Source organism: Acinetobacter sp. WU_MDCI_Abxc222 (assembly GCF_025514755.1).
GTDB lineage: Bacteria > Pseudomonadota > Gammaproteobacteria > Pseudomonadales > Moraxellaceae > Acinetobacter > Acinetobacter geminorum.
In genome coordinates this window covers 57,672-114,189 of sequence record NZ_JAHPVG010000005.1, presented here as the reverse complement: position 1 = coordinate 114,189, position 56,518 = coordinate 57,672, and the positions used below count along the sequence as shown (strand labels likewise).

Sequence of the window (56,518 nt, the reverse complement as noted above, 5' to 3'; positions counted from 1 at the left end):
TACGGTAATGGGTAATATACGTAAAAAAGACCATGTCAATCATGGCCTTTTACTGTAAGTCATTAGATTTCGATCATTTCGAAGTCAGCTTTTGAAACGCCGCAATCAGGGCAAGTCCAGTCATCAGGGATATCTTCCCATTTTGTTCCAGCTGCAATGCCGTCTTGTGGCCAACCTTCTGCTTCATCGTAAATCCATCCACAAACGATACATTGATATTTTTTCATGAGACTCTCCGCACTGATAAGTTTGCTCAAAGCTGCCTTTCAGTAAAACTATTCCATCTATTAATAATGTAACCACGATCCGGTCAATAATAACCAATGTGCCTTTGATCGGATATCAAATTTTTACGCAGTTCTACATTTAATGTAAAGCAAATAACGGAGTTTAATCATTCGTAAGCAAAGATGAATGGCAGGTTAGGACAAATAAGTGGTTTTTTAGGCAAAACTTGAGCATAAACTAATAATAACTAATACATTCTTAACGTTAATTTTAAACTTAATGTTGTTTGTGAAATTATTGAGAAATAAAAAGTGTCTGCTCATTTAAAAGATTTATATAATAAGAAAGCTAAATAACAACAAATGAAAATGTAATAGATGTCATCATTAAATCCGAAAATTAAAATTCGACATCATAAGAACGGAATAAATCAGGGAAGTGAAGTATGGAAAACTTAGTATACGAAGTAGAAATTGAAGCGCCTATAGAGAAAGTATGGGAATTGCTCTGGAATAACGAGACATATAATGCTTGGACAAAATTCTTTGCCCCAGATTCCTCAATGCGTACCGATTGGCAAATCGGTGGTAAAACTTATTTCTTAGATGGTGAAGGCAATGGCATGATTTCCACAATCAAAGAATTGAAAAAACCGGAAATTTTGATTTTTAAACATTTAGGAATGATTAAGGACGGTAAGGAAGATTTAGAAAGTGAAGAAGTCAAAGGCTGGAGTGGTTCATTAGAAAAATATTTTCTAAGCCAACACGATAATGTAACTACTTTAAGAGTCGAATTAGCCACCTTACCCGAATATATGGGTATGTTGAAAAGTGGCTTCGTCCAAGGTTTTGAGGTAATCAAGAAATTGGCAGAAAAAAATAAATAATCTGTTTTAAATCTAAGCCAAATATTTTTTATAAATTTTCATAATCAAATCATTGATGCGAGAAGGATAGGCTAAGCGATGATGTCCACCTTCAAATGTTTCAACATTCATGTAGGGTGCAAGTTTTTCTTGAACCTGATACATATCAAGTTGCTCATCTCCTAATTCTAAATAGGCCATTTTAGGATTAGAGATGGTGAGCTCCTCTTCAGAAAGTTGAGGATAGTCAGGTCGAAAACTAGGTGTAAGACTTGGATTTGCCACAATCACAGCTAATTTATGTTGAGCGGCAGTTTTTAAGGCCCAATATCCTCCAATGCTGTGACCAACCAGTAAATCTGGTTTGATCGTCTGAATAGCCTGATGATAAAAGTACTCAACAGACGCATAACTTAAGTTACGATAATCAACGTCAATACAAAATTTTTCAGGATGTAAAATGGCGTGGAACTTTGTTGATTCACGAGAAGAATCCAAGCCATGTAAAAATAGAATTTTCATTATTTACGACACAATCTCATTGATAAAATACAAGGCAAATAGGGCCTTTGAATATCGAGGTTATTTGGATTTTTTTATATTTTACTAAAAGCTTTAAAAAATGATCTTAGCGATTGGTCTAAGTCATTTTGCCTTTAAAAAGTACTGCTCTTTTCCATAAATTGTCTTTTTTCATTTTTGTTTGATTGAAATCATTCGAAAAACTCCTGCAATCTGTTAAGCTATGCTACTTCATTTTTACTTAATCGAGGCAGAGATGACGCAACAAAACGCTCAATCGACTTCTGAACCAACTATTTCCGAAAACGATTTAATTGCACAGCGTCATGCCAAATTAAAGCAAATCCAAGATGTTGCGAAGGAAACTGGAAAGAGTCCTTGGCCAAATACTTTTAAGCGTGAACATTACGCAGCTGATCTACAAGAACAATTTAAAGATCAGTCGAAAGAACAAATTGAAAGCGCTGAGCATGTTTATGTAAAAGTGGCTGGCCGTGTCATGTTAAACCGTGGTTCTTTCATGGTGATTCAAGACATGACAGGTCGTATTCAGTTATATGTTGACCGTAAAGGCTTACCAAAAGATATTCTTGAAACTATTAAAGGTTTAGATCTTGGTGACATTATTGCTGCCGAAGGTTATATCGGACGTTCAGGCAAAGGTGACTTATATGTTCATCTTGAAGGTTTTGAACTTCTTACAAAATCTCTTCGTCCGTTACCAGATAAATTTCATGGCTTAAATGACACAGAAGTTAAGTACCGTAAACGCTACCTTGACTTAATTGTGAATGAAGAAACACGTAAAACTTTTGAAATCCGCGCCAAAGTTGTTGCTGGTATCCGAGCGTTCTTAAACAACGAACGTTTCATGGAAGTTGAAACGCCAATGATGCATGTGATTCCAGGTGGTGCTTCTGCACGTCCATTTGAAACACATCACAATGCTTTGGATATGCCTTTATTCTTACGTATTGCGCCTGAACTTTATTTGAAGCGTTTAGTGGTTGGTGGTTTTGAGCGTGTGTTCGAAATCAACCGTAACTTCCGTAATGAAGGGGTGTCAACACGTCACAACCCTGAATTCACGATGATCGAGTTTTATCAGGCATATGCTGATTATAAAGACTTAATGGCATTGACTGAAAATATGCTTGAAAAGCTGGCTTTGGATATCCTAGGTACAACTGATGTTCCTTACCAAGGTGAAGTATTTAGCTTCAAAGGGCCATTCAAGAAAATCTCTATGTTCGATGCGATCTTAGAGAATAATCCGCAATTCACACCTGAAAATGTAAGTGATCGCGAGTTTCTTGCAAAATTTATTCGTGAAGAGTTGAAAGAAGAAGTTAAGCCAGGTTTTGGTTTAGGTAAGCTTCAAACAATCGTATTTGAAGAAACTGTTGAGACTAAACTTCGTCAGCCAACATTTATTACCGAGTATCCAGCGGAAACATCTCCATTGGCTCGTCGTAACGATGACAATCCACACGTTACAGATCGTTTTGAATTCTTCATCGGTGGTCGTGAATTAGCAAATGGCTTCAGCGAGTTAAATGACCCAATCGATCAAGCTGAGCGTTTCCAAGCGCAAGTTGCTGAAAAAGACGCTGGTGATGATGAAGCAATGCATTACGATGCAGAGTTTGTTGAAGCACTTGAATATGGTTTACCTCCAACAGCAGGTGAAGGTATTGGTATTGACCGTTTGGTTATGTTATTTGCTGACGCACCAAGCATCCGCGATGTAATTTTATTCCCGCATATGCGCCGTAAAGAAGGTTAATCTTCTAAGATGCGAAAAGGCAGTATTTATACTGCCTTTTTTATTACTTTTTACATCTCAAAACTTACCTACTTATACTAATCTTAAGATAGCGTTAAAAAATGTAATTGCACAGTTTAACAATTGCAAAGTTGTGATAAAAAATTTAAGGTGTTGCTCATAAATAACTTTGAGAATTGTCTGGCATGTTTCTAAGAAAAACACTTTCGATTGCAATATTGGCAACTGCTTCATCCGCTATTTTTGCACAAGGTTTAGTGCTAAATAATGAAGACTTACGTACCGACTTAAACTGGTTAAATCAACAAGGTGTTATTAGTATTAGCACCTCAACTTGGCCGTTAAGTGGTGATGAAATTCAGCGTGCGCTCTCTCAGGCAAAAGTGTCTCATCCAGCTCAACAAAAAGTTATTAACTCAGTTCTTAATGCATTAAAAGCAGATAACAATACAGTGAAAGTGGGTGCTTTTGCTGAAACTGATATTAAAAATATTCCTCAAGCATTCGGTGATAATCAAAAAGCTCAATATCAAGGTTCGTTAGAATTTAATGCGGGTGGTGAAAACTGGGATGCAAAAATCCGAGTAAATGCAGAAAAAGACCCGCAAATCGACAATGGGCAAGATGTTAATGTCGAGGGTTCATATGTCGCTGGTAAACTTTGGAATCAATGGGTAGTTGCAGGTCAAATTCCAACATGGTGGGGACCTGGACACGATGGTAGTTTAATTCGTGGTGATGCGAGTCGTCCCGTTTATGGCGTGACTGCACAGCGTGCTGTGCAAAATGCTTTTGAAACAAAATGGTTATCTTGGATTGGGCCTTGGCAATATCAAGCTTTTGCAGGTCAATTAGATGATTATAAAGCAGTTCCTGATGCTAAATTATTAGGTTTACGTGTAACTGCAAGACCATTACCTTATTTAGAACTCGGTGCTTCTAGAGCGATTCAAATTGGTGGAGATGGTCAGCCAAATAGTTTTAAAGCTTATTGGAATGCAATTATTGGTAAAGACAATGGCTGTACTGAAAATAGCTGTGTAGGTGAAGATAATGCATCTAATCAGTTAGCTGGTTTTGATGCTCGTTTGCAATTACAGTCGTTGTTTAATATTCCTGTTAGTGTTTATGGTCAGTATGTAGGTGAAGATGAGGCTGGTGGTTTGCCATCTAAAAAAATGTATTTGGCTGGTGCAGATTATTCTTCAATAGTTAATAATATGCCTTATCAACTCTATGCTGAATGGGCTGATACACGAACCAATGGTGATGTAAGAGGAATTTCATATAGTCACCATCAATATACAGATGGCTATTATCAACATGGTTTCTCGTTAGGCCATGCGATAGGCGGTGATGGGCAAATGTATTCAGTGGGTGGCGATATCCGCTTTGATGTCATGAACCGTTTAAGCGGTCGTGCGATGGTGGTTAAAGTTAACCAATCTAATTTAGCAATCAATAAAGCCTTTCCTAAAGATGATGAAATTAAGGCGCTTGATTTAACTTGGACGCATTTCATTAAACCTGATCTTCCATTAAAAATTAATGGATGGGTAAGTGATTCGGATCTTGAGGGTAATGATGCAGGTGCATCTATTGGTATTGAAATTCCATTAGAACGTAAAATGTTTGGTTTCTAAGATTAGATCATGTTTTCAAAAAGAGAAGCGATTAATGCTTCTCTTTTTTATGGTTTTGAAAGAAATCTAAAGACTAGAACATAATTTGCTTAAGTTAACTACACAGGCTAGGATTACAAAGTTGTGCAAGTGAATCAGCATATTACATGCATATGATTAAATCGAATATCAATATGAAAAAACAAGCAAAAGGAATCGGTTTTAAATCACTATAATGCATAACTAATGCTATAAGCCATATAAAGGCTTGTAGTTGGATTATCTATCACGAAAAATTGGAGTTGTTATGGCACTCGTTCCTCCACATGGTCTTCTAGGTGGTGGTTTAATACTACTTCTAGATTTTATGGGCAAAATGGATAGAGAAGGACGTGTTCATGACTGAATCAAGACTCACACATCTCAAGCAACTTGAAGCTGAAAGTATTCATATTATCCGTGAAGTTGCTGCAGAATTCGAAAACCCAGTCATGCTTTACTCAATTGGTAAAGACTCGGCTGTTATGCTTCATCTTGCATTAAAAGCATTTTATCCAGCGAAACTTCCATTCCCATTATTACATGTAGATACGGGTTGGAAGTTTAAAGACATGATCGCGTTTCGCGATAACATGGCAAAAACTCATGGTTTTGACTTAATTGTTCATCAAAACAAAGAAGGCCGTGAAGCTGGGATCAACCCATTTGATCATGGTAGTTCAAAATATACAGATATTATGAAAACCCAAGCTTTAAAACAGGCTTTGGATAAATATCAATTTGATGCTGCTTTTGGTGGTGCACGTCGTGATGAAGAAAAATCACGTGCGAAAGAGCGTGTATATTCATTCCGTGATAGTAAACACCGTTGGGACCCTAAAAACCAACGTCCTGAACTTTGGAACCTTTACAATGGTAAAGTGAACAAAGGCGAAAGTATTCGTGTATTCCCATTATCGAACTGGACAGAGTTGGATATCTGGCAATATATCTATTTAGAAAATATTCAAATTGTTCCTCTTTATTTCTCTGCTGTTCGTCCAGTGGTAGAGCGTAGTGGTACGTTAATCATGGTTGATGACGAACGTATGCGCTTAAAAGAGGGTGAAGTTCCACAGATGAAGTCTGTACGTTTCCGTACGCTTGGCTGTTACCCGTTAACTGGTGCAGTTGAGTCTGAAGCAGATACGTTACCTGAAATTATCCAAGAGATGCTTTTAGCCACGAGTTCTGAGCGTCAAGGTCGTATGATTGACCATGATGAAGCGGGCTCAATGGAAAAGAAAAAGCAAGAAGGCTATTTCTAAGACAATTTCTAAATTTGTGGAGTTTGAGCAATGTCTCATCAATCAGAATTAATCAGCCAAGATATCTTGGCCTATTTAAAGCAACATGAACAAAAAGACCTTCTACGCTTTTTGACTTGCGGTAACGTAGACGATGGTAAAAGTACGCTTATTGGGCGTTTACTTTACGATTCAAAATTGATTTATGAAGATCAATTGCAAGCAGTAACGCGTGACAGTAAAAAAGTAGGAACTACGGGTGATGCACCAGACTTGGCATTACTGGTAGATGGTCTGCAAGCAGAACGTGAACAAGGTATTACCATTGACGTAGCTTACCGTTATTTCTCAACAGAAAAGCGTAAGTTTATTATTGCGGATACCCCAGGGCATGAACAATATACCCGTAACATGGCAACAGGTGCGTCGACTGCGGACTTGGCAATCATCTTGATTGATGCGCGTTATGGTGTACAAACTCAAACTCGTCGCCATACGTTTATTGCAAGTTTGCTTGGTATTAAAAATATCGTTGTTGCAATCAATAAGATGGACTTGGTTGAATATTCACCTGAACGTTTCACTGAAATTCAGATTGAATATGATGCTTTCGTAGGCCAATTAGGTGACCGTCGTCCAGCTAATATTCAGTTTGTACCAATCTCCGCTTTAAATGGCGATAACGTTGTAAATCCGTCAGCTCATACGCCGTGGTACAAGGGTCAAACCTTGATGAGCATTCTTGAGTCGGTGGAAATTAGTCGTGAATCAAACAAACACGAATTCCGTTTCCCTGTCCAGTATGTAAACCGTCCAAACCTTGATTTCCGTGGCTTTGCGGGTACCGTTGCTTTAGGTGAAATCAATGTTGGTGATGAGATTGTTGCACTACCATCAGGTAAGCGTTCAACAGTTAAAGAAATCGTTACTTTTGATGGAAACCTTGAGCAGGCTGTAGCGGGTCAAGCGGTTACATTGACCCTGAATGATGAAATTGATATTAGCCGTGGTAACGTTCTGGTACGTGCTGGCGAGCAACCATTAATTTCACGTAGCGTTCGTGCTTCAGTGGTATGGATGAATGAACATCCGCTCGTGAAAGGTAAGTTGTACAACGTTAAGATTGGTACCCAGACTGTTCCTGCTAAAGTCACTAATATTCACTATCGAGTGAATGTGAATACACTTGAACATACTCATGTGGAAGAGCTTGAGTTAAATGCAATTGCAGATGTTGTAGTTGAGTTCGACGCGCCAGTTGTGTTTGATCAATATCAAGATTCTCGTTATACAGGTTCATTCATCTTTATTGACCGCTTAAGCAACGTAACTGTTGGTGCAGGTATGGTTGAAGCTGCCGTTGAATGGACTGCTCATAGTAATCCTGTAACAGCTGAAGATCGTGCTGCACGTTTGGGCCAAAAGCCAGCGGTGATTGGGATTTCTGCACAGTTAATCGAGAAAGCTCAAGTTTTAGAAAGCTTGCTGATTCAGCAAGGTGTAGTTGCGATTGCAAAAGCCAACTTAACTGCTGAGCAAATTACTTTATTGCGTGAGACAGGTGTTGTGGTTATCACAACTTCTGTGGAAGGTACGGATACAGAAGTTACTGCTGAAACCGTTGAAGAGGCAGCTGAAAAAGTTGTGGAATTAGTTCGTCTTTAATAGACTGAATTGATTTTGAAAAAACCCGCGTAAGCGGGTTTTTTTATTGAGTTTAGAAAACATTTTGAGTTTTTAAAGTTAAATATTCCCTTAAATCTTTGGGATAGCTGTGAATCATCTTTAAAAATATATCTCGATCACCTTGATATAAGGCGCGTGTTGCTTCCTCATAATTTGGCATATTGCCTAACATGGCAGACATAAAACGGTCGATGGCTTGTTTGGCCAGCATAATATTGCCTTCAGAGTTTGGGTTATTTAACTCTTTATCAATTAACTTGCGAATCACTGCTGATGCACTCGCGCTTTGTTGATCTAACCAATCCCAATGTTTTTTTTGTAAAGTGATTTCACGCGAAATTACGCCAAGTTTAGGTCGTCCAACTTTTTTAATTTCTTCCGGTTCAGCATAACGTTGTTGAATTTCTTGTTCCGAACCAGAAAGATCAAGATCAATTTGTTGACCTGTTTGATCATTAAAAATCAGAATATTTTCTGTTGTTTTAGGAAGAGTTTTTAGTTTTTTTGCAAGTTCAATCAGGGAGTCACTCGCAATAAGTGTGCTTCCAGTGAAAGCAGTATAGGTGATTTTAGTATCCATTTTAGCCGCATATTTTTATCAGGGTAAAATAATATTATCAGGGTAAAATTAATTTAGCAAATAGTAAAAATCATAACCAAGAATTAACTGATTTTATGAGGGTAGTCTCTGAAATTAGGACTATAAAAATAGTCAAGATAATAGGCTATTTAAAATTTTACTCTGCTTTAGTAGCGCTTTTATGAGAGAATACGCCTTTAGTTGTATGTATAGAGACTCCTATGTTTGAGCAATCTCCTGAATCTTTAAGCGATATCGAAATTTTAGACATTTTACAGTCGATGAAAAAAGATAAGCTAGATACGGAAGCAAATGAGATTATCCGTAATGGGGGGAAAGCTGGGCGTCAAGAAGCACATAAACAAGCTTTAGTTGCATTGAATGCAAATTTTGAAGAAAAGTTTGTAGAGGCAGTTACTCTTGCACTAGGTTTAAATGCAGCTCAAGCTAAAAAAATTCGCTATAAAAAAGATCGAATTCGTATTTTGAAAGCGCGTGGTATTGATTATTTAGCTATTGATGGTGCAGAAACAGCGCAAGTTTTGGCACAAATTTCACAAGCAATTGTTCGAGAAGACGCAATAGTTACTCATGACTTACATGACATCTTTCCATTTTGGAAAGAAGGTTGGCCAATGGTGCAATTTGATAATGCCTATAAAATTTTAGAAGAAGATATTAGCTTGCACTTTCATGCGTTCTTAGACGCCATGATTGAGTATATAAATAAATAAAAATAAAAGCCCCGTTTGGGGCTTTTATTTTATAGAAGAATAATTAAAGTGTGCTAAAGAGCGGAAAAACGCCAATCACTAATGCAGTGCCCATCAAAACCATACATGTTATAAATGCCCATTTAAATGTGAACTTTTGATGGTCAGCAAAGTCAACTTTAGCAAGACCGCATAACAAGTAAGTTGATGGAACAAGAGGCGATAGTAAGTGTACTGGTTGGCCTACAATTGATGCACGAGCAATAGCTTCTGGGCTAATACCGTAATGAGAAGCCGCTTCAGCAAGAATTGGTAGTACACCATAGAAGAATGCATCATTTGACATAAAGAATGTTAAAGGCATACTGACTAAAGCGGTAATCGGTGCAAGATATGGGCCCATGCTTGGAGGAATCATTGCGACGAATTCTTTAGACATCGCCTCAACCATACCTGTACCAGATAGAATACCTGTGAAAATACCTGCTGCGAAAATCAAACCTACAACAGCTAAAATACTATCTGCATGCATTGCGATACGCTTTTTCTGCATATCAACATCAGGATAGTTAATGAGCATTGCAATACAGAACGCTAGCATGAATAATACTGACATTGGCAAAATGCCTTTGATTAATGCAATCATGAGAATAATAGTAAGTACCATATTTACTTTGCGTAAATGTGGGCGGGTCGCTTCAGGATCTTTCGATACAGTAATATTGTCGCCATGGTGAGTTTCAAGCTCAATCACGCCTAAACGTTTTTGCTCATAACGGCCATATAAATATGCCAAGAAGAATAACCAACCAATACTAATGATCATTGGAAGGATCATTGGTACGAAAATATGGCTTGGATCAACTTGTAATGCACTTGCAGCACGAGCAGTAGGACCACCCCATGGCGTTAGGTTCATTACACCACTACATAACAGCATAAGCGCAGTCATGATAAGTGTGTTCATTCCTAGACGTTGATAAAGTGGCAACATTGCAGCCACACAGATCATATAAGTGGTTGAACCATCACCATCTAAAGAAACGAGAGTGGTTAAAAAGACAGTTCCTAGAGTAATTTTTAAAGGATCGCCTTTAACTTTTTTCAAAATCCATTTAACCGGTGGGTCGAAAAGACCTGCATCGATCATTAAGGCAAAATACAAAATTGCGAATAAAAGCATTACGCCAGTTGGCGCTAATTTTTTGATGCCATCCAGCATCATCTCACTGAGACCTTTAAGTTCAATGTGACTTAAACTTTCAAAGTAATGACCTAGGCCCCAAGCAATGAGAGAAAAAATAAACGGGATGAGAATTAAAGCAATAATAGGGCTTAAACGTTTGGACATGATTAAGTACATGAAGCACAAAATCATGCCAACACCAAGTAATGTCAGCATACAATCAATCCTTTGCCTATAGTTTTACTGAACAAGTTTATTCAAAACTCTGACCTTGGTTATTCTTATTAATTTTTATTAAAAAGACAAATAATATATTTAGTTTATTTGGTTAATATATATTCGTCTGGAAGGGTATATTTAGGTGAAATACTGAACATATATATTAAGGTTATAGTGGTTTATAATAAATGCATATCATTATAAAACAATATAAAGGTATTATAAAAATAAAAATTATATGGCATTTTTTTAAATTATGTATATTTTGATGATTGAAATGAGAAGAAGAACCATTTAAAGATTGGCTTTGGGTTAAGTTACAGAAGTTTGTTTACAATGTAAATGGGACTTAATCATTTTATAGGCGGTTAAGAGATATGGATTATTTTATTAATTTTCAGTATTTAAGGTTTAATGGGGCGCTAAATAAAATAATAATACTTTTAGATTGAAAGAGCAAATTGAATAAATGAATCTAAAATAATTATTACATATATTTAAAAAAATTATTTAGTATTAAAAAATACCCCAGCTAAATTTGTGGGGTATTTAAATTAATAGCGATTAATTTTCATCAATTGATGAGTGTGTTTCGGTTTGTTCTAAAATTCGAGTTACAAGAAGTTGGTCAATTTTAAAATGGTCGACATCGACAACTTCAAATTTATATCCACCAAATTCTACAAAATCTGCTGGACGTGGAATTTTGCGTAAACGGTACATCATGAAACCTGCGAGCGTCTCATAGTTTTCTTCATCAGGCATTTCATCAATTTCAAGAGCATGTCTTAGATCATCAATTGGTGTACTGCCATCAATTAACCATGAGTTATTATCACGTTTAATGATTTGCTGTTCTTCTTCAATAGGGGTAACCCAATCACCCATAACTGTAATCATGATATCGCTTAACGTAATCACTCCTACAACAAGTGCATATTCATTGATAACGACAGCAAATTTCTCTTTTGTAGAACGAAAGCGGTCAAGTAGTTCAGAGAGTGTGAGGGTATCAGGAATAATTAGAACATTACGAATAGTTGATTCATTTAACTGTGTTGGTGACTGATTGTTTAAAATACGAACTAGGAAGTCTTTGGCATCAACATAGCCAATGACTTGATCAATATTTTCATTACACACCAAAAATTTTGAATAAGGATATTCTGCTAATTTTTGTCGAATACTATCTTCATGTTCATTTAAGGTGAAATAAACGACGTTCTCGCGTGTCGTCATGCTTGAGGGTACTGTGCGTTCTTCTAATTCAAAAACATTTTCAATAAAGTGATGCTCTTGTTTTTGAAGTACGCCAGCTTGAGCACCTGCATCCATGACAGCTGAAATATCATCAAAAGTAATGTTATCTTCGCGTGTTGTATTGACTTTAAACAATCGAAATAACAGGTTCGCAATAGCATTAATTCCCCAGGCTAAGGGTTTACATACCTTAATAAAAACTTGAATCGGGTTAATAACGCTAATTGCAATTTTTTCAGGTGCAATCATTGCCAAACGTTTTGGCATGAGATCGGCGAATAAAATAAATAAGGAAGTTACTAAAGTGAAGGAGAGGGCAAAACCTATAGTTTGTGTCCAGGGACCTTCATAAAAGCGATCAACTAAAGTGACGAAAAAGGGACGAAAAGCAGCTTCACCCAAAATACCGCCTAAAATTGCAACTGCATTTAGGCCAATTTGAGAAGCTGCAAAAAAGTCGGCAGATTGTTCTTGTAGATCAAGTACTTGTTGGGCACGTTCTTCGCCAGCTTCGGCTAAAATTTTTAACTTTACTTTTCTGGCGCCAGCCAATGCAATTTCAGTTAAAGATAAAAAGCCTGCTGCGATGATGAGCAGTACGATGATAATGATATTTTGAAAGAGACTCACAAATCACCCGAGGTTCATCATTATTATGACTATGTTTTAACACAAAAAAGCGCCGAGGTAATCAGATTGATTGCTCAGCGCTTGAAGATAATGTCTAAAATCGACAATTAAATCAAAATTTACTTAATAGTGAGAAAATTGCGAATTATTTGTTAGAAATTCACGGTTTTCTTCTTCAATCATTTGACGAGCAACAAATAAAATAAGCTGGCGCAACCAGCGATGAGCTGGGTGATGATGTAATAACGGGCACCAAGCCATTTTAAGTTCAAATTCTGGAATGTAAAAAGGAGGATCCTTTATAACCAGTTTTGGATTTTGAGTTTGTAGGCGCGCCATCCGAGTTGGAAGGGTAGCAATCAGGTCAACATTTTGAGCAAGTAATGCTGGCATTTGGTAGTGGCGGGTAAAAACAGAAATTTTACGACGTTGACCAATACGTTCTAGTGCCTGATCGATCCAGCCTAAACCGCCTTGTTTATCTGGATTTACCCCAAAGCCTACACCCATACCTGTTTTAGAAACCCAGATATGCTGTGCATCTAGATAACTTTTAAGATTCAAATGGGTTACAGCAGGGTGTTTGTCATTAAGAATACAGCTAAAACTATCACGCCAAACTAAAACTTGGTGGAAACTTTGCGGTATTTCATTAAATCTATTAATCGCAAGATCGACTTTACCTTGTTCCATGTCTCTATAAGACACATCACTTGGTGTAAGAAAGTCGAGTACAACATTTGGAGCTTCAGAGCGTAGAGCTTTGACAAGACGAGGGACTAAAGTTGCCTCGGCATAGTCAGATGTCATAATGCGGAAAACGCGATTACTTGTATAAGGGCGGAATTCGGTACGGGGTTCCAAAATCATGGAAAGATCAGAAAGGGCATCACGAATACGAGGTTGTAATTCAAGTGCACGTTCTGTCGGGGTCATCCCTTCGGAAGAACGGATAAGAAGCGGATCATTAAATAAATTACGTAAGCGACGTAAAATATTACTCATTGCAGGCTGAGTTACCCCAAGCTGTTCGGCTGCGCGCGTAACATTTTTTTCACGAAGAAGTACATCAAGATATATTAATAGATTAAGATCTACTCGCTCCAGATTCATAAAAAAAATACCGAAAATAAAACCCTGAAATTGTTTCAAATTATGCCATATTTAATGATCATTGTGTGAAAAAATGATGAGAAAAGCGACATTTTTTGTAGGAATTAAGTAGGGTGGAAAGACGTTTCAAAGGCACGTTTTTACTGTCTTTGCTTAGTTTTGAATGAAAGAAATCTAAATAGAATATATTTATGAATAACTTCTCAATTTCTAGCATATCAATTGACTTTTTGCATTGGCAAAAATAGCCTAATTTACAATTGACTTTTAGATTTAAAAATGAGTGGAAAATCTCCAAAAATTGTATAAAAATAAGACTTAGTGAGTTTTTAGAATAAAACTCTATACTCCTTTAGGATAATTTTATTTTTATAAACAAAGTGTTAAAGTTTTTGGTTTTATCTATAATATCGATTTATTGGTATATTTTTTAAATAAATACTGAAGATTAACAAAGGATATTGGATTAATTGATTGGCTAAGTCTAAGCTGTGTTCATGAGGAAGCAGCTGGTGTCATAAGAAATTTAAGTAACGTGACTCTAGGCTTCAATCGATGAAATCCTAAAATGAATACAGGACAATATCATGACTACATATCAAACAGCGATTGATGCAGTACGTCAATTAAAAGCAAAATTCGGCAATACTTGGGCAGACATTAGCCCAGAAGATGCTGCTCGTATGCAACTTCAAAACCGTTTCAAAACTGGTTTAGATATTGCTAAGTATACAGCTGCGATTATGCGTCGTGATATGGCTGAATACGATGCTGACTCAAGCAAATACACTCAATCATTAGGTTGCTGGCATGGTTTCATCGCACAACAAAAAATGATTGCGAACAAAAAATATTTCGGTACTACAAGCAAACGTTATATCTACCTTTCTGGTTGGATGGTTGCTGCTCTTCGTTCTGAATTTGGTCCACTTCCTGACCAATCTATGCACGAAAAAACTTCTGTTCCTGCATTGATCGAAGAAATCTATACTTTCTTACGTCAAGCTGACGCAAAAGAATTAAACGATTTATTCCGTGCGCTTAAAAAAGCACAAGAAGCTGGTGATACTGCTAAAGCAGCTGAAATCACAGCTCAAATCGACAACTTTGAAACTCACGTTGTGCCAATTATTGCGGACATCGATGCTGGTTTCGGTAACGAAGAAGCAACTTACTTACTTGCTAAGAAAATGATCGAAGCTGGTGCTTGTGCGCTTCAAATTGAAAACCAAGTATCTGATGCTAAACAATGTGGTCACCAAGCTGGTAAAGTAACTGTTCCACACGAAGACTTCATCGCTAAGATCCATGCATTACGTTATGCATTCTTAGAAATGGGTCTTGAAGAAGGTATCATTGTTGCGCGTACTGACTCTGAAGGCGCTGACTTGACTCAAAAAATCCCAGTGGTTAAAGAGCCAGGTGACATCGCTTCTCAATACATCAGCTACTTAGATACTCAAGAAATTGACATTGCTGATGCTCAAGAAGATGAAATCTTAATCAAGCGTGATGGTAAATTACACCGTCCTAAGCGTTTACCTTCTGGCTTATATCAGTTCCGTGCTGACACTCAAATTGACCGTGTTGTACTTGACTGTGTGTCTAGCTTACAAAATGGTGCTGACCTTCTTTGGATCGAAACTGCGACTCCAAACGTAGAAGAAATCGCACACATGGTTAACCGTGTTAAAGAAGTTGTTCCAAATGCTAAGCTTGTTTATAACAACAGCCCATCATTCAACTGGACTTTAAACTTCCGTCAACAAGCTTACGATCGTTGGGTTGCTGAAGGTAAAGACGTTTCTGCATATGACCGCGCTAAATTAATGAGTGCTGAATATGACAACACTGAATTAGCTGCTGATGCTGATGACAAGATCCGTACTTTCCAAGCAGATGCTTCTCGTGAAGCGGGTGTGTTCCATCACTTGATCACACTTCCGACTTACCACACTGCTGCTCTTTCTACTCATGAGCTTGCACAAGGTTACTTCGGTTCTGAAGGTATGTTGGCTTATGTTGCTGGCGTACAACGTAAAGAAATCCGCGGCGGTATCGCTTGTGTTAAACACCAAGCAATGGCGGGTTCTGACATCGGTGATGATCACAAAGAAATCTTCTCTGGTGATAACGCTCTTAAAGCACATGACGATGCTAAAAACACAATGAACCAATTCGCAGCTCACTAAGAATTGATTCATAAAAAAACCCGCTCAAATGAGCGGGTTTTTTAATTATTAAAAATTATTTTTTCAAAACATAGTGTTCAGCTAAAGAGCCTTCAACTTTTTTACCTTCCATATCTAAAGCAGTTGCAGTATTTTCACCAATAAAGAATTTACGGTTTTGGCCTTTATCATCTAAGGTAATAACTGAAGTATTATCTTTGTCGAAAGTAAAGGTACCATGGGTTTCAAATGGGTTGGTGTCACCTTTACCAAGATAAGTTTCGGTTAGCTCGTAGGTTTTATCATCTTTAAGTTCTAATTCAGTTTTAATACCTTCACAGTCTGCGCATGGGAGAGTGCCTTTATATGTGCCATCCCAATCGAGTGAGTTTTCAGCTGTGTGCGCGCTATCTACAGTATTGTTATTTGCTTCAGTCGTTTGCGCTGGAGCAGATGCTTGAGTCGTCGTGTCGGCTTTATTTTCATTTTTGCTACAAGCGGCAAGAAGGATACTTAAGAGTGCTACTGATAATAATGTTTTTTTCATGATGATCTAAACCTCGGAAAATAAATAAAAAACAAGTAAACAGGCTATGAAATATAAGAGCCTAATAAAAGTTTAAGTATGTAATTTAATTTTAACAAAAGGTAAAGTGAGTAAAATTCAATCAAAAAAGAAAGAAATAATAATTAAAAAGAAAATTAAGGTATCCACTAAAATTAATGAATACCTTTATTTATCAAGGTTGAGAAGAAACTCCACCTAAAGAATCACAAGCTGATTTATAAAGTTGATATTGTTGCTTTAAAACTTCATCTAGCGGCATGTCGAATAACTCTTCACCATTCTTGTAACTCTCTACATATGAAGTCGCTTTTTCTTTGCTTACCGCTAAAGATTGTTGGTAGTAAGTATTAATTGAGCTTGTTGCAATCTGACTTGTCTCAACATTTTTACATTCAAAATTATGGAGAATTTTTTCTGCACGTTTGACCTCACTAGATTGGCCAAAAATACACCCAGTTAAAAAGACAAGTGGTGTTAACACGAAAAAAAGTTTCATGGAGAGTAAGTATGGAAGCAACGGTGGGCGCTATTGTATAAATAATTCCAAGAGTTACTGTGCTTTTATGTTAGACATTGATGATTTTTTAACTCATTAAAATCGAAAAATTGTATCTAATTTTATCATTTTGCTTATTTTTATATTTGGTGCGTATTTTGCTTATAACTTTAAGCACTTATTTTGAACATATGAACCAGAATGAATCAGGTACAAACGTTTTCAAAAAAATCTTTAGCACCATTTTGGTATGCGCGATTAGAGGTCGGATTTTGTTTTCAAAATTCGCGCACCATAATGAGTCACAGAAAGCATCATGGCCCTGTAAGGGTGCAAAAAATGCTCTGGCCTGAAAAAACAGGTGTATGTCACGCCATTATTGTACATCCCCCCGCAGGAATCGCAGGAGGGGATCATCTTACTTTTCAAATTGAAACCAAAGATCAAGCTCATGCAGTTGTAACGACTCCTGGTGCAGGGAAGTGGTACAAAACCAATGGAAAGCAGGCCTTTCAGCATATGCATCTTCATGTGCGAGATCAGTCTATTTTGGAGTGGGTTCCGCAGGAATCTATGTTATTTGACGGAGCTCTAGCACACTCAGAAACTCATATTCATCTTGACCATGCTGCCAGTTTTATTGGCTGGGATATGTTGGTATTCGGGCGACAGGCACGCGCTGAGCGTTTTGTGCAAGGAAGCTACCACAACCAGTTTAAGTTGTGGCGAGAACAAAAATTATTGGTTGCAGATACATTGTTTTTTGAAGGTGGAGATCGTTGGCTTCATTCATGTTTAGGTATGAATAATCAGGCCGTAATGGGAAGCTTTTGGGCAGTCGCTCCCGAAAAGTATCGCTCAGCTTTTTATTTAGAACAGCAGTTAGAACTCATTCGTGAATTGATGATGCGTATGCAAGCACCTGTAACTTTAACATTATTAGATGATGTAGTTTGTGCGCGTTTCTTGGGAAATGATGTCCGACATTGCCATGATGCTTTTGCAGCAATAAGAGCAAGATTAAGACGTTATTGGTTTGATTTAGATGAAGAATTCCCAAGAATCTGGAGAACTTAAGTTACGTTAAATTGCGTATTTAAAAAACGATTAAAACAAGTATGCTGCTTTTGAGCACGTATTTTGCTTAAAGAAAATTAGATGTTATTTAGGAAAGAGATATGGAACTCAATCCAACAGAAAAAGATAAATTACTTATTTTTACCGCAGGGCTAGTCGCTGAGCGTCGTAAAGCGCGTGGATTGAAACTGAATTATCCAGAAGCTATTGCTTTTATTTCAGCAGCTTTACTTGAAGGTGCACGAGACGGTATGACGGTCAGTGACTTGATGCATTACGGTACTACCTTGTTAAAGCGCGAAGATGTGATGGATGGTGTGCCAGAAATGATTGCTGAGGTTCAGGTCGAAGCAACTTTTCCAGATGGCTCAAAGTTAGTCACTGTTCATCAGCCAATCGTATAAAAGGAACCCTTATGATCCCCGGTGAAATCATTACTCCAGATGCTGATATTGAGCTGAATGTTGGACGGCAAACTTTAAAAGTTGTAGTTGCCAACATTGGCGATCGGCCTATTCAGGTGGGTTCTCATTTTCATTTTTATGAAGCAAATGATGCATTACAGTTTGATCGCGAAATGGCAAAGGGTTTTCGACTAAATATTGCAGCTGGTACAGCAATACGTTTTGAACCGGGACAAAGTCGAGAAGTAGAGCTTGTTGCTTTAGCAGGTAAGCGAGAAGTATATGGTTTTGCAGGCCGAGTCATGGGCACGTTGGATTAAAAATAACAACGATAATGAAAGAGATGAGTAATAAGTTATGAAAATGTCACGTCGTGCATATGCTGAGATGTTTGGTCCAACGGTTGGTGATCGTATCCGCTTGGCTGATACAGAGCTTTTTATTGAGGTTGAGCAAGATCTAACGACTTATGGTGAAGAAGTTAAGTTTGGCGGTGGCAAAGTCATTCGTGATGGAATGGGGCAATCCCAACTTTTAGCTGATGAAGTTGCTGACACTGTAATTACCAATGCTTTGATTGTCGATTGGTGGGGGATTGTAAAAGCTGATGTTGGCTTAAAAAATGGTCGAATCTGGAAAATAGGGAAAGCAGGAAATCCTGATATTCAACCTAACATTACCATTCCTTTAGGTGCTGCAACAGAAGTGATTGCGGGTGAAGGGCAAATTTTAACGGCAGGTGGTATTGATACTCACATTCACTGGATTTGTCCTCAACAAGTTGAAACTGCGCTCATGTCGGGTACAACAACAATGGTAGGTGGCGGTACAGGACCTGCGGCAGGTACTTCGGCAACGACAGTGACTCCGGGACCTTGGCATATTGCCACCATGTTGCAGGCGATTGATGATTTGCCTATGAATATTGGCCTGTTAGGCAAAGGTAATTTGAGTTTGCCAGACCCAATTCGAGAGCAAATTAAAGCTGGGGTAATTGGGTTAAAACTACATGAAGACTGGGGCTCAACACCAGCAGCCATTGATAACTGCTTGAGTGTGGCAGACGAGTTTGATGTGCAGGTCGCTATTCATACAGATACCTTAAATGAAGGTGGTTTTTTAGAAGAAACACTGGCTGCGTTTAAAGATCGCACGATTCATACGTACCATACCGAAGGTGCGGGTGGTGGGCATGCACCAGACATTTTAAAAGCAATTGGACAAAGTAATGTCTTGCCGTCTTCAACTAATCCAACACGTCCTTATACGATCAATACTATTGATGAGCATTTAGATATGCTCATGGTTTGCCATCATTTAGATCCGGCAATTGCTGAAGATATCGCTTTTGCTGAAAGCCGTATTCGCCGTGAAACCATTGCCGCCGAAGATATTTTGCAAGATTTGGGCGCAATTTCGATGATGTCTTCTGACTCTCAGGCAATGGGCCGCGTAGGCGAAGTGATTTTACGTACTTGGCAAACTGCTCATAAAATGAAAGTTCAACGTGGTCCTCTAGAGGGTGATAATGAGTTTCATGATAACAATCGCGTTAAACGCTACATTGCCAAATATACAATTAACCCAGCCATTACCCATGGTTTAAGCCATGAAGTGGGTTCGATTGAGGCTGGAAAACTTGCTGATCTGGTGTTATGGAAGCCTGCGTTTTTTGGTGTAAAGCCTTCCATGATTATTAAAGGTGGCATGATTGCAGCGGCACCGATGGGTGATATAAATGCTTCAATTCCAACCCCACAACCCGTGCACTACCGTCCAATGTTTGGTGCCTATCCGCGTGGTGTACATAACACCTGTATTACCTTTTTATCTCAAGCAGCAATTGATGAAAAAGTGGTTGAGAAATTAAACCTCAAAAAGTTAATTAGTCCCTGTAAAAACACACGTCAAATTAGCAAGAACGATATGAAACACAACACGTATTGTCCTGTCATGCAGGTTCATCCTGAAACTTATGAGGTACGAGCAGATGGTGAGTTATTAACGTGTGAACCTGCTGACGTATTACCTATGGCTCAGCGCTATTTCTTATTTTGATGAGTTTTATTGAGGTGATTTGCCTCATTACTTTAGATATGAATGAAAGAAATAAGGAGAGAAAAGCTAAATGAAAATCTATACACAACGTCTTGAAGATATTTCTCCTGATCAGGCATTTGAAACAGTTGAATTGACTTTTGATACCCGTCAAAAATCACGATTTCGAGCGGCTTTGGCAAGTGGTATCGATATTGGTGCTGATTTACCACGTACTGGCATTTTGCGTAGTGGCTCATATATTGCAACGCAAGAGGGGGAGGTATTACGTGTGGATGCCAAGCCTGAACGGTTAATGCAAGTCACTGCTCAAACCGATTTTGATTTGCTTAAAGCTGCCTATCACTTAGGGAATAGACATGTGCCATTAATGCTGACACCTACAGCTTTGTATTTTGAGCCTGATCATGTGCTTGCAGAAATGGTAGAAGGTTTGGGACTTACGGTGACAGAAACCGATCATCCGTTTGAACCTGAAAGTGGGGCTTATGCGCAGCATAGTCATGACCATCGTTTAAGCCCGATTAAAGCTTTGCACCATGTCCATTCATAGCGCCGCGCAATTATTGCAATTACTGACACTGTCCTCTACGGCATTGCCAGTTGGGGCGTATTGTTATTCGCAAGGTGTAGAAACGGCAATTGATATTGGCCTAATACATGACGAAATCTCGGCAATTGCTTACTTTGAAGAAGTACTTGAGATGTTATTGGTGAGGTTTGAGCTACCCGTATTAAAGCGTCTTATGCAATATCATGATGACTCAGAACAGTTTCTGGTTTGGGCAAATTTGTATAAGGCCAGCAGAGAAAGTAAAGAACTCTTGGCAGAATCTCAACAGCTGGCTTTTTCTTTAAATGCGTGGATTAAAGATGTTTTAAAAAAAACAGTTGAGGTTAAAAAGCAGTTTGGTTTCGTACCAGTCTATGCACAGCTTTGTGGCCGACTCGAACTCAACGACATGGATGTACTTACGGCTTATTCCTTCACTGTTTTAGAAAATCAGGTTTTAGCTGCAGTAAAAACTGTTCCTTTAGGACAGATGGCTGGGCAAAGAATTTTATGGCACTTGCATGGTTTAGTACCACAAGCGGTAGAGAAAGCTTTGAAGCTTAATGATGAACAATTGAGCAGCTCTTTACCTCGTTATGCCATGCTGAGCATGAAACACGAAACACAATATTCACGGTTATTCAGATCTTAAGTTTAGGAAAAAGGATAAAAATCATGACAGAACGTAGTCCATTACGAGTTGGAATTGGTGGACCGGTAGGTTCGGGTAAAACAGCACTTACTCTTAATTTATGTTTAGCCTTGCGTAATAAATACAATATGGCTGTGGTGACAAATGATATTTACACCAAAGAAGATTCAAACTTTTTAACCCGTAATGAAGCGATGTCGCCAGATCGTATTGTAGGTGTTGAAACAGGTGGTTGTCCGCATACAGCAATTCGTGAAGATGCTTCAATTAACTTGGCTGCAATTGATGATTTGTGTGAAAAATTTGAAGGTTTAGAACTCATTATCATTGAAAGTGGTGGTGATAATTTGGCGGCAACATTTAGTCCAGAGCTTTCTGATTTAACTTTATATGTTATTGATGTGGCAGGCGGTGAAAAGATTCCTCGTAAAGGTGGGCCGGGCATCACTAAGTCAGATTTACTCATTATTAATAAAACTGATCTTGCGCCAATGGTAGGTGCAAACCTTGATGTCATGGACCAAGACGCAAAACGTATGCGCGGAGAAAAACCCTTCTTATTTTCAAACATGAAAACACAAGATGGGCTTGAAGAAATTATTCAATTTATTGAGAAACAAGGGCTGTTTAAAGCTTAAGGAGAGATTATGGACTTCATGAAAAAATGGAGTGTGGCACTCCTTTCATTATTGCCGGCTCTTGCAATGGCCCATCCAGGACATGACCATGCACATTCTGGTTTTATGGCAGGTTTTATTCACCCTTTTACAGGCTTAGATCATTTAGTCATGGCTTTAGGTTTTGGTGTCTTGTTGTGGTCAGCGGCTAAACAGTGGAAAATTGCTGGGGTCATTGCCTTAAGTATTACCTTAATTATAGGCTTTTTAATAGGTGCTCAAGGTTTGGTACCAGTTAATATAGCTGAATACGGAATTGTTGCTTCTTTAGTTATTACAGCAATTGCCCTATGGACAAAGTCAAATAAAGTTTTACCAATTGCTGCGGCTTTGCTTGCAAGTTTCCATGGTATGGCTCATGGTGTTGAGTTAGCACATGCAGGCCATATTGTTGCATTAGTAACTGGTATGGTTGCTGGTATGGCGCTCATCTATTTTGGTGGATTAGTGTTGGGTGCTGTGCTTACCCGATATGTGCCATATGGCAAAAAAATTGTTGGCGCCTGTGCAGCAGTTGTTGCAGTCATTGGCTTAAGCTAACTAAAAAATTGCAAAGAAAAAGGTAGCTTTAAGCTACCTTTTTTATTCGCTTACTTTTTGGTAAAGCCCTGCGTGAACTGTACCAGCTTTAGTGGTTTTAACTTGTTGCCATGTGGCTGGAAGATGAAGCTGAGATAAATCTCGGTCAGCTTCAACATAAATATATCCATTTTTTTTAATATGAGGCTCGGCCAAGTTCGAGAGTTCATGCCATAAATCAAGACTATAAGGTGGATCTAAAAAAACCACATCGAACTGTTCTTTTAAGCGGGGAAGAGCTTGTTGAGCCGTTGCGTTAATTAGATGACAATTTTTGGCTTTTAATAGTTCAATATTATCTTTTAAAAATCGTGCCTGAGTCTTATCTGGCTCAATCATATAAACAGATGCAGCACCACGTGACAGAGCCTCAAAACCTAATGCACCAGAACCTGTACAGATGTCGAGAACTTGAGCATTTTGAATATCCCACATGAGCCAGTTAAATAGAGTTTCGCGTACTCTATCTGGGGTTGGACGTAGACCTTCAATGCTAGCAAAGGGAAGTAGTCGTCTTTTCCATTCGCCACCAATTATACGTAATTGATTTTTCATTATTCATCTGCCTCATTGGTAGCAGGGCGAGCAGGAGCAGCCTGTGGTGTTGATGCTGCTGGTTTGTTGGTGGTAGCTATAGCCGCTGCTGGGCCAGAACTTTCACCTCCGCTTGGAAGTTCACCTGGTTTAATCCCTGCTGTCATTAGCCCGCCATTGACTTGATGATTTGCGGGACGAATCGGGTTTTTCTTACGAGTTAATAACCAGTAATCGAACACAGGTCTTGCAAGTTGAGCAGCAGAACCACCATGACGACCATTTTCCCAAATGACTGCAATTGCAATTTCAGGTTTGTCAGCAGGGGCAAATCCAACGAATAAACCATGGTCAAGTTGACGCTCAGTCAAGGCTGCTTCGTTATAGCGTTTACCCTGTGCAATACTCTTAACCTGTGCTGTACCTGTTTTCCCTGCAATTTGGTAGAGGGGAGTGCGAATACCCCGACCGGTACCTGATTGAATTACATCAATCATGGCATCACGCATTTGAATCCAGTCTTCATCTGTTCCGTTAAAGTTGATTTTGCCATCAGGTGCATTACGTACTGTAAAAGGTTTTGCACCATGAGTTGCGCGTAAAACATGAGGTGTTACATGAGAACCATGATTCGCAGTAATTGCTGTTGCCATTGCAAGCTGTAATGGCGTGGCTGTAAACGCACCTTGACCAATACTGACAGAAATAGTTTCGCCCTTCATCCATTTCGTTTTACGCGTACGCATTTTCCATTCAGGACTTGGATAAAGGCCTTCACTTTCACTTGGTAAATCGACCCCTGTTTTTTGACCAAATCCAAATTGACGCATCCATTGGTTCATTTGATCAATGCCCATTTGATGGGCAAGAATATAAAAATAGGTATCACAGGATTGCACAATGGCTTTATGCATATTCACGACGCCATGACCAGATTTTTTCCAGTCACGGAATTTATGTGAGTCACCAGGTAGATGGAAATAACCAGGGTCAGAAATCGCTGTTGACCAGTCTACAATACTGTAGTGTAAACCACCCATTGCTTCCATTGGCTTGATGGTAGAACCGGGTGGATATACACCTTGCACAGCGCGGTTATAGAGTGGTTGATCTAAATTATCGCGTAGTGAACTGTAGTCAGTATGACTAATGCCAGTCACAAACAAATTAGGATTAAAACTTGGGCTAGACACTAACGCTAGAATTTCACCCGTACGAGGATCAATGGCGACAATAGCTCCACGACGACCTGCAAGCTGTTGAGAAGCGATAACTTGTAAACCATAATCTAAAGATAAATAGAGGTCATTACCGCGAGTAGGGTCTTTGCGGCCTAAATGACGTAATACATTGCTATGCGCATCTGCTTCAACAGATTCATAACCCGGTGTTCCATGCAGTAGATCTTCATAGCTTTTTTCAACGCCAATTTTTCCAATTAGGTTGGTCCCAGCATATAAGTCTTTATCAATACTTTTTAATTCTTTGTCGTTAATACGGCCAACATAGCCAATCACATGGGCAAATAACTCACCGTGTGGATAATAACGAGTCATTTGTGTCTCGATTCTTACACCCGGAAACTTATATTTGGCTTCACTAAATTTAGCAATATTGGCTTCAGTTAGATTAAGTTTAATCGCGACGCGTTCAGTTTTACGGGCAGTTTTTATACGGCTTTTAAAACGGTCAATATCTTCTTGTGTTAAATCTAAAATAGGCTGTAATTGCTCAATGACACTATCAACATCTTCTACATCTGTTTTACTTAAAGTTGCTGTAAAAACAGGATAGTTATCTGCTAGTAATACACCGTTTCGGTCATAGATATAACCACGAGCAGGCGGAAGTGGTTGTAAGCGAATTCGGTTTTTGTCAGATGCAGTCGAGAATTCGTCGTAGTGAAAAATTTGCAGGTAAGCGTATCGGCTAATTAAGACTAATAAGCAGATGGTCACGATCCCTACGGCAAAAAAGATACGACCTCGATAAATGCGCTTTTCTTGCTGGATATCTTTTAAAGGAAAGTGCTGTTTCATAAGGATCGACTTAATGACATAGGGTAGAAAAATAGCTGCTTATTCTAACGCAAGAGCACTTAAAATATTGCATAATTTTCAAAGTTTCATTGCATTTTAATAAGATACTTTTTGACTTTGTAGACAACAAAATTGTAGATACTTGTATATAAGAAGCAAAATAATTCTGTTAAAGTCTCTCATTCAATAGAATAGGGTTGTTCTCACCATACGATTAGGGAAAATGGAGAAAATAATGAGAAAAATTTATCCCTTACTTGCAGTTTTGACAGTAAGTAGTTGGGCCCATGCTCAAGACTACTCGTTTCTTCCGGAAGCAAAATTAGCAGGACATAATGCATCTACTTGGAATGTGGGTGCAGGCGTTACTCAAAAATTATTACATCTTAACGGTGAGTGGGTAAATCCGTATGGTATTGCCTATGCGAAAGCCGGTGCATTTTTGAATGGTGACAAAACCGTTGGTGGTCAAGTTGGCTTCCGATATCCTTATTATCTTACTGGCACAGACAAAAATGGTTACTATATCGGTTTCTATGCTGGTCATCTTGATAGTAAAGAGGTTGATGGTGATTTTAAATCCCGTTTAGGTGCGGGTGTTGATTTGGCCTATGTGTGGTTAAATTCAGAAAGAATTAGCACTTTTAGTGTGGGTATCGGTGCGGCTGAAAAATTAACTGACCAGAACGGAAATGTTGCTGCAGATACTAAACCACAAATTCAATTTTCTTATTCTCTAAGTTTTGGTTTATAAAACAAAGCAGTTTATCGTTAACTCGCCATAAGCAGAGCACAAATAAATACGAGAGTCTTACATGTTAGAGTACGTCAGTGGATTGTGGCAGACCTTTTTACACAGACCTGATTTTTGGGCCGTTTTGAGTATTATTCCCGTAACGGCTTTTGTCACATGGGCACATGTGTGGATGGCTTTAAAAATGGTATTTTACCCAATTAAATTTTGGGGATTCCATTTAGGACCATTGCCGGTAGGTTGGCAAGGTATCGTGCCACGTAAAGCAGGACGTATCTCTGGGATTATTACCGATAACACTTTATCTAAATTAGGTTCATTGCGTGAATTTTTAGAAGCAATGGATCCTGAAGATATGGCGCGTATTATTGGTGAACAAGTCGGTTTTGAACTTGAACATCTTATTGATGAAGTCATGATCGATCGTAATGCCGTACTTTGGGAAAATTTACCTTATTCAATTAAACGCCGTATTTATGCTCAAGCACATAAGCAATTGCCAGGTGTGTTAAAAGAATTAGTGACTGAGCTGACCATGAATGTAGAGTCACTGGTTAACATGCGTGAAATGGTCGTGAGCCAGATGGAAGGTGATCGCCGTTTAATGGTACGTATGTTCTTAAAGGTTGGTCAAAAAGAAATTAATTTTATTTGGCATATTAGTGCACTAATTGGGATGTTCTTTGGTATTTTCCAAATGGTGGTTTGGTTTGTAGTACCATGGCACTGGACAGTACCATTTTGGGCTGCAATTTGGGGCTTTTTAACTAACTGGATCGCAATCTGGATGGTGTTTAACCCAATTGAGCCGCATTATATTCGTTATCCACAGATTTTTAGATTAACAAAAGATCGTAAGTTTCCATGGATTGTACCAGTTCTTCGAATTGGGACCTATAATGTCCAAGGCGCTTTTATGAAGCGTCAAGAGGAAGTCTCTGATGTGTTTTCGAGCGTAGTCACAGAAGATCTGATCACTTTAAAATCGATTATGACCGAAATGATGTACGGGCCGCGTAAAGATAAAACGCGCCGCATTGTTAAGCGTCATATTAACGAAATCATGGAAACACCGTTAGTTCGCACCTCTTTACAGCTTTCTTTAGGGCCAAGAGAGTACGCAAGATTAAAGACGGACTTGATTGATCGTTCAATTGAAATTACGATGGGACCCGTATGTGACCCAGCACTGAACGCAAGCCGGGCACAGAAGATTTTTCAAATGTTTAAAGAGCGTATTCGTGAACTAACACCAAAAGAATTTCAGAATTTATTACGTCCTGCATTTCAGGAGGATGAGTGGATTCTTATTGTACTAGGTGGGGTAACCGGATTTATTGCTGGTACAATACATTTGTTTGTGGCTTTCTTATAATTCGATGTCAGGCAGGATCTATTGAAGATTAACGAGACTTTTTCTGCCGGACTTCATATTCATTGTTTTAAATGAGGATGTTTTTTATGCGCATTATTTTACTCGGACCACCTGGAGCAGGCAAAGGGACTCAGGCTCAGTTGATCTGTAAGCGCTACAATGTCCCACAAATTTCAACCGGTGATATGCTCCGTGCTGCGATTCGTGAAGGTACTGAATTAGGTCTAAAAGCTAAAAGTGTAATGGAATCTGGTGGTTTGGTTTCAGATGAACTTATTATCGGTTTAGTAAAAGAACGTATTGCTCAACCTGACTGTGCAAATGGCTGCATTTTCGATGGTTTCCCACGTACTATTCCACAAGCTGAAGCTTTGGAAAAAGAAGGGATTAGCATCGATCACGTGATTGAAATTGATGTCCCTGATGAAGAAATCGTAAAACGTCTTTCTGGCCGTCGTCAGCATCCAGCTTCTGGTCGTGTTTATCACACTGTATACAATCCACCTAAAGTGGAAGGTAAAGATGATGAAACTGGTGAAGATCTTGTTCAACGTCCAGATGACCAAGAGGAAACAATCCGTAAACGTTTAGCGTCTTATCACACTGAAACAGAGCAATTGGTTGGTTTCTACCAAGGCCGTGCTGCTTCTGGTGAAAATGCGCCAACTTATGACAAGCTTGATGGCTTGCGTACAATTGAAGATGTACAAAAAGATTTGTTCAACATCTTAGACAAATAATTTAATATTGTTTGTGATAATGAGCCCTCTTTGTGAGGGCTCTTTTCTTTCATTAGGTGCAGGAGAACAATATGAAAATCATATTGATTTTGGTGGTATTGCTGAGTCTGGCACTATTAATATTTTTGGCTTTTCAAAGCTACAAAATGCTAAGACAGGTTCAAAGACAAGCAAAAGAAGAGCGTAATGAAAAAAAGCGTCTAAAGTAAGTTTGATTGGGTATGATCCCTATACCCAACCTATTTTTAAGCTTCAATATTTTTAATGGCAATTTGCTTTTGTGCGCCAAATTCAAAACGATCAGGCCAGTTACAGACATCAGCAACAACACATTCTGCACATTTAGGTTTACGGGCGATACAACAATAACGACCGTGCAATATGAGCCAGTGATGCGAATCTAAAATAAATTCTTTAGGAATAACCTTAATTAAGCGGTGCTCAACTTCAAGTACATTTTTACCTATTGCTAAACCAGTTCGATTTCCCACTCGGAAAATATGGGTATCGACAGCCATAGTCGGTTGTCCAAAAGCTGTATTTAAAACAACATTTGCGGTTTTACGTCCGACACCCGGTAAAGCTTCCAAGTCTTTTCTATTGCTTGGAACTTCGCCGTTAAATTGTTCCATTAAAATCTTACAGGTCTTAATGACATTTTCTGCTTTAGCGTTGTAAAGGCCAATTGTCTTGATATATTCCTTTAACCCATCTACGCCCAAGTTATAGATTTTCTCTGCTGTATTCGCCACAGGGTAGAGCTTATCAGTTGCTTTATTAACACTTACGTCGGTCGCTTGAGCTGACAACATAACTGCAATCAGTAGCTCAAATGGAGATGAATATTTTAACTCGGTTTGAGGTGAAGGTCGTTGTTCGCGAAGGCGTTCAAAGAAAATTTGAATCTGCTTTTTCGTCATATTCTTGACGGCCATTCAGACCTCCTGTAATTGTATGAGTTGCTGTTGAAGTTCTTCAAGTTGAAGACGTTTTTTAGCATCTTCATGTACACTGAGTTGTTTTTCCAGTTTCTTAATTTGCGTACGAATTTTCGCTAACTCAATTGTAGTTTTTGCATCAGTTGACACAACTTCTTTGGGTTTCTCGATGAGCTCGATTGAAGGTACTTCATCAAGTGCCTGAGAGAACTGGGCAAACAGTTGGGTATCAATTTCAGCACGTACTACAGGCCCTTTACGGTGAGTACGACGTTTTTCTTCGCGCTGAATGTGAGCGTAATAACGTTGTCTTAAATCATTTTGTTCAGCGATACGCTGTTGCTCATTTGGTAATACTTGCGTGTCTTCGACCAAATCAATGCAATCTACCGGACAAGGTGGAATACATAACTCACAACCTGTACATAAGTCAGTCAAGATGGTATGCATGAGCTTACCACTTCCAATAATAGCATCTACAGGGCAAGCACTAATACATTTGGTGCAACCAATACATTCATCTTCTCGAATAATCGCTTTCATTCGCTGAGGGCGCCCATCGGCCTGTACAGGCCATACGCTAGTTTCAGCGGTTAACACAGGACGATTTAATAGATTTGCGAGTGCATCGGCTACAGGCTGACCACCTGGAACGCATTTATTTGCTTCTTCACCTTCAGCAATCGACTTTGCGTAGGGTAGACATCCATCACGATGTCCACATAAACCACATTGTGTTTGTGGTAATAACGCATCAATCTCGCGTATGAGAGAAATAGATGAATTCATAGTGGGCAAATAGCTTGGTTAAAACGATGCGATAATGAAGAAAAACCTAAGTAAGGTCAATGGATTTTAACGAATTTATTGGCTTTTTGATTGACCTAAAATGTAGCTAATATTGCACAATAATAGATCAATAAAAATGAAAAGATAAATGACTATTTCTTATTTGTAAGTAGTTTTTCTAAAAATAAGTTTTTGATAATTAAGATAAATAAAATAATTTAAAATAAGTATTGTTAAAATTGATGGAAAGGGATTTAATATTTTGCTGCTAAATGATGCATTTAAAAATGTATTGCACCAATTTAATTCATTACTATGCTGAGGACCGTGCATTGAAATACAACAACCTGAATGAATTCCTGAATTACGTGCAAGCGCGTGATCCGCATCAACCTGAGTTCTTACAAGCTGTCGAAGAAGTCATGACGAGTTTGTGGCCATTTATTGAAAAAAATCCGGAATATGCAGAGCAGGGATTACTAGAACGTTTGGTTGAACCAGAGCGTGTGATTCAATTCCGTGTTTCATGGATGGATGATCAAGGCCAGACTCAAGTTAACCGTGCTTTCCGCGTTCAATACAATTCAGCAATTGGTCCATTCAAAGGTGGAATGCGTTTCCATCCATCGGTCAATCTATCAATTTTAAAATTTTTAGGTTTTGAGCAAACCTTTAAAAACTCACTTACTACTTTACCAATGGGTGGCGGGAAAGGTGGTTCAGATTTTGATCCTAAAGGTAAATCTGATGCTGAAATTATGCGATTCTGTCAGGCATTAATGATTGAGCTTTATCGCCATTTAGGACCCAATACGGATATTCCTGCGGGTGATATTGGCGTGGGTGCACGTGAAGTTGGTTATATGGCAGGTATGATGAAAAAGCTGAGTAATGACACCGCTTGTGTCTTTACCGGGAAGGGAATTTCATTTGGTGGTAGCTTAATGCGTCCTGAAGCAACTGGTTATGGTACGGTTTATTTTGCAGAAGAAATGCTAAAAGCCCGTGGACAATCTTTTGCTGGTAAAACTGTTTCCGTTTCAGGCTCTGGTAACGTCGCACAATATGCGGCAGAAAAGGCGATGTTCTTAGGGGCAAAAGTTGTTACTTTGTCGGACTCAAACGGCACAGTTTATTTAAAAAATGGTTTTACAGATGAGTTGCTTACTGAAGTAATGGAACTGAAAAACGTTAAACGTGGTCGTATTTCCGAGTTTGCTTCTAAACATGGTTTTGAATATTTTGAAGGAAAAACGCCTTGGCATATTCCTGTTGATATCGCTTTGCCGTGTGCTACACAAAATGAATTAACAGGTGAAGACGCTAAAACACTTATTTCTAACGGTGTCATTTGTGTAGCTGAAGGCGCTAATATGCCATCTACACTTGAAGCAGTTAAACATTTTATTGAAGCTAAAATTTTGTATGCGCCAGGTAAAGCATCTAATGCGGGTGGTGTGGCAACTTCTGGTTTAGAAATGTCTCAAAATGCAATTCGTTTAGGCTGGACCCATGCTGAGGTCGATGAACGCTTACATGCAATCATGAAAGATATTCATGCCAACTGTGTAAGATATGGTACTAAAGAAGACGGTACTGTGAACTATGTAGACGGTGCCAATATTGCAGGTTTTGTAAAAGTTGCTGATGCAATGCTTGCTCAAGGTATTTTCTAAGATAGAAATAAAAAATCCGATGCATAAGCATCGGATTTTTTTAGTCTAAAAACTTATTTTTTAGGTTTTTTAACTAACTCTTGTTCTACAACCATATCTAATACATCTGCTTGACTAGATTGGTCTGCAGCCGGATTTTTCACTTCAAAACGTTTTACACGCAAAATTACGCGTTGGTCTGGTTTGTGTTCAAAACCTTCGATTTGACCGTAATATAATGACCAGTTTTTGTCTGCGTAAGTTTTAACGCCTTTGTCATCATATTTAATTTCACGAACTTGCATACAAGTTTGTGGCGCAACACCAGTACAAGATTTAGTTTCTGGAGCTACTTCTAGGAAAACAGTTTTTCCTTCAGATTGATATTTTGCTTCAGGTGTCATTTTACCTGTGAAAGTATATTTCTGGCCTTGAGCATCAGACACTGTCAATGTTGGTTGATCAACATTTGTAGTATTGAGTTCAAATGGAATTGCACGTTTTTGGAAGAGGCTACTAGAGAACTGTTCCTGTTTCATTAAAGCAGGTTCACACGCCATCATCGTCGACATTACGTCAGCTGTTACAATCGTATTATTTTCAACTTTCCAAGTTGTTCCTTGGCGGTTACAACCTGTTGCGATAGATAAACGGTCATTTGTAAAGTTAAGAACGATTGGCTTTTTAGTATTTTCAGGCTGATATGACCAAGAGTAATCTGTTAAAGCTTGAGTATTAACTGCTTTTTGACCTTGGAAAATGTGTTTTTGACCAGCTTTATCTGTCACCGTTAAAATCACCTGACCATTAGTGTTGCTAATTTCAATTGGTAATTTTGCTTCATTAAAGATGCTAGTAGAAAGTTGTTCTTGTTTCATTAAATCATCTTGGCAAGCCATCATCGTTGAAACAAGATTAGAAGTAACAAGTTGGTTGCCTTCAACTTTCCAAGTACCGCCTTGGCCATTACAGCCCGTATTAATGGCTAATTTACCATCTGCATTAAAGTTAAGAATAAGTGGTTTAGAAGCTTTTACATTTTGATAAGTCCATGCATATTCACCTAAAGTGGTTGCAAGGTTTTGTTGTTGCTCAGAAACAATTGGAGCAGGAGTATTAGTAACTGTTTGACACGCCATCAAAGAAAAAGGTAATAACGCAAGAATTAAATATTTAATTTTCATTTAAAAACTTCAAGTAAAAAAACAACAGTAATAAGCTTAAAACATTCTTAAAAAAAGAAAATGTAAACATTTGATTGTTTCGGTTTTTAAAATGTATAAGTTTGTAAATTATTCTAATTTTCAACAAAAATAATGGTATACCCCGCAAAACGGGGTATTTCTTAATAATTAATCAAAACGATAGATATCCATTCCTAATGAGCCCATTGTGAAGCTACTATGAACAATCGTAAAGCGATTGCCTGTACCCATAGCAAAAAACAAAGGTGCAAAATGTTCAAGCGTAGGGTGGTTACGTTTCACAAACGGCAGTGATTGCCAGTCTAAAACTCCATCATAATCTTGATGGGAAAGCTTATTAACGACAGTATTTCTAAAAGTTGAAGCCCATTCAGGAACTTTAGAGTTGTCTCCTTGCCAAGATAACTCTGCAAGATTATGAGTAATACTTCCCGAACCAATGAGTAAGATTTGTTTATCACGTAAAGGGGCAAGCGTTTGTCCTATACGATAAATTTCTTGTGCACTTAAATTTGATGGCAAAGAAATTTCGACTACAGGAATGTCTGCATCTGGGTACATATGCAATAAAGGCATCCATACGCCATGATCACGAGGACGGGTACTATTGGCATGTGCAACAAAGTGAGCATCGGCCAATAATTTTAAGATTTCTTCTGCTAATGCTGGTTCGCCAGGCGCACTGTAGCGAATTTCATATAATTCTTTAGGAAATCCACGGAAATCATGCCACGTTTCAGGACGAGTCGAAATGCTCACTTCAAGTGCTTTACTTTCCCAGTGCGCAGACATCACAATGATTGCCTTAGGTATAGGAAGATTTGTGCCTAAACGGTGTAGAGCAGGTCCCACTTGTTCTGGATCAAGTGCAAGCATGGGCGAGCCATGGGAAATAAACAGTCCAGGAAGGGTTTGTAGTTCCATTTCATTACACCTGAGTTGAAAAGCAGAATAATAGTCATTATGCCAAAATCAGGACATGTTAAAAGTATCCTGATTTCAACGGATTGTTCTTAAAATGAAACGTTTGTTCTTTTTATGCACGGTGATAAGGATGATTATGATTAATGCTCATCGCTCGGTAAAGCTGCTCGATTAATAAAACACGTACTAAAGGATGGGGCATGGTAAGTTTTGAGAGTGACCAATGCCAAGCGGCAACTTTACGTACCTGATCTGACAAACCATCTGGACCGCCAATCGCAAGTGCTACATCATTACCCTCAAGCATCCATTGTTTCATTGTATCAGCTAATTTTTCTGTACTTAGTTCCCGACCACCAACTTCAAGAGCAATTAAGGTTTCATTGGGTTTTAAAGCATTTAAAATACTTTCGCCTTCAATTTGGCAATACTTTAAAATATCCGCTTCTGAATCATTCTTACCACGTTTGGCCATAGGTAGTTCAATAACTTGGGTTTGAACAAAAGGTTGGATGCGTTTGAAATAATCTTCAAAACCAGTAAGAACCCAAGCAGGCATTTTTTGACCAATGGTCAGAATACGAATTTTCATGTTATCTATTCATTCAAATACAGCTGGCGCATTATACCTGATGAATGAAAGTATCTGACGATCTAAAAAGCTGGTATAAAAAACGCAGTCCAAAAAAACAGTGTTGGACTGCGATCAAATGATCATCTGTCTGGAGTTCAGATGATCATAGAGAATAAAAACAAGGCTATCTAAGAATTAGATAGTTAAGAGTACTCATTTATTTAAATACTCTTATTACCTATTATGAGGATGGTTGGATATTTTTCAATCAAATTGTGTAACAAAAAAAAGAGAGCCGAAGCTCTCTTTTTTATATTTTTAATTAGTGACGTGCTGCTTTTGAGCCTTCCACCGGTTTTACAATCGGTGTTTTAGGTAAAGGCTTTGGCATCGAAACTAATGCTAAAGGTAAGATGTCATCAATACTTTTCACAGCTTTGATTTCTAAACCTTCTTTAACATTCGCAGGAATTTCTGCTAAGTCACGAACGTTATCTTGAGGAATAAAGACAAGCTTGATTCCACCGCGGTGTGCTGCAAGAAGTTTTTCTTTTAAGCCACCAATACGCATTGCACGACCACCTAAGCTTGTTTCACCAGTCATTGCAATATCTGGACGAATTGCAATACCTGTAAATGCCGATACAAGCGCAGTTGTTAATGCTAAACCAGCAGATGGACCATCTTTTGGTGTTGCACCTTCAGGTAAGTGAACGTGTACATCAGTTTCTTCAAAACGAGAAGCTTCAATACCTAATTCATCGGCACGTGTACGCACTAAAGTCATTGCTGTAGTAATAGATTCTTTCATTACGTCACCGAGTGAACCAGTCGTAATGAATTTACCTTTACCTTTAACAGCTGCAACTTCAATGGTAAGTAACTCACCACCTACAGATGTCCAAGCTAGACCATTAACGCGTCCTACTTGTGCTTCATCTTCTGCGATACCGAAGTCAAACTTGTGTGGACCTAAGTATTCTGGAAGATTGGCAGAAGTCACATCAAGTTGTAAGTTTTTAGACTTTTTACTTACTGCTTCTTTTACCACTTTACGCGCAATTTTAGATACTTCACGTTCTAAACTACGTACACCAGCTTCACGTGTATAACGTTGAACAATGTCACGAATCGCTTCTTCATGAATTGTTAACTCTTTTGGACGTAGTCCATTGTTCTTAATTGCTTTTGGAACAAGGTAACGTTCAGCAATGTTAACTTTCTCATCTTCGGTATAACCCGGTAGACGAATAACTTCCATACGGTCAAGCAAGGCTTCTGGAATATTCATACTGTTTGCAGTACAGATGAACATCACTTCAGATAGATCAAGATCAAGATCTAAATAGTGATCGTTGAACTTACTGTTTTGTGATGGATCTAATACTTCAAGCAATGCAGAAGCAGGATCGCCGCGGTAGTCTTGCGCCATCTTGTCAATTTCGTCGAGTAAGAACAATGGGTTCTTCACGCCAACTTTTGTTAAAGATTGCACAATTTTACCTGGCATCGCACCAATATAAGTACGACGGTGACCACGAATTTCTGCTTCGTCACGTACACCACCGAGTGCCATACGAACAAATTCACGACCAGTTGCTTTCGCGACCGACTCACCAAGTGAAGTTTTACCTACACCAGGAGGGCCTACTAAACAAAGAATCGGGCCTTTGAGTTTTTTCACACGCGACTGAACAGCTAAGTATTCAACAATACGGTCTTTTACGTCATCTAAGCCGTAGTGATCTGTATCGAGAATTTCCTGTGCTTTCGCGAGGTTAATACTCACTTTGCTCGCTTTATTCCACGGTGTATCTAAAATTACTTCTAGATAGTTACGTACAACAGCTGCTTCACTAGACGCTGGTTGCATTGCTTTAAGCTTACGGAACTCAGCTTCAGCTTTTTTACGTACGTGTTCAGGTAAATCAGCTTCAGCAAGACGTTTCTCTATTTCAGCAACGTCATCTTCAGCACCGCCATTCATGTCAGAAAGTTCACGTTGAATGACTTTCATTTTTTCATTTAGAAAGTATTCACGTTGATTTTTTTCCATTTGGCGTTTTACGCTGTCATGCAAAGTTTGTTCAATTTGCTGTTCAGCAGATTGATTTACCAAGTAGCTCATAAGCTCTTGCAAATGTGCTTCAAACTCATCGTGCTCTAAAAACTTCTGTTTAATTTCAATATTTAGAGGCACACGTGTTGCTACGAAGAACATGAGTTGTAGCAAGTCTTCAATTTTATTAGCCGCAGCAACGAGTTCGCGTGCATTACGTAATTTTGCTTCAGCATATTGAGCAAATAAAGTACGCAACTCTTGCAAACGAGTTTCTTGAGTAGCTTTATCTACGTTAATTGTCATTGGACTTAAGCTGTGTTCAGCAGTCAAATGGCTATCTTCATCGATAATCTTTTCAAGTTTAGAGCGATGTAAACCTTCAATAAGTACTTTAATGCAGTTTTCATCATTTTCATGATTTACGACTTGAACAATCTTAGCGACAGTTCCGTACTGATAAAGGTTATCGTGATCAATTTCTTCTGTAAGCGAATCTTTTTGCGCAACTACAAATACTAAATTGTCACTGTTACGAGCCACATCAACTGCATTGATCGATTTTTCACGACCCACGAATAACGCAATTTGCATGTGTGGGTAGACCACTACATCACGTAACGCTAAAAGTGGTAATACACTTGGAACCTGAGGCTCTAAGTCAGTTTTTTCATTCATAATAAGTTCAGACATGGGCACTCCTAATGAGTGACAACGAGGTTGCCATGTTTTTTATAGTGATGTGTATTTCAAAAATTACAAGGGCCTCTCTATAGAAAATGTGGAAAAAATGACTAATTTAGTCAACTTTTTTATTAAAATATTATGAATCAACAGATTAATTCTTAAGAAGAATAAAATTTTGTAGAAAGGATAGGTAATTTAGCTTAATAATTATGAAATATTCATATAGTAAAAAAGACGTTTGGATGGAAAACAACCATTTTCTTATGTCATTTGTCGGCATTGTATAATAACAATAATGCAAAACTTATTTAATATTGAACGTTAAATAGCCATGTTAATATAAGTTGGTAAATCGGTCTGTCACGTAGAAGTAACCATCCTTAGGGTGGTTACTTTTATGATTTTAGGGGCATTAAAAACTTAAGACTAATTTTAATTTTCTATAAATATTATCTTTTAAAATAATAAATATGTTGAGGGGTGAGTAAAGCATCTAAGGGTTGATCCCAACTTTGACGTTTTAAAGTATGTTCAATAAATTGAAATTGATGAGCTAACCCTAAACGATAAGGCTTATGTTTTGCACTAGCCAATGTACGGTCATAATAGCCGCCTCCCATACCAATACGCGTACCGTATTGATCACAAGCTAAAAGTGGCATTAACAGTAAATCAAGTTTTGATACATGTTTTCCTCTTGTTGCCATGGGTTCTTTCATACCCAATGGATGATGAGAAAAACGTCGATTTACATATTGGTTTTTAGATATTCTTACCCAGACTAAACGTTGGTTCATAGAACAAATCATAGGTAAATAAACTTGTTTATTCTTTTTAAAACATAACTCTATGAGAAGCTCTGTGTGAACTTCTCCAAAGGCATGCAAATATAAACCAATTTTTTTGGAAGAATGAAAAATAGGGAGGATGTTTAGATGATGAAGAACATTAAGCTGAGCCTGTTTTTGCTCAAATGAGCTTAAAGAACGTCTTTTAGATCTTAAATTTTTTCTAATAAAGCTGAGTTCATTCATGTATAAATCTAACTAAGATTAAAGATCAGTCGTGCAAAATTATACCTATTTTTCCACTGTTTTATGGAAATAGAAGGGTAATTCGAAAATAACTTAAATTCGTTAGAGGAGTAGTCATAAATTGTTCTGATCTATTGTGTTTAACTATTAAAAATTCTATTTCTTTACGTATTGTCAGTATTTCTTTACATTTAATAAGGTTAAGTATATTTAAAAGATTAATGCAGAATTGTTAAGCCTATGAAGTTGAAAATTTTAACCATTACAATAAGTGCTGGTCTGCTACTTGGTGGATGTACGAAACAAGCCGAACCTGAAGCGGCGGAAGTTGATTATAAAGCTCAATTTGAAGAATCGGATCGTAAAATAGGAGAGTTTTTAGATCAACTAGATAACCCGAATACGCCTCAAGAAGTTAGAGTCAAAATCTTATGTCATGACTATCCAGAAGTTTATAAGACCCAATATATGCCTGCCTTAATAAAAATTTCGCCTAAACCTTATACCGAAGAGAAATTATTAGCGGATTTGAAAAGTGCGACTGACTATTATAAGGATGCTTTTGCGATTAGATGCACTCAATAATTTTGTATTGAATTTAATCTCAAAAAATAAGATAAGTGTGAATTGATTGGCGTTATTGTATTGTGATAAATTTTCTTCTGTCTTTATAAGTGAAAGTTTAGGGGATTTAGATATGGAAATCTTAAAGTTCTTACAGAGTTTTAATACGGTTGGTACATACTTAACGATCGCTTCAACCGTTTTAGTAGGTCTAATTATTTATTTTTATGTGATTAATCCAGCATAAACACCTTTAAAAGAAATAGGGATCAATTTCCTATTTCTTTGTTAAAGATAAAATTCTGTAATTAATTTAAAGCTATAAAAATAAGGTAGGTATATGAAGTTTAAATTATTTTTTCTTGGTTTTTTAGCTTTGGGTTGTTATGCCGATGAAAGTGTAAGTGATCCCGAAATTTGTAATGTGGTAAAGAAAGTTTCTTATACTGTCATGGAAGCGCGTCAACAAAAAGTCCCATCTGAAGACTTGCAGCATATAGCGAACAGCCTTGAAGATCCAAAGGCAAAAGAACTTTATCAAGATTTAATTACTTCTGCTTACTCAACCAAAGTATTCAAGACCAGCTTCTTTAAAAGAAAAGCGATAGAAGATTTTCAAACAGCTTGGTATCAAGAATGCCTGAGTAGAAAAGAAAAGTAACTTTGACGGCAGAGATTCATTGATCTCTAAAATAATAATGTTATGAATTATTGAATGCTTGAGAGAAGTATCGTACTGACAGGTCTGTATGAAAGGATGAGTGTTCTGAATTTTATTATTTAACTAAAAATAAATGCTCCGAAGATGCCGCTGCATGTGTCGTTACCCTGAACCCGACGAGTTCAAGGTGGACGCGACGTATACTTGCTGGGTTTCCTACTCGAAGGTAGGCATACACTCTAAATATACAGAACGCAATCCATAAGTTTAAGTATCGGCAGGGGAATAGACCCGCTGGCGAACATCCCAGAGATAGCTTAAGTATAACCGATCTGACTATGTTGGCAATCACTTGAGTCTATGGAACTGTAAACTTAGTTTGCGTTTGATGAAGCTTTGTACATTGAACGTGGATAAAACGATATTCAACCGTAATGAATAGTCAAAAATAAAAAAGCCTTGCACCTATGATTTATAGAGCAAGGCATTTTGTGGTAATCAAAGCTTGTTAAATAACCTGTTCCACATCTTCTAAAATTGTTTGTAGTAGGCGTTCACAGTGAGTGTATTCCTGCAAAGATTTATTAAGACTCAGCACTTCTTGAGTTAACTGTAGAGCGACCATAATGACTAGTTTGTTGTGCTCAACACGTGGGGCACTACGGCGCATGTCATTAAATTTCTCATTGAGAAGTTGTGCTGCGCGTTCAAGTTCATCTTTTTTATCTGAGGTAGTGGCAAGTCTAAAAGTCTGCTCAATCAGCCTAAGCTCTACCATGACTTGTTCACTCATGATTGGATCTCCTCACCAGTTTCAGCATTAGGATGGGCAAGTTGCTGGATTTCTTGAGCGTGTTGGTCTTGAGCAGTGCCCAAAATTCCTAAACGCTGAATAATGGCTTCAACTTTTGATTTGGCAAGCTCATTTTTTTGTAACAAACGGTCACGATCTTGTTGTAAATCATGCAGCTCTTGTTGGGTTTGACGCTGATGGGCTTGTAACTTTTCTTTTGCAACACGTAATTCATTTCGTTCTGCAAGAATTTCTTGAAAACGATTTTTTAAATCAGTCGTACTTTTTTCTAATCGGCTATAACGTTCGGCAAGTGTGTTAGCATCTTGATTCAATTGTTGAAATTGGCCTTTTAACTGAGAAAGTTGCTCAGTTACCGACTCAATTTCCTCTTGTTTTTTAGTGATAATACTATTTTTTTGCACAACTTGTGCGTGATGCTCTGTTTCAGCCAGTTCTTTAGCTTCTGAGAGTGCCGCATGTTCACTCTCTAAATGATGTAAGCGTGTTTTTAAAACGCTAATATGCGCTTGTAGCCGCTGTAATTGTTCTAACATAACGAGGTCGCACAGAATTGCAATCAAAGGTAATATATACAAAGTATAGAGATTGGATAAACGAATGCAAGACGATATTTCAGGCTGGACAGATTGGAACGCTCATTTTGAAGGAATTGAAGAAATTTCAAGCCCTAGTGAGTTACATGGTCTATTAACAGGTATTGTTTGTGTGACAGAAGCGCCTACGCGTGAAGAATGGTCACAAATTTTAACAACCCTTAATGTGCCAGAGTTAAGTGAAGATGCTTTAGCGCTTTTGACTGACGAAGCAGAAGATGTGGTTCATGCTTTATCTGAAGATGAATTAGATTATTTACCAATGCTTCCAGATGATGAACATCTACTTCAAGAGCGTGTGCAAGCACTATCTGATTGGTGTGCGGGTGTTGTATTAGGTTTCGGTTTGGCATCGGGTCATGTTCGTGGTGATGAGCGCGAATTGATTGAACACCTTCAAGATGTTGCTGCAGTAGAATTTGAAGATTCTGACAATGATGAGGAAGGCGAAAGCAGCTACGAAGAATTGTATGAATTTGTACGCTTGATCCCTGTAAGCTTGTCGATTGGTAGAAAAAAAATCACTGTAGCTGAAAGTTCTTTATTGAAAAACTTTCATGCAAAAAGTAAAAATGCTGCTCTAGGTACAGATCAGAATATTGTAGAAATGTTCACACCACATCGTCCAAGCTAATTGAGGCGATGTGTTATTGGTTGTATTTTATTTTTTTACTTTAAAATTCTAAATCAAGTAGATCATTATGAAATTGCCTCAAGCTGATTTTCAACATCGTAGAGACCGTTTAGCAGAAAAAATGGGTCCTAACAGTATTGCAATTATTGCAACGCGTGAGGAGATGTACCGTAATCGTGATGCGGATTATAAATTCCGTGCCGATAGTAGTTTTTTCTATTTGACGGGCTTTGCTGAGCCTGAGGCAGTTGCAGTTATTGAAACTTTTGAGGATGTAACTGACTATAGCTATAGTCTTTTTTGCCGTGAGCGTAACCGCGAGATGGAAATCTGGAACGGTTACCGTGCCGGAATTGACGGTGCAATCGAAGACTATGATGCAGATGAAGCCTATGCAATTGATCTGCTTGATGAAGAAATTATTGAAAAGTTATTAAATAAAGAACGCCTTTATTATCGGATTGGGCAAAATGCTGCGTTTGATGCACGAGTGAGCCAGTGGATTAAAAAAGCAGATGCTGAGCATCGACATCAAGGTGCTCCAGCCCAATTAGTTCAACTTGATCGCATTATTGATGAAATGCGTTTAATCAAGTCACCACAAGAACTTGAGCTGATGCAAACCGCTTCAAAAATTAGTGCTCAGGCACATACCCGCGCGATGCAAATGGTGCGTCCAGGTATGATGGAATATGCGCTTGAAGCCGAGCTCAATTATATATTTGGGCAAAACGGCTGTGTCCCGTCTTATAACAGTATTGTTGGTGGTGGGGCTAATGCCTGCATTTTGCACTATGTTGAAAATAACCAACTTCTTAAAGACGGTGATTTAGTCTTAATTGATGCTGCATGTGAATATGAGTTCTATGCCTCAGATATTACCCGTACTTTTCCGGTCAATGGTAAGTTTAGTGCTGAACAAAAAGCATTATATGAAGTTGTATTGGCTTCTCAATATGCAGCGATTGATGCAGTACGCATTGGCAATTCGTACCGTGAGCCTCACGAAGTAGCTGTTAAAATTTTAACTGAAGGCTTAGTTGCTTTAGGCTTACTCAAAGGTGATGTTAACGAACTTATCGAAAACGAAGCATACCGTCAATTTTATATGCATGGTACAGGCCATTGGTTAGGAATGGATGTACATGATGTCGGGTCTTACAAAAAAGGTGAAGATTGGCGTCAATATGAAGAAGGTATGGTCGTTACCGTTGAACCCGGCCTATACATTGCACCAGACGATGAAACTGTAGATAAAAAATGGCGTGGTATTGGTATTCGTATTGAAGATGATGTGGTCGCAACCTCGAAAGGACCACGAGTTTTAACTGCTGATGTAGTTAAAAATATTGCAGATATTGAACATTTAATGGCGCAAGCTAAATCATAATTAAACGTATTCGCCAAAGGAGCACAACTCGATGCAACAACAAGTGATTATTGTAGGTGGGGGAATGGTTGGACTTAGCCTTTCACTCATGCTGGCGAAGGCTAATATTGCAGTAAAGCTGTTAGAAGCTGTGAAATACCCAAACTATGATGATCAAAATGTTGCCCCTTATCATTCCAGTTTTGATGCGCGTAATACGGCTTTATCACGTCGTAGCGTCCAGATCTATCAGAAGCTAGGGTTATGGGATGCATTACAGCAGCACGCGACTCCAATTTTACAAGTTCACATTACTGAACAAGGCAGTTTTGGTAAGGCAAGATTAATTGCAGAACAAGAAAAAGTAGAAAGCTTTGGGCAGGTGATTGAAAATGCTTGGCTGGGTCGTGTTTTATTGACTCAAGTACGTCAGCAACCTTTGATTGAGCTGATTGATGGTGTTCAAGTGACTGCTTTAACTCAAGATGCTGAGCAAGTACATATTGAGGCCAAGCGTAGTGATGAGGTTTTAAAACTTGAATCAAAACTATTAATCGCCGCAGATGGACGTGACTCTTTCTGTCGTCAGGCAATTGGCGTCGGTGTTGATGTTCATGATTATGATCAGGTTGCAATTGTCACTACCGTCCAGACTTCAAAACCCCATGAGCAAGTAGGTTTTGAGCGTTTTAGTGCATTAGGTCCTTTAGCGTTGTTGCCTTTACCGGGTGAATATCGCCGTTCGGTTGTATGGCCTGTTAAAAAAGGCACTGAAAGTGAGTGGTTAGGCGATGAAAATGATCAGCATTTCTTAAGTGCTTTACAACAAACTTACGGTGACCGAGCTGGTAAATTTGAAAAAACCGGCAAACGCTTTAGTTATTCGCTTTCACAAGTGCTCGCACATAAACAAGCTGTAGGTCGTGTTATTTTGATGGGTAATGCAGCGCATACAATCCATCCTGTTGCAGGACAAGGTTTTAACCTATGTCTACGTGATGCGGATGTTTTAGTGCGTTATTTAGTAAACCAGCTAACCGCTTCTGACGATATCGGTAACCCAGATAATTTACTGGCTTATGAACAAGCTCGTTTGTCAGATCAACAACGAGTGATTAAGTTCTGTGACACCGTGGTTCGTGGTTTTAGTAACCAAAATCCATTATTAAAATTAATACGTAATACGGGATTAATTGCATTTGATGTCATTCCAGGTGTTAAACCACTGGTAGCGAACTATGCAATGGGGCTAAAAGCATGAGTGAAGTGTTAGATGTTGTCATTGTTGGTGGTGGACTGGTTGGTGGTTTAACAGCTTTATTACTTGCGCAAGGTGGTGTACAGCCTACTGTGCTTGATGCTGCTCCTATACTGGATGTTGAAAAAACACTAAGTGTGATGAACCCGCGTGTTTTAGCACTGAGCCAAGCGACCATTCATTTACTTAAAACTGTCAATGTTTGGGATGATCTAGCACGTCAAATGCCATATACAGGCATGCAAGTGTGGAATCTGAATGGCTATGGTGAAATTAATTTCGGCCATGAGTCTGTACAAAGACCAATGCCAGAACAGTCCTTAGGTTCTATGGTTGAGCCAAGTGTATTGAATGTTGCCATTCAGCAAAAAATGCTTGAACAGTTAACAGACTATCGCACTCAAGTTCGTGTGACTCGGATTGAGCAGGGAGTTGGGTGTTGGCATATTCAATTGGCAGATGGTACGACACTTAAAACAAAACTGCTGATTGGTGCAGATGGTGCCAATTCATTTGTACGTGAACAAGCCTTTATTGACCTAGATGCCTTAGATTACAAGCAAGCAGCGATTAGTTGTGCCATTAAAACATCAAAACCCCACAATCATGTTGCTCGTCAAATTTTCTTACCTACAGGGCCTTTAGCCTATTTACCGATGGCTAGTCTTGAAGAAAGTGAAAATGGCTACTGGCAGTCAATTGTCTGGACACTACCTGATGATTATGCCGATGAATATTCTGCTTTAACCGATCATGAGTTTATGCAGCTTTTAACCCGAGAAAGCCAACATATGTTGGGTGAAGTATTAGATGTACGTTCAAGAGCACAATTCCCGCTCAAAGCGCGCGCCGCAAAACAGTATGTGAAAGCTGGTTTAGCTTTAATTGGGGATGCAGCACATGTTATCCATCCACTTGCTGGACAAGGCGTAAATATTGGTTGTTTAGATGCAGCCGTACTCTGTGATGCATTACTACATGACTTAGGGCGTGGTGCATGGGCAAATGAACAGACACTACTACGTTATGAGCATCGTCGTAAAGGCGAAAATGACGCAATGATGCATAGCATGTCAGCAATTGGCTGGTTGGAAAGTAGTGAGCTATTTCCATTTATCTGGGCTCGGAATGTGGGACTCAAGCAAGTTGAACAAATTTCCTTCTTAAAAGAGCGTTTTATGCAACAAGCAAACGGTTTAGGGTCTTTACAAAACACCCAGTATAGTCGTTAAAATAATTACGAAGTTTATGCTCTACTGGTCTAAATAAATATCAGTAGATATTTTTTAAACAATCATTTATATATCATTACCAATTGGGTTGAAAAAGATACACATTTGACCAATTTGGCTCTTTGCTAAATGCAAAGAGATTGCTAAATTTCTGAGGTCTTAGGACCATAGCGATGATGCAATAGAAATCATTCTGGGGAGTGAAAAATGTCAGATATCAATGATTATGAAGATGCAGAAGATTCTGCTGTAGATGAAGATGAAGCGAAGGCAGCTGAAAGCGGTGCAGCTGATGAAGAAGCAAGCAGTATTAATGATACTGATATTGCTGAGGCAGAAACACTGACTGTGACTGCTAAGCAAAAACAGCGCCAAGCGCTAGAAGATGAAGTTGCCGCATTTTTAGCTCGAGGGGGGAGAATTACTGAAGTTCCTCCAGATGAACATAGCGACCATTAATCCTAAAAAGCATCACATGAGTGATGCTTTTTTTATTTTTAAAGAGAGTTTTGAAGTTCTTTCAAAATCCCGCATTCATCTACTGTTCGGTTGGTAGAGCAGTGCTGTTTTAAATCAATCAAAGATTCTTTTAAAAGTAATAATCGTTCGATTTTTTCTGATACTTCTTTTAAGTATTTATCAACTAAATTATCAATTTCTGTGCAGGCCTGTTTAGGCTGAGTTTTCATTTCTTTTAACGTTTTAATATCACTCAGTGAAATATCTAATTCGCGGCAATGTTTAATAAATAAAAGGTCTGCAAGTGTTTGTTCGGTGTAAACACGATAATTATTTTCTGAACGTTGGATGCGATCAAGTACACCTACTTTTTCGTAATAACGGATCGTATCAATTGGAATATCCGTTTTTTTTGATAATTGACCAATAGAAAGACTCATAAGACTTGACTCTGGAGCTACTCAAGGGTTTTTAATCACTATAAAAGAGTTTTTGAGGAAATAAAATGGCTGGATGTGGTTGTGCTTCAACATGTTCTCCTTCAAAGAAGGTGAGTCCACGTTTTAGAAAAGCATTATGGATTGCACTTGTGATCAATGCCTTAATGTTTGTGGTGGAAATATTGGGAGGTTATAAGGCCCAATCTGTTTCACTTTGGGCAGATGCATTGGACTTCGCCGGAGATGCAGCAAACTATGCACTATCTTTAGTCGTTCTTTCGATGAGTTTATATTGGCGTGCAACTGCGGCATTACTTAAAGGCATAACGATGGCTGCTTTCGGCATTTTTGTTATTGCGAAAGTGGTCTGGTCGTATTTTTATGGCGTTTCACCCGAACCAATGGTGATGGGGGCAATTGGTGTAATGGCTCTAATTGCTAACGTTTCTGTCGCGCTTATGCTTTATGCATTCCGTGATGGTGATGCCAACATGCGCTCTGTTTGGTTGTGCAGTAGAAATGACTCAATTGCCAATATTGCGGTAATTTTAGCGGCGGTTGGGGTATTTGGAACAGGCAGTGTATTTCCTGATTTATTGGTTGCCTTTGTCATTGCATACTTGGGTGTATCCTCCGGCTATGCTGTTATAAAACAGTCACAACAAGAAAGAAAACAGGCAAGAGTTATAGTTGCCAGTGAAGCTTAATACTAAAGAGTAATAAAAAAGGATCTTTTTATGATCCTTTTTTTAATTTTAAGCCGTTAAAACAAGAGGGTTATAGCGATACTCCACATAACGCAACCAATAATGAAATCTAAAATTTTCCAAGCTTTGGGATTGGTAAATAGTGGCTTTAATAATCTTGCACCATAGCCTAGACTAAAAAAGAAAACCCAAGAGGCAAGAATGCTGCCCAAAGCAAAACTCACTTTATCTTCAAGCTGAGTTGCAACTGAACCAATCAGAACAATAGTGTCTAAATAGACATGAGGATTAAGCCAAGTAAAGGCAAGACAGGTCACTAATGCTTGAGTTAATGTTTGTTTTTGACTGCTATCAAGGTCCATACTTTGGGTAGTCTTAAATGCAGCATAAAATGCTTTGGCACCGTAAACTAATAAAAACGTTGCTCCTAAATATTTAGCTACGGTAATTAAGATAGGTGATGCCGTCATGATTTCGGCAAAACCTAATACACCACAGGCAATTAAAATTGAGTCGGACAGAGCGCAGATTAAGCACAACCAAAATACATATTGCTGTTTAAGTCCTTGTTTTAGGACAAAAGCATTTTGAGCTCCAATTGCTACGATAAGCCCACTGCCAATACCGAAACCTTTAAAAAATATACTAAGAGATAACATAACAATAAGGTGAAAAAATCAGATGTGGGAATTATCTGACTTTTTATTAAGAAATAAGTAAAATTAAGAATATTTAGGTTTGGCTAAAAAAAATTTAGGCTTGATATGTTAGATAGCAAACAGTGTGAAGCCTTTCTTGCAGTAGCAGAATTGGGAAGTTTTGATGCGGCAGGGGAGCATTTATATATTACGCCATCAGCAGTGTCCTTACGCGTACAAGCTTTAGAAAAGTATTTAGGACAAATACTCATTATACGGGGCCGCCCTTGTGTGCTCACTCAAGCAGGGCAAACTTTATTACAACATTTACGGCATACGAGGTTAATGGAGCAAAATTTATTACAAGGTTTGATGGGAAAATTATCAGAATCTGAATTTTATAAAATTGCTCTAGCTTCAAATGCAGATTCATTAGCTACTTGGCTTTTACCAAATATTCAGCAAACGCTTTTTAAAGAAAAAATAGTATTAGAACTAAAAATTGATGATCAATCTCACACGCACACTTTATTGGAGACAGGACAAGTCAATGCCTGTATTTCGGCAGAAGAGCAGGTCATGTCAGGTTGTTTAGCTCAACCACTAGGAAAAATGCGTTATAAAATGTTGGCCTCTGCTGAATTTGTAAATAAATGGTTCAGTGCTGGAGTGAATAGAGACGCATTAAGAAAATCACCAGCAGTTATTTTTAATCATAAAGATTTAATGCATTCAGAGGTTCTATTAAAAGGATACGGTTTACCGATGCAAAGTTATCCTTATAGTTTTATTCCAGCAACAGATGCTTTCGTCAAAGCAATTCAATTAGGTTTAGGCTATGGCATGGTGCCCGAATTGCAGGTTCAGCCACTACTCGAAAATGGAACACTTGTTGATATTATGCCTGAAGCCGAACTTGATGTTCCTTTATATTGGCACCACTGGAAAAGACAGTCGCAGCAACTTGATGTATTAACCGAGACGATTGTTCGGTCAGCAAAACATATCTTGAGATAAATTTAAGTCCGTGAGCGGGCATAAAAATTTGAAACATGCTGAATATAAAACTCTATATCTTGTGTTGAGTAACCTAAAAGTTGTCCGATTCTACGGTCAAGCTCTAAGCGATCTTCGAGTTCAGTTTCCTTTAGTGATTTTTCAATACATAACACAAGTTCATCTAAATCTGCTAAAGGTGCATTTTTATGGATCAGCATAATTGAAAATGGTAAAGGTAAAGAGGTTTCAATATCTTTACTCAGCATAGATAAAGTGCCTTGCTCGAGATGCTCTAAAAACTCGGTAGGTAATAGATCATAAAATAAAGCGATAGGTTTCTCGCCTAAAAGTAATAATTCTAGTTCACACTCTTCATGCGGCCCAAGTTTTCCAAGCTGTACAGTCATGTAAATACTCTTATTTTTATCTTTAATATTATTATGCAAAATTTATGCACAGTGATGATGAAGACTATTTATTGTTCATCACTGTGCATAATCAAAAGATTAAGATTGGGTTAACTCAAGCGCACGTTGATAAGCAACTTTTTTCTTAATACCTGTTAAATCGGCAGCCAGTTGAGATGCCGCTTTAACAGATAAATCTTGAAGTAAACGCTTTAAAAGCTCATCTAGTTTTTCTTGTTCCAGATCTGTCTTTTCTGGTGCACCCCCAACTACAAGAACAATTTCGCCTTTTTCTTGGTTGTGATCATTTTCAATAAAACTGACCAAATCTTTTAAAGTCATTTTTTTGATGGTTTCAAAAGTTTTGGTAATTTCACGTGCGAAACCTACAGGTCGGTCTTCACCAAATACCTCAGCCATATTTTTTACACACTCTAAAATACGGTGGGGCGCTTCATAAAAAATTAAGGTCTGAGTTTCATTTTTGAGTTTTTCTAATTGAGAAATACGTTGAGAGGCTTTTGATGGCAAAAATCCTTCAAAACTAAAACGATCACTCGGTAGGCCTACTGCACTTAGAGCGGCAATTGCAGCACATGCGCCAGGCACTGGAACAACCCTAATACCATGTTCTTGAGCAGCTCGAACTAACTTAAAACCAGGGTCACTAATAAGCGGTGTACCGGCATCACTAATTAAAGCAATGTCATCGCCTGCAAGTAATTTTTGAACTAACTGCTCAATTTTATTACTTTCATTGTGATCATGACATGCAGTAAGTTGAGTCGATATATTATAGTGCTTAAATAATTGTGCTGATTGACGTGTATCTTCGGCAGCTACAATAGAAACTGATTTTAAAATATCAATTGCACGGAAAGTCATATCATCTAAGTGCCCGATTGGGGTGGCTACAACGAATAACTGAGCACTCATTTGGTTTTACTCCGTACAGATAAACAATTTTAATGGGGTAGTTTACCCGAAATTATGATTTGGGCGTGAACAATGTCTACCAACCTTTGCTTTTCCAAAATGATCTGATTTTCATTTGTTCAATTTAAATCGGAAAGTGCAGTTGGTTTTAACGAAATAATTTAAGCATCAAAATATGTGGTGCTACTTTTAATTTGGGGAAGATAAGAATGCTATTAGCGCAGCAGTTGGGTAAATGGGCAGAGCAAACGGCTTTAAACCTGTTGCAAAAGCAAAACTATGTATGGGTAACCAGTAATTATCATTCACGCCGTGGTGAAGTGGATTTGATTGTTAAAAGAGGACAAGAACTGGTTTTTGTTGAGGTAAAGGCGCGTACTATAGGAAATTATGGACAAGCTTGCGAAATGGTAACGAGAACAAAGCAGAAGAAAATTATTAAAACCGCGATGCATTTTTTACAGCGCTACCCATCTTATCAGGATTTTTATTGTCGTTTTGATGTGATTTGTTTTGATTTTCCACAGAAAATTGCAAAAACAGTACAGCAAGACTTTTCAAATTTCCATTATGATCTGCAATGGATCGAAAATGCATTTACTTTGGATTAAGAGTTCATTACTCTTTTGAGCAAATTAAAACCGATGTTTTATGATCAAGCCAAGAAGAGATTGATAGGAGTCTGGTGGAGTGTTGAAACGTATTGCTGTAACAGCGCTTTGTGTCGCAAGTTTGTCAGGTTGCGCAAGTTTTATTTCTGGTGGAACAGGTACAGCTCCAGTCGGAACAGATAGTGGTGTACGTAGCTTAGGTCAGGTATTCATTGATTCTTCAATTAAACGTACAGCGAATATTAACCTCTATAAGCTTGATCAGCGTTTTAAACAATCACGTATTAATATCGAAAGTTTCCATAGTACTGTTTTATTAACAGGACAAGTGCCAGACCCATACTTGAAACAATTGGCAGAAGACAATCTTAAAGCCATGAGTGATGTAAAAGCTGTACATAATTACATTACTGTGGGTAATAAGGTCAGCTATAACACGATCATGCAAGATGCTGGTGTAACTGCAAATACACGTGCTCTATTAATGAAAGCACCTGTAGTGTCTGATAGTAAAGTGCTGGTACATACGGAAGACGGCGTACTTTATGTAATGGGTCGATTGAACACTGCAGAAATTAATGATTTGAATGATGTGCTACAAAAAGTAGGTAACGTGACCAAAATAGTGACGCTCATTGATAACGTTGATTTAGCACCTGCACCAGCAGCAAATACTGCTAGTGCAACAACTACACCAATTATTAATAACGTCATTGCTCAACCAACAGTTCAAACTCCTGTTGCAATTGATCCTGACCAAACAGATCCAGCTTCGAATGCACAGTAATATATGAATCTGATTGAACAACTACAAAGCAAAATTGAACAGGCGCGAACTCTTTATAAAGAGTTCCGCCTGTATGATTTGGGGAGTTTTGCTTTAAACCGTTTTACGCCAAAAGATGGTTTTGAACAGGTTCCAAATGTTCGTTATGGGCTAAAACCGCGTCACCGTTTGGATATTTATCGATCTGTTAAAAAACTAGCACATCAGCCCCTTATTGTTTTTGTACATGGCGGTGCTTGGCAGCATGGTAATAAGCGAGATTATCTTTTTATTGGTGAAACGTTTGCTAAAGAAGGCTATGACGTTGCAGTTATCAACTATCAATTAGCTCCTAAAAATATTTTTCCGAGTTTTGTTGATGACTTGACACAGGCACTGAATTATTTACATCAAAACCAAGACAAACTAGAAATTTCTACAGAAAATGTTGTGCTTATGGGACATTCGGCAGGGGCATTTAATGTAATGTCTGCTGTTTATCACCCAACGCCAAATCCTATTCAATGTTTAGGAAATATTAAGGCGATTTTTGGTTTAGCTGGACCTTATCATTTTGATTATAAGGGTGACCCACTAGCTGAAGATGCTTTTGATCAAAGTATTTCTTATCAAGAGGTGATGCCATACTATTTCGTCAATCAAAATAGTATTAAACATTACTTGCTCATGGCTGAAAATGATCAGCTTGTCGGTAAAGAAAATACGTTGGATTTGGATCGGGCTTTAAGACAGAGTGGAAATCACAGCCATATCGCTGTGATTCCTAAAACTGGACATATTACAATTTTGGCCAGTCTTTCTAGTTTTATTAGTCACTATTTCAGAACGAAAAGAACGATCTTACATTTTCTTGAAGAAGTGTTTTAAACGAGACTCTCGTTTAAAACACAGCAGATTATCCAGCTTGGGTAATCTGCATAATCATTGAATGAGCAATACTTCCTTTAAATGGAATCTCAGGTAATTGATCAATTTTGAAGAATTGGGCATCTGCAATTTCTTCTTCTTGAAGCTTAATTTCACCCGACTCATATTCTGCCCGAAATGCAACCATAAGGTTACTTGGGAATGGCCAAGGCTGACTTGACATATATTGAATATTTTTGAGTTTTAAGCCTACTTCTTCAAAGGCTTCACGTTGTACAGCCTCCTCAAGTGTTTCGCCAACCTCAACAAAGCCAGCAATCAAACCATACATATTGGTTTTGTTATGGACTGACTTAGCCAGTAAAATTTCATCATCACCACGAGTAATGACGGTAATAATGCAAGGGTTTACACGAGGATATTGATGGTAGCGACAAGAAGGGCATACCATCGCATATTCAGTGGGATGAACTTCTGTTGGATGTCCACAATGGCTACAAAACTTATGGTTACGTCGCCATTCAAGTAATTGAACAGCACGGCTCGCTTGCAAAAACTGTTCTTTTGACCAGCTGGTAATAAGCTGGCGAATTGGAACAAGTTGTAAGCCTTCGGGGATAGGTTCCTCAGCAAGCAAGTCACGTGCAATGACCTGCTCATCATGAGTGAAAAGTAAATCACTTGCTAACTTTTCGACTTTGGGTAGTTGGAGATTCTGGTCAACCAGTAATTGTTGATGATGGAAAATATAAGCAAGTGATAATTCAGACATTAAGCTGCCTTTTTTTGAAGTTGTTGACTACTCGACAATGCTACATTAAACATGGATTGTAGAACAGGTTGTTTATTTTTTAAATTGTCAACTAACATATCAATGCCAGCTAATACGTTAAAAATACAGTGAATTTGGTTTGTATTAAAAGGCTGGTTTTGTTCAAGTTGCTCTTGAACAAATTGGGCAGTTTGGAGTAAAGCATGTTGTTGAGTCGTACTTCCTAAAAATTCGGCTGCACCCGCTAACTCTTTTAATGAACCTGCAATGGCTTCAATATTTTGTGTCTGATCATTGGCATACAAAGTAAGACTCTGACAGATAAAATCAATTAAATTTTTTGTCTCGGTAAGTAAAGCTTGGTGAGCTTCATCAAGACGATCTAAAGAAATAGCCGTATTATTCACGCTAAGTTGTAGACGATTTGACGTGTAATTGCGTACCAAAATACCAATTGAGTTCATGGCAGATAAAATGCTATTCATCAGCTGCTGAGCATAGTTTTCGTCACTTAAAATGTTAAGTTGACTTAAACTACTGGCTTGTTGAGAAAGAGCAGATGCGGCTTCATCAAGGTTTAGAAGTTTAAAGGTATGAGCTAGTTGTAAAAGGCTTGTTTGTAGCTGCTGTGCTTTTTCAGGCGACATATTTTGGTAGTTGTATTCAATATCGTTCCGCACCTTATTCATTTCATCCAAGATTAATTGGCTGACAGTGTGCATCGTGTCAAAGTCAGGACCAAAAAGATGACGACTTAAAACGAGTAATTGAGTGTCAGTTGGAGTTTCATCACCAATATGAAGTTGGCTACGAATATGGTGAGAAATCTCATCTTCTTGAGCGATGACAATACTTAAAATATCTGCGAATGCCGCTAAATTAGGTTCAAAACTTTCGGGTGCTGCCAAAAATAGAGCAATATGACTTTCAATATTAATCAGTACACGTAGGCGTGAATCATTTAAAAGTAGGTTATCAATATGGTTAAAAGCATAATTGACGAGCTGCCAATACTTTTGGCTTGGCTGAGTGTTCGCCATGCTGACCAAATAGGTTGCAATAAGTTTAAAGGCTTGAAAATTCTGAGCTGATGCTGTCTTTTTTAAAAATTGGTGTAGAGATAGTTTGTATAGTTGATGAATGAACTGAGTTTTTTCACTAATTAATATTTCAGGCAAGGGTAGTTGAAGCGAAGTATTTGCAAGTAAAGGAACAATAGCTTGTCCTGATGTAGTCAGTGGCTTATTTAAAGCTAATTCTAAATTATTTAAAGTCGTAAGAAGAAATTGTGGAACTTGTATTTCACGCAAACAGATAAATTCAATATAACGCTTTACCATGGTCGTGCCTTCGCTTAGGGCAACGACATCATCCGTATTGATTTGGGCTGGATTCGCAATAATTTTTTGCATCAACTCAGTCGAATATTGAGTGATTTTTGCAAGATAAGGAACATCAATTAAGCGTAGAACTTGAGTGCATTGCTTAAACTGTTCTAATGCATCATCAATACCAAAAGGGAGAGTTTGTTCTTCAATTAAGGTACTTACTGCACCTTCAACCAGTTTTATTGAACGATCAATTTCATGTTTAATGATGAGTAAAGCTGTTGGATCGAAATGAATCGACGTATGCTCAGACATAAACGTTCCCCTTTGCAAAAAAATCAATTGTTATATTCATAGTGCTCAATAATTTGAGCTAAAAATCTATGTGACTAATATAACTTAACTTGCAAAGGGGAAAAGCTAAAAACACTAAAGAATCAAAAATTTATTTTGCAAAAAGGCAAGGTTCTCCGTGTTTTTCCTCATATTCTTTGACCCAAGTCTCATGTGTATTTAACTCTTCATCTGAAGGGTAAATTACAGGGAGATCAATTTGAACTCTGCTTCTATTGGTTGTTTGCTGGCTATTTTCACTCTGAGATAAGGCATCTATATCAAAAGAAACCTGACCACCAGTCATTGCCAAGTAAACATCAGCAAGAATTTCAGCATCGAGTAATGCGCCGTGGAAAGTACGGTCACGTGCTGGAATTTCATAACGTCTTACAAGCGCATCAAGGGAGTTTTTTTGTCCCGGATGTTTGTTTTTCGCTAAAGCTAAAGTATCCGTTACCTCACATACTTCAGAAAGTGCAGGAAGCCCTACGCGTTTAAACTCCATATCAAGGAAGTTCATATCGAAGGTTGCGTTATGGGCAATAATCTCTGCACCTTTGAGATAATCAAATAAGGTGTCAGCAATGTCTGCATAGAGCGGTTTATCTTTTAAGAAATCATCACTGATACCGTGGATGTTTTCTGAGTCTCCCACTGGTTTTTGTGGGTTAATATAAATATGAATCGAGCTACCCGTAAGTTTACGGTTAATCATCTCAATCGCGCCCACCTCAATAATGCGGTCGCCATCTTGGAAATAAAAACCAGTAGTTTCCGTATCGAGAATGAGTTGTCGAGGACCTTGTAATTTTAATTTGGCTTCGGTCACAACGATTTGAGGATGAATATTATTGGTTGGCTGCTTAATTTCTTGTTCGGCAGTTTCAACTTCAATAATTTCTTCTTCCACAATAATCCTCTCAACTTCTTCAGTTGCTTCAAGATGAATATTTTCTTCTTCAGTTGCGTCAGCTAGGTCAAACCCGAAAGGGTCATCTAGTAACCAGTCCTGTTCAGGCTTTTTTATATCTTGCGATACAGTGGCAGACTGTGGTTGCTTGAGTTCTTTCGCAGTTTTGTCTGCACCTAAATTAGCAAGCTGGTCTGCCATTTCATTGCCTGGATGTCCTGCATGGCCTTTAATCCAGTTCCACTCAATATTTCTACCTGCACAGACAGCATCTAATTTTTGCCAAAGGTCAGGATTTTTTACATCTTTCCAGTTTTTCTTTTTCCAACCATGAATCCACTCAGTAATACCTTGCTTCACATAATTTGAATCTGTCCAGATAATCAAATGTGCATCGGCTGGGCAAAATGAAACACCTTCAATGGCAGCAGTGAGTTCCATACGGTTATTGGTTGTATCAGGCTCACCGCCAAATAATTTATGTTCACCCTGCTCGGTAATGACATATGCGCCCCAACCACCTAAACCTGGATTGCCACGACATGCACCATCAACATACAGTGTGATTGTTTGAGACATAAATCGAAACCTAAACTAAAAGAAAAAGAACTGAATATGGTGTATTGTATACGCAAAAAGTTCGGTTCCATCGTATCAAAGCAAGGTTTTTTTAATTTCTTGTAACATTTCCATGCAAATGACATTAAATTATTGCCTTGTCTATCTTGCATGCTTTACTACAATGGCATCGAAGACCTAGGGTTTGTGGGCAGACCCCAAAAAAATATTACGCGAGTTGTTTGGAAGTTTTTATGTATAAACCAACCACATTTGTGTGGCAGCCATCTGCAGCATCATTGTTTAAAATTACCGTACTTAGCTCTGCGTTAGCTGCGTTGGGTATTACAACAGGCTGTTCATCGACTCCGCAATCTGCAAAAACCTCAAAATC

General features: G+C 38.2%; 61 protein-coding genes and 1 other RNA gene (1 of these 62 running past the window's edge). 35 read left to right on the top strand and 27 right to left on the bottom strand.

Features of this window, described 5'->3' with window-relative positions; all coding sequences use genetic code 11:
- Positions 1-62: 62 nt before the first annotated feature.
- On the bottom strand, positions 63-227 hold the full coding sequence (rubA, locus tag KTJ10_RS09820; RefSeq protein WP_000760495.1) for a rubredoxin RubA: 165 nt from the start codon (positions 225-227) through the stop codon (positions 63-65).
- 446 nt (positions 228-673) lie between these two features.
- On the opposite strand from rubA, the gene KTJ10_RS09815 reads away from it, so the two are divergent.
- Positions 674-1,117 carry an SRPBCC family protein gene (locus tag KTJ10_RS09815; protein ID WP_262441910.1) on the top strand — a complete coding sequence of 148 codons (444 nt, stop codon included), beginning with the start codon at positions 674-676 and terminating at the stop codon, positions 1,115-1,117.
- A 12-nt stretch (positions 1,118-1,129) separates the two neighbouring features.
- Here the strand turns inward: KTJ10_RS09815 and KTJ10_RS09810 are convergent, their stop codons facing one another.
- Positions 1,130-1,618 carry a YqiA/YcfP family alpha/beta fold hydrolase gene (locus KTJ10_RS09810; RefSeq protein ID WP_262441909.1) on the bottom strand — a complete coding sequence of 163 codons (489 nt, stop codon included), beginning with the start codon at positions 1,616-1,618 and terminating at the stop codon, positions 1,130-1,132.
- A gap of 256 nt (positions 1,619-1,874) precedes the next feature.
- Here KTJ10_RS09810 and lysS point away from each other — a divergent pair, with 256 nt between their 5' ends.
- The 5 genes from lysS (at position 1,875) to cysN (ending at position 7,977) form a co-directional block, all read left to right on the top strand.
- Positions 1,875-3,404 (top strand): lysine--tRNA ligase, encoded by a 1,530-nt coding sequence (gene lysS, locus KTJ10_RS09805; RefSeq protein ID WP_262441908.1) that lies wholly within the window; start codon positions 1,875-1,877, stop codon positions 3,402-3,404.
- Positions 3,405-3,589: 185 nt separating this feature from the next.
- Complete coding sequence (locus KTJ10_RS09800) at positions 3,590-5,047, top strand: capsule assembly Wzi family protein (RefSeq protein ID WP_262441907.1); 1,458 nt, start codon at positions 3,590-3,592, stop codon at positions 5,045-5,047.
- A 253-nt stretch (positions 5,048-5,300) separates the two neighbouring features.
- The gene (locus tag KTJ10_RS09795; RefSeq protein ID WP_002117520.1) at positions 5,301-5,432 is read left to right on the top strand and encodes a hypothetical protein; all 132 of its coding nucleotides are present in this window, start codon (positions 5,301-5,303) and stop codon (positions 5,430-5,432) included.
- Positions 5,425-6,333 (top strand): sulfate adenylyltransferase subunit CysD, encoded by a 909-nt coding sequence (gene cysD / locus KTJ10_RS09790; RefSeq protein ID WP_000140408.1) that lies wholly within the window; start codon positions 5,425-5,427, stop codon positions 6,331-6,333. The genes KTJ10_RS09795 and cysD overlap by 8 nt, the downstream gene beginning before the upstream one ends.
- Before the next feature lie 30 nt (positions 6,334-6,363).
- Complete coding sequence (cysN, locus tag KTJ10_RS09785; protein WP_086264888.1) at positions 6,364-7,977, top strand: sulfate adenylyltransferase subunit CysN; 1,614 nt, start codon at positions 6,364-6,366, stop codon at positions 7,975-7,977.
- A 52-nt stretch (positions 7,978-8,029) separates the two neighbouring features.
- Here the strand turns inward: cysN and KTJ10_RS09780 are convergent, their stop codons facing one another.
- Positions 8,030-8,578: a DUF2239 family protein gene (locus tag KTJ10_RS09780; protein WP_262441906.1), complete on the bottom strand. Its 549-nt coding sequence runs from the start codon at positions 8,576-8,578 to the stop codon at positions 8,030-8,032.
- Between the two features lie 221 nt (positions 8,579-8,799).
- Between KTJ10_RS09780 and KTJ10_RS09775 the strand changes: the two genes are divergently transcribed.
- Positions 8,800-9,312: a hypothetical protein gene (locus tag KTJ10_RS09775; RefSeq protein ID WP_086264890.1), complete on the top strand. Its 513-nt coding sequence runs from the start codon at positions 8,800-8,802 to the stop codon at positions 9,310-9,312.
- A gap of 43 nt (positions 9,313-9,355) precedes the next feature.
- Here the strand turns inward: KTJ10_RS09775 and KTJ10_RS09770 are convergent, their stop codons facing one another.
- The 3 genes from KTJ10_RS09770 to KTJ10_RS09760 form a co-directional block, all read right to left on the bottom strand.
- The gene (locus KTJ10_RS09770; protein ID WP_262441905.1) at positions 9,356-10,693 is read right to left on the bottom strand and encodes a CitMHS family transporter; all 1,338 of its coding nucleotides are present in this window, start codon (positions 10,691-10,693) and stop codon (positions 9,356-9,358) included.
- Between the two features lie 567 nt (positions 10,694-11,260).
- Positions 11,261-12,586 (bottom strand): hemolysin family protein, encoded by a 1,326-nt coding sequence (locus tag KTJ10_RS09765; RefSeq protein WP_046812724.1) that lies wholly within the window; start codon positions 12,584-12,586, stop codon positions 11,261-11,263.
- A gap of 123 nt (positions 12,587-12,709) precedes the next feature.
- A complete protein-coding gene (locus tag KTJ10_RS09760; RefSeq protein WP_004703082.1) occupies positions 12,710-13,699 on the bottom strand; it encodes a LysR family transcriptional regulator in 990 nt (329 codons plus the stop codon).
- A gap of 587 nt (positions 13,700-14,286) precedes the next feature.
- Between KTJ10_RS09760 and KTJ10_RS09755 the strand changes: the two genes are divergently transcribed.
- The gene (locus KTJ10_RS09755; RefSeq protein ID WP_002117581.1) at positions 14,287-15,891 is read left to right on the top strand and encodes an isocitrate lyase; all 1,605 of its coding nucleotides are present in this window, start codon (positions 14,287-14,289) and stop codon (positions 15,889-15,891) included.
- A 55-nt stretch (positions 15,892-15,946) separates the two neighbouring features.
- On the opposite strand, the gene KTJ10_RS09750 is transcribed toward KTJ10_RS09755, so the two are convergent.
- On the bottom strand, positions 15,947-16,417 hold the full coding sequence (locus tag KTJ10_RS09750; RefSeq protein WP_262441904.1) for a copper resistance protein NlpE: 471 nt from the start codon (positions 16,415-16,417) through the stop codon (positions 15,947-15,949).
- Between the two features lie 193 nt (positions 16,418-16,610).
- Positions 16,611-16,934, bottom strand: a complete 324-nt coding sequence (locus KTJ10_RS09745) for a hypothetical protein (RefSeq protein ID WP_171545271.1) — start codon at positions 16,932-16,934, stop codon at positions 16,611-16,613.
- Between the two features lie 201 nt (positions 16,935-17,135).
- Here KTJ10_RS09745 and KTJ10_RS09740 point away from each other — a divergent pair, with 201 nt between their 5' ends.
- From KTJ10_RS09740 to KTJ10_RS09705, 8 genes are all read left to right on the top strand, one after another.
- The gene (locus tag KTJ10_RS09740; protein WP_262441903.1) at positions 17,136-18,011 is read left to right on the top strand and encodes an urease accessory protein UreD; all 876 of its coding nucleotides are present in this window, start codon (positions 17,136-17,138) and stop codon (positions 18,009-18,011) included.
- 101 nt (positions 18,012-18,112) lie between these two features.
- On the top strand, positions 18,113-18,415 hold the full coding sequence (gene ureA, locus KTJ10_RS09735; protein WP_002117495.1) for an urease subunit gamma: 303 nt from the start codon (positions 18,113-18,115) through the stop codon (positions 18,413-18,415).
- An 11-nt stretch (positions 18,416-18,426) separates the two neighbouring features.
- Positions 18,427-18,735 (top strand): urease subunit beta, encoded by a 309-nt coding sequence (locus KTJ10_RS09730; protein WP_068551182.1) that lies wholly within the window; start codon positions 18,427-18,429, stop codon positions 18,733-18,735.
- A 37-nt stretch (positions 18,736-18,772) separates the two neighbouring features.
- Positions 18,773-20,473, top strand: coding sequence for an urease subunit alpha (gene ureC / locus KTJ10_RS09725; RefSeq protein ID WP_262441902.1), 1,701 nt, complete (start codon positions 18,773-18,775; stop codon positions 20,471-20,473).
- A 70-nt stretch (positions 20,474-20,543) separates the two neighbouring features.
- A complete protein-coding gene (gene ureE, locus KTJ10_RS09720) occupies positions 20,544-21,026 on the top strand; it encodes an urease accessory protein UreE (RefSeq protein WP_086264895.1) in 483 nt (160 codons plus the stop codon).
- Complete coding sequence (locus tag KTJ10_RS09715; RefSeq protein WP_262441901.1) at positions 21,013-21,678, top strand: urease accessory protein UreF; 666 nt, start codon at positions 21,013-21,015, stop codon at positions 21,676-21,678. The genes ureE and KTJ10_RS09715 overlap by 14 nt, the downstream gene beginning before the upstream one ends.
- Before the next feature lie 23 nt (positions 21,679-21,701).
- Entirely contained in the window at positions 21,702-22,316 is a 615-nt protein-coding gene (gene ureG, locus KTJ10_RS09710) for an urease accessory protein UreG (RefSeq protein ID WP_002117800.1), read from the top strand.
- Between the two features lie 9 nt (positions 22,317-22,325).
- Entirely contained in the window at positions 22,326-22,895 is a 570-nt protein-coding gene (locus KTJ10_RS09705) for a HupE/UreJ family protein (RefSeq protein WP_199978085.1), read from the top strand.
- Positions 22,896-22,937: 42 nt separating this feature from the next.
- Here KTJ10_RS09705 and rsmD read toward each other — a convergent pair whose 3' ends face one another.
- Together rsmD and mrdA are read right to left on the bottom strand one after the other, a co-directional pair.
- Positions 22,938-23,489 carry a 16S rRNA (guanine(966)-N(2))-methyltransferase RsmD gene (rsmD, locus tag KTJ10_RS09700; RefSeq protein ID WP_262441900.1) on the bottom strand — a complete coding sequence of 184 codons (552 nt, stop codon included), beginning with the start codon at positions 23,487-23,489 and terminating at the stop codon, positions 22,938-22,940.
- The gene (gene mrdA, locus KTJ10_RS09695) at positions 23,489-25,507 is read right to left on the bottom strand and encodes a penicillin-binding protein 2 (RefSeq protein ID WP_262441899.1); all 2,019 of its coding nucleotides are present in this window, start codon (positions 25,505-25,507) and stop codon (positions 23,489-23,491) included. The genes rsmD and mrdA overlap by 1 nt, the downstream gene beginning before the upstream one ends.
- A 235-nt stretch (positions 25,508-25,742) precedes the next feature.
- Here mrdA and KTJ10_RS09690 point away from each other — a divergent pair, with 235 nt between their 5' ends.
- The 4 genes from KTJ10_RS09690 (at position 25,743) to KTJ10_RS09675 (ending at position 28,585) form a co-directional block, all read left to right on the top strand.
- Positions 25,743-26,261, top strand: a complete 519-nt coding sequence (locus tag KTJ10_RS09690; protein ID WP_262441898.1) for a hypothetical protein — start codon at positions 25,743-25,745, stop codon at positions 26,259-26,261.
- 61 nt (positions 26,262-26,322) lie between these two features.
- A complete protein-coding gene (locus tag KTJ10_RS09685) occupies positions 26,323-27,636 on the top strand; it encodes a membrane protein (RefSeq protein WP_005070566.1) in 1,314 nt (437 codons plus the stop codon).
- Between the two features lie 86 nt (positions 27,637-27,722).
- A complete protein-coding gene (gene adk, locus KTJ10_RS09680; protein WP_002117671.1) occupies positions 27,723-28,376 on the top strand; it encodes an adenylate kinase in 654 nt (217 codons plus the stop codon).
- A 71-nt stretch (positions 28,377-28,447) separates the two neighbouring features.
- Positions 28,448-28,585 (top strand): hypothetical protein, encoded by a 138-nt coding sequence (locus tag KTJ10_RS09675; protein ID WP_327742271.1) that lies wholly within the window; start codon positions 28,448-28,450, stop codon positions 28,583-28,585.
- A gap of 36 nt (positions 28,586-28,621) precedes the next feature.
- On the opposite strand, the gene nth is transcribed toward KTJ10_RS09675, so the two are convergent.
- Positions 28,622-29,311, bottom strand: coding sequence for an endonuclease III (nth, locus tag KTJ10_RS09670; protein WP_017398664.1), 690 nt, complete (start codon positions 29,309-29,311; stop codon positions 28,622-28,624).
- Positions 29,312-30,103, bottom strand: a complete 792-nt coding sequence (locus KTJ10_RS09665; RefSeq protein WP_262441897.1) for an RnfABCDGE type electron transport complex subunit B — start codon at positions 30,101-30,103, stop codon at positions 29,312-29,314.
- Between the two features lie 272 nt (positions 30,104-30,375).
- Between KTJ10_RS09665 and gdhA the strand changes: the two genes are divergently transcribed.
- Positions 30,376-31,779, top strand: coding sequence for an NADP-specific glutamate dehydrogenase (gdhA, locus tag KTJ10_RS09660; RefSeq protein ID WP_262441896.1), 1,404 nt, complete (start codon positions 30,376-30,378; stop codon positions 31,777-31,779).
- A gap of 53 nt (positions 31,780-31,832) precedes the next feature.
- On the opposite strand, the gene KTJ10_RS09655 is transcribed toward gdhA, so the two are convergent.
- The 5 genes from KTJ10_RS09655 to KTJ10_RS09635 all read right to left on the bottom strand — a co-directional run bounded on the left by KTJ10_RS09655 (position 31,833) and on the right by KTJ10_RS09635 (position 38,241).
- The gene (locus KTJ10_RS09655) at positions 31,833-32,942 is read right to left on the bottom strand and encodes an META and DUF4377 domain-containing protein (protein WP_101663922.1); all 1,110 of its coding nucleotides are present in this window, start codon (positions 32,940-32,942) and stop codon (positions 31,833-31,835) included.
- A 168-nt stretch (positions 32,943-33,110) separates the two neighbouring features.
- On the bottom strand, positions 33,111-33,887 hold the full coding sequence (locus tag KTJ10_RS09650) for a DODA-type extradiol aromatic ring-opening family dioxygenase (protein WP_005075524.1): 777 nt from the start codon (positions 33,885-33,887) through the stop codon (positions 33,111-33,113).
- 112 nt (positions 33,888-33,999) lie between these two features.
- Complete coding sequence (gene rlmH / locus KTJ10_RS09645; protein ID WP_014206094.1) at positions 34,000-34,479, bottom strand: 23S rRNA (pseudouridine(1915)-N(3))-methyltransferase RlmH; 480 nt, start codon at positions 34,477-34,479, stop codon at positions 34,000-34,002.
- A 304-nt stretch (positions 34,480-34,783) separates the two neighbouring features.
- Positions 34,784-37,213, bottom strand: coding sequence for an endopeptidase La (gene lon / locus KTJ10_RS09640; RefSeq protein ID WP_002117591.1), 2,430 nt, complete (start codon positions 37,211-37,213; stop codon positions 34,784-34,786).
- A 443-nt stretch (positions 37,214-37,656) separates the two neighbouring features.
- The gene (locus tag KTJ10_RS09635) at positions 37,657-38,241 is read right to left on the bottom strand and encodes a 5-formyltetrahydrofolate cyclo-ligase (RefSeq protein ID WP_202732823.1); all 585 of its coding nucleotides are present in this window, start codon (positions 38,239-38,241) and stop codon (positions 37,657-37,659) included.
- A gap of 240 nt (positions 38,242-38,481) precedes the next feature.
- Between KTJ10_RS09635 and KTJ10_RS09630 the strand changes: the two genes are divergently transcribed.
- From KTJ10_RS09630 to KTJ10_RS09620, 3 genes are all read left to right on the top strand, one after another.
- Positions 38,482-38,826, top strand: a complete 345-nt coding sequence (locus KTJ10_RS09630; RefSeq protein ID WP_182917487.1) for a hypothetical protein — start codon at positions 38,482-38,484, stop codon at positions 38,824-38,826.
- A 112-nt stretch (positions 38,827-38,938) separates the two neighbouring features.
- Positions 38,939-39,052 (top strand): hypothetical protein, encoded by a 114-nt coding sequence (locus tag KTJ10_RS09625; RefSeq protein WP_002117788.1) that lies wholly within the window; start codon positions 38,939-38,941, stop codon positions 39,050-39,052.
- 93 nt (positions 39,053-39,145) lie between these two features.
- The gene (locus KTJ10_RS09620; RefSeq protein ID WP_262441895.1) at positions 39,146-39,466 is read left to right on the top strand and encodes a hypothetical protein; all 321 of its coding nucleotides are present in this window, start codon (positions 39,146-39,148) and stop codon (positions 39,464-39,466) included.
- Between the two features lie 131 nt (positions 39,467-39,597).
- Here KTJ10_RS09620 and ssrS read toward each other — a convergent pair.
- The 3 genes from ssrS to KTJ10_RS09605 form a co-directional block, all read right to left on the bottom strand.
- Positions 39,598-39,782: non-coding RNA, 6S RNA (ssrS, locus tag KTJ10_RS09615), on the bottom strand.
- A gap of 192 nt (positions 39,783-39,974) precedes the next feature.
- On the bottom strand, positions 39,975-40,259 hold the full coding sequence (locus tag KTJ10_RS09610; protein WP_005070547.1) for a cell division protein ZapA: 285 nt from the start codon (positions 40,257-40,259) through the stop codon (positions 39,975-39,977).
- Positions 40,256-40,816 carry a hypothetical protein gene (locus KTJ10_RS09605; protein ID WP_002117619.1) on the bottom strand — a complete coding sequence of 187 codons (561 nt, stop codon included), beginning with the start codon at positions 40,814-40,816 and terminating at the stop codon, positions 40,256-40,258. The genes KTJ10_RS09610 and KTJ10_RS09605 overlap by 4 nt, the downstream gene beginning before the upstream one ends.
- A gap of 64 nt (positions 40,817-40,880) precedes the next feature.
- On the opposite strand from KTJ10_RS09605, the gene KTJ10_RS09600 reads away from it, so the two are divergent.
- The 5 genes from KTJ10_RS09600 (at position 40,881) to KTJ10_RS09580 (ending at position 45,828) form a co-directional block, all read left to right on the top strand.
- The gene (locus tag KTJ10_RS09600) at positions 40,881-41,510 is read left to right on the top strand and encodes a UPF0149 family protein (RefSeq protein ID WP_130173730.1); all 630 of its coding nucleotides are present in this window, start codon (positions 40,881-40,883) and stop codon (positions 41,508-41,510) included.
- Positions 41,511-41,577: 67 nt separating this feature from the next.
- Positions 41,578-42,900: a Xaa-Pro aminopeptidase gene (gene pepP / locus KTJ10_RS09595; RefSeq protein WP_262441894.1), complete on the top strand. Its 1,323-nt coding sequence runs from the start codon at positions 41,578-41,580 to the stop codon at positions 42,898-42,900.
- Between the two features lie 31 nt (positions 42,901-42,931).
- Entirely contained in the window at positions 42,932-44,140 is a 1,209-nt protein-coding gene (locus tag KTJ10_RS09590; RefSeq protein WP_262441893.1) for an FAD-dependent monooxygenase, read from the top strand.
- Positions 44,137-45,369: an FAD-dependent monooxygenase gene (locus tag KTJ10_RS09585; protein WP_262441892.1), complete on the top strand. Its 1,233-nt coding sequence runs from the start codon at positions 44,137-44,139 to the stop codon at positions 45,367-45,369. Before KTJ10_RS09590 ends, KTJ10_RS09585 begins: the two co-directional genes overlap by 4 nt.
- Positions 45,370-45,576: 207 nt before the next feature.
- A complete protein-coding gene (locus tag KTJ10_RS09580; protein WP_002117665.1) occupies positions 45,577-45,828 on the top strand; it encodes a hypothetical protein in 252 nt (83 codons plus the stop codon).
- A 38-nt stretch (positions 45,829-45,866) separates the two neighbouring features.
- Here KTJ10_RS09580 and KTJ10_RS09575 read toward each other — a convergent pair whose 3' ends face one another.
- Positions 45,867-46,268 carry a Cd(II)/Pb(II)-responsive transcriptional regulator gene (locus KTJ10_RS09575; RefSeq protein ID WP_262441891.1) on the bottom strand — a complete coding sequence of 134 codons (402 nt, stop codon included), beginning with the start codon at positions 46,266-46,268 and terminating at the stop codon, positions 45,867-45,869.
- A 65-nt stretch (positions 46,269-46,333) separates the two neighbouring features.
- On the opposite strand from KTJ10_RS09575, the gene KTJ10_RS09570 reads away from it, so the two are divergent.
- Positions 46,334-46,975, top strand: a complete 642-nt coding sequence (locus KTJ10_RS09570; RefSeq protein WP_170248927.1) for a cation transporter — start codon at positions 46,334-46,336, stop codon at positions 46,973-46,975.
- A 56-nt stretch (positions 46,976-47,031) separates the two neighbouring features.
- On the opposite strand, the gene KTJ10_RS09565 is transcribed toward KTJ10_RS09570, so the two are convergent.
- Positions 47,032-47,634 (bottom strand): LysE/ArgO family amino acid transporter, encoded by a 603-nt coding sequence (locus KTJ10_RS09565; RefSeq protein WP_262441890.1) that lies wholly within the window; start codon positions 47,632-47,634, stop codon positions 47,032-47,034.
- A 105-nt stretch (positions 47,635-47,739) separates the two neighbouring features.
- On the opposite strand from KTJ10_RS09565, the gene KTJ10_RS09560 reads away from it, so the two are divergent.
- Entirely contained in the window at positions 47,740-48,630 is an 891-nt protein-coding gene (locus KTJ10_RS09560) for a LysR family transcriptional regulator ArgP (protein ID WP_262441889.1), read from the top strand.
- A gap of 2 nt (positions 48,631-48,632) precedes the next feature.
- On the opposite strand, the gene KTJ10_RS09555 is transcribed toward KTJ10_RS09560, so the two are convergent.
- Entirely contained in the window at positions 48,633-49,019 is a 387-nt protein-coding gene (locus KTJ10_RS09555) for a hemin receptor (RefSeq protein ID WP_262441888.1), read from the bottom strand.
- A gap of 99 nt (positions 49,020-49,118) precedes the next feature.
- Positions 49,119-49,955, bottom strand: a complete 837-nt coding sequence (gene rsmI / locus KTJ10_RS09550) for a 16S rRNA (cytidine(1402)-2'-O)-methyltransferase (protein WP_170248931.1) — start codon at positions 49,953-49,955, stop codon at positions 49,119-49,121.
- A 209-nt stretch (positions 49,956-50,164) separates the two neighbouring features.
- On the opposite strand from rsmI, the gene KTJ10_RS09545 reads away from it, so the two are divergent.
- The 3 genes from KTJ10_RS09545 to KTJ10_RS09535 all read left to right on the top strand — a co-directional run bounded on the left by KTJ10_RS09545 (position 50,165) and on the right by KTJ10_RS09535 (position 52,220).
- Entirely contained in the window at positions 50,165-50,566 is a 402-nt protein-coding gene (locus tag KTJ10_RS09545) for a YraN family protein (protein WP_002117648.1), read from the top strand.
- Between the two features lie 79 nt (positions 50,567-50,645).
- Positions 50,646-51,353, top strand: a complete 708-nt coding sequence (locus tag KTJ10_RS09540) for a BON domain-containing protein (RefSeq protein WP_262441887.1) — start codon at positions 50,646-50,648, stop codon at positions 51,351-51,353.
- Between the two features lie 3 nt (positions 51,354-51,356).
- Entirely contained in the window at positions 51,357-52,220 is an 864-nt protein-coding gene (locus tag KTJ10_RS09535) for an alpha/beta hydrolase (protein ID WP_262441886.1), read from the top strand.
- Positions 52,221-52,248: 28 nt separating this feature from the next.
- Here KTJ10_RS09535 and nudC read toward each other — a convergent pair whose 3' ends face one another.
- The 3 genes from nudC to dnaQ form a co-directional block, all read right to left on the bottom strand.
- Positions 52,249-52,992: an NAD(+) diphosphatase gene (gene nudC / locus KTJ10_RS09530; RefSeq protein ID WP_005070517.1), complete on the bottom strand. Its 744-nt coding sequence runs from the start codon at positions 52,990-52,992 to the stop codon at positions 52,249-52,251.
- A complete protein-coding gene (locus tag KTJ10_RS09525; RefSeq protein WP_262441885.1) occupies positions 52,992-54,635 on the bottom strand; it encodes a chemotaxis protein in 1,644 nt (547 codons plus the stop codon). Before KTJ10_RS09525 ends, nudC begins: the two co-directional genes overlap by 1 nt.
- A 130-nt stretch (positions 54,636-54,765) precedes the next feature.
- Positions 54,766-56,145: a DNA polymerase III subunit epsilon gene (gene dnaQ / locus KTJ10_RS09520; protein WP_262441884.1), complete on the bottom strand. Its 1,380-nt coding sequence runs from the start codon at positions 56,143-56,145 to the stop codon at positions 54,766-54,768.
- Positions 56,146-56,378: 233 nt separating this feature from the next.
- On the opposite strand from dnaQ, the gene KTJ10_RS09515 reads away from it, so the two are divergent.
- On the top strand, positions 56,379-56,518 hold the 5' end (the start) of the coding sequence (locus KTJ10_RS09515; protein WP_262441883.1) for a LysM peptidoglycan-binding domain-containing protein. The gene runs 3,076 nt beyond the window's last position; the window shows 140 of its 3,216 coding nt (coding positions 1-140); its start codon is at positions 56,379-56,381; the stop codon falls past the right edge of the window.

Coding starts and splice junctions, on each gene's coding strand:
- rubA (WP_000760495.1), bottom strand. CDS start 227: ATGAAAAAATATCAATGTATCGTTTGTGGATGGATTTACGATGAAGCA.
- KTJ10_RS09815 (WP_262441910.1), top strand. CDS start 674: ATGGAAAACTTAGTATACGAAGTAGAAATTGAAGCGCCTATAGAGAAA.
- KTJ10_RS09810 (WP_262441909.1), bottom strand. CDS start 1,618: ATGAAAATTCTATTTTTACATGGCTTGGATTCTTCTCGTGAATCAACA.
- lysS (WP_262441908.1), top strand. CDS start 1,875: ATGACGCAACAAAACGCTCAATCGACTTCTGAACCAACTATTTCCGAA.
- KTJ10_RS09800 (WP_262441907.1), top strand. CDS start 3,590: ATGTTTCTAAGAAAAACACTTTCGATTGCAATATTGGCAACTGCTTCA.
- cysD (WP_000140408.1), top strand. CDS start 5,425: ATGACTGAATCAAGACTCACACATCTCAAGCAACTTGAAGCTGAAAGT.
- cysN (WP_086264888.1), top strand. CDS start 6,364: ATGTCTCATCAATCAGAATTAATCAGCCAAGATATCTTGGCCTATTTA.
- KTJ10_RS09780 (WP_262441906.1), bottom strand. CDS start 8,578: ATGGATACTAAAATCACCTATACTGCTTTCACTGGAAGCACACTTATT.
- KTJ10_RS09775 (WP_086264890.1), top strand. CDS start 8,800: ATGTTTGAGCAATCTCCTGAATCTTTAAGCGATATCGAAATTTTAGAC.
- KTJ10_RS09770 (WP_262441905.1), bottom strand. CDS start 10,693: ATGCTGACATTACTTGGTGTTGGCATGATTTTGTGCTTCATGTACTTA.
- KTJ10_RS09760 (WP_004703082.1), bottom strand. CDS start 13,699: ATGAATCTGGAGCGAGTAGATCTTAATCTATTAATATATCTTGATGTA.
- KTJ10_RS09755 (WP_002117581.1), top strand. CDS start 14,287: ATGACTACATATCAAACAGCGATTGATGCAGTACGTCAATTAAAAGCA.
- KTJ10_RS09750 (WP_262441904.1), bottom strand. CDS start 16,417: ATGAAAAAAACATTATTATCAGTAGCACTCTTAAGTATCCTTCTTGCC.
- KTJ10_RS09745 (WP_171545271.1), bottom strand. CDS start 16,934: ATGAAACTTTTTTTCGTGTTAACACCACTTGTCTTTTTAACTGGGTGT.
- KTJ10_RS09740 (WP_262441903.1), top strand. CDS start 17,136: ATGAATCAGGTACAAACGTTTTCAAAAAAATCTTTAGCACCATTTTGG.
- ureA (WP_002117495.1), top strand. CDS start 18,113: ATGGAACTCAATCCAACAGAAAAAGATAAATTACTTATTTTTACCGCA.
- KTJ10_RS09730 (WP_068551182.1), top strand. CDS start 18,427: ATGATCCCCGGTGAAATCATTACTCCAGATGCTGATATTGAGCTGAAT.
- ureC (WP_262441902.1), top strand. CDS start 18,773: ATGAAAATGTCACGTCGTGCATATGCTGAGATGTTTGGTCCAACGGTT.
- ureE (WP_086264895.1), top strand. CDS start 20,544: ATGAAAATCTATACACAACGTCTTGAAGATATTTCTCCTGATCAGGCA.
- KTJ10_RS09715 (WP_262441901.1), top strand. CDS start 21,013: ATGTCCATTCATAGCGCCGCGCAATTATTGCAATTACTGACACTGTCC.
- ureG (WP_002117800.1), top strand. CDS start 21,702: ATGACAGAACGTAGTCCATTACGAGTTGGAATTGGTGGACCGGTAGGT.
- KTJ10_RS09705 (WP_199978085.1), top strand. CDS start 22,326: ATGGACTTCATGAAAAAATGGAGTGTGGCACTCCTTTCATTATTGCCG.
- rsmD (WP_262441900.1), bottom strand. CDS start 23,489: ATGAAAAATCAATTACGTATAATTGGTGGCGAATGGAAAAGACGACTA.
- mrdA (WP_262441899.1), bottom strand. CDS start 25,507: ATGAAACAGCACTTTCCTTTAAAAGATATCCAGCAAGAAAAGCGCATT.
- KTJ10_RS09690 (WP_262441898.1), top strand. CDS start 25,743: ATGAGAAAAATTTATCCCTTACTTGCAGTTTTGACAGTAAGTAGTTGG.
- KTJ10_RS09685 (WP_005070566.1), top strand. CDS start 26,323: ATGTTAGAGTACGTCAGTGGATTGTGGCAGACCTTTTTACACAGACCT.
- adk (WP_002117671.1), top strand. CDS start 27,723: ATGCGCATTATTTTACTCGGACCACCTGGAGCAGGCAAAGGGACTCAG.
- KTJ10_RS09675 (WP_327742271.1), top strand. CDS start 28,448: ATGAAAATCATATTGATTTTGGTGGTATTGCTGAGTCTGGCACTATTA.
- nth (WP_017398664.1), bottom strand. CDS start 29,311: ATGGCCGTCAAGAATATGACGAAAAAGCAGATTCAAATTTTCTTTGAA.
- KTJ10_RS09665 (WP_262441897.1), bottom strand. CDS start 30,103: ATGAATTCATCTATTTCTCTCATACGCGAGATTGATGCGTTATTACCA.
- gdhA (WP_262441896.1), top strand. CDS start 30,376: ATGATGCATTTAAAAATGTATTGCACCAATTTAATTCATTACTATGCT.
- KTJ10_RS09655 (WP_101663922.1), bottom strand. CDS start 32,942: ATGAAAATTAAATATTTAATTCTTGCGTTATTACCTTTTTCTTTGATG.
- KTJ10_RS09650 (WP_005075524.1), bottom strand. CDS start 33,887: ATGGAACTACAAACCCTTCCTGGACTGTTTATTTCCCATGGCTCGCCC.
- rlmH (WP_014206094.1), bottom strand. CDS start 34,479: ATGAAAATTCGTATTCTGACCATTGGTCAAAAAATGCCTGCTTGGGTT.
- lon (WP_002117591.1), bottom strand. CDS start 37,213: ATGTCTGAACTTATTATGAATGAAAAAACTGACTTAGAGCCTCAGGTT.
- KTJ10_RS09635 (WP_202732823.1), bottom strand. CDS start 38,241: ATGAATGAACTCAGCTTTATTAGAAAAAATTTAAGATCTAAAAGACGT.
- KTJ10_RS09630 (WP_182917487.1), top strand. CDS start 38,482: ATGAAGTTGAAAATTTTAACCATTACAATAAGTGCTGGTCTGCTACTT.
- KTJ10_RS09625 (WP_002117788.1), top strand. CDS start 38,939: ATGGAAATCTTAAAGTTCTTACAGAGTTTTAATACGGTTGGTACATAC.
- KTJ10_RS09620 (WP_262441895.1), top strand. CDS start 39,146: ATGAAGTTTAAATTATTTTTTCTTGGTTTTTTAGCTTTGGGTTGTTAT.
- KTJ10_RS09610 (WP_005070547.1), bottom strand. CDS start 40,259: ATGAGTGAACAAGTCATGGTAGAGCTTAGGCTGATTGAGCAGACTTTT.
- KTJ10_RS09605 (WP_002117619.1), bottom strand. CDS start 40,816: ATGTTAGAACAATTACAGCGGCTACAAGCGCATATTAGCGTTTTAAAA.
- KTJ10_RS09600 (WP_130173730.1), top strand. CDS start 40,881: ATGCAAGACGATATTTCAGGCTGGACAGATTGGAACGCTCATTTTGAA.
- pepP (WP_262441894.1), top strand. CDS start 41,578: ATGAAATTGCCTCAAGCTGATTTTCAACATCGTAGAGACCGTTTAGCA.
- KTJ10_RS09590 (WP_262441893.1), top strand. CDS start 42,932: ATGCAACAACAAGTGATTATTGTAGGTGGGGGAATGGTTGGACTTAGC.
- KTJ10_RS09585 (WP_262441892.1), top strand. CDS start 44,137: ATGAGTGAAGTGTTAGATGTTGTCATTGTTGGTGGTGGACTGGTTGGT.
- KTJ10_RS09580 (WP_002117665.1), top strand. CDS start 45,577: ATGTCAGATATCAATGATTATGAAGATGCAGAAGATTCTGCTGTAGAT.
- KTJ10_RS09575 (WP_262441891.1), bottom strand. CDS start 46,268: ATGAGTCTTTCTATTGGTCAATTATCAAAAAAAACGGATATTCCAATT.
- KTJ10_RS09570 (WP_170248927.1), top strand. CDS start 46,334: ATGGCTGGATGTGGTTGTGCTTCAACATGTTCTCCTTCAAAGAAGGTG.
- KTJ10_RS09565 (WP_262441890.1), bottom strand. CDS start 47,634: ATGTTATCTCTTAGTATATTTTTTAAAGGTTTCGGTATTGGCAGTGGG.
- KTJ10_RS09560 (WP_262441889.1), top strand. CDS start 47,740: ATGTTAGATAGCAAACAGTGTGAAGCCTTTCTTGCAGTAGCAGAATTG.
- KTJ10_RS09555 (WP_262441888.1), bottom strand. CDS start 49,019: ATGACTGTACAGCTTGGAAAACTTGGGCCGCATGAAGAGTGTGAACTA.
- rsmI (WP_170248931.1), bottom strand. CDS start 49,955: ATGAGTGCTCAGTTATTCGTTGTAGCCACCCCAATCGGGCACTTAGAT.
- KTJ10_RS09545 (WP_002117648.1), top strand. CDS start 50,165: ATGCTATTAGCGCAGCAGTTGGGTAAATGGGCAGAGCAAACGGCTTTA.
- KTJ10_RS09535 (WP_262441886.1), top strand. CDS start 51,357: ATGAATCTGATTGAACAACTACAAAGCAAAATTGAACAGGCGCGAACT.
- nudC (WP_005070517.1), bottom strand. CDS start 52,992: ATGTCTGAATTATCACTTGCTTATATTTTCCATCATCAACAATTACTG.
- KTJ10_RS09525 (WP_262441885.1), bottom strand. CDS start 54,635: ATGTCTGAGCATACGTCGATTCATTTCGATCCAACAGCTTTACTCATC.
- dnaQ (WP_262441884.1), bottom strand. CDS start 56,145: ATGTCTCAAACAATCACACTGTATGTTGATGGTGCATGTCGTGGCAAT.